Annotated in this window: 51 protein-coding genes and 1 pseudogene (1 of these 52 only partly in view); 34 read left to right on the top strand and 18 right to left on the bottom strand. The window is 61.0% G+C overall.

The features are described from left to right. The 7 genes from C8K66_RS25010 to C8K66_RS24980 form a co-directional block, all read left to right on the top strand. Positions 1–201, top strand: partial view of an NADP-dependent oxidoreductase gene (locus C8K66_RS25010; RefSeq protein ID WP_108526233.1) — the final stretch only. 798 nt of this gene lie to the left of the window's left edge; only the last 201 of its 999 coding nucleotides appear in the window; the start codon falls outside the window, past its left edge; the stop codon is at positions 199–201. A 331-nt stretch (positions 202–532) separates the two neighbouring features. Continuing rightward, positions 533–1,519, top strand: coding sequence for an AraC family transcriptional regulator (locus C8K66_RS25005; protein WP_108526231.1), 987 nt, complete (start codon positions 533–535; stop codon positions 1,517–1,519). Between the two features lie 161 nt (positions 1,520–1,680). After that, the gene (locus C8K66_RS25000) at positions 1,681–2,715 is read left to right on the top strand and encodes a DUF1254 domain-containing protein (RefSeq protein ID WP_057005782.1); all 1,035 of its coding nucleotides are present in this window, start codon (positions 1,681–1,683) and stop codon (positions 2,713–2,715) included. 72 nt (positions 2,716–2,787) lie between these two features. Then, the gene (locus C8K66_RS24995; RefSeq protein WP_057005781.1) at positions 2,788–3,630 is read left to right on the top strand and encodes a MipA/OmpV family protein; all 843 of its coding nucleotides are present in this window, start codon (positions 2,788–2,790) and stop codon (positions 3,628–3,630) included. Positions 3,631–3,667: 37 nt separating this feature from the next. Then, entirely contained in the window at positions 3,668–4,483 is an 816-nt protein-coding gene (locus C8K66_RS24990; RefSeq protein ID WP_108526229.1) for a phosphatase PAP2 family protein, read from the top strand. A gap of 13 nt (positions 4,484–4,496) precedes the next feature. Continuing rightward, positions 4,497–5,291 carry a hypothetical protein gene (locus C8K66_RS24985; protein ID WP_057005779.1) on the top strand — a complete coding sequence of 265 codons (795 nt, stop codon included), beginning with the start codon at positions 4,497–4,499 and terminating at the stop codon, positions 5,289–5,291. A gap of 216 nt (positions 5,292–5,507) precedes the next feature. Beyond that, a complete protein-coding gene (locus tag C8K66_RS24980; protein WP_108526227.1) occupies positions 5,508–7,637 on the top strand; it encodes a M48 family metallopeptidase in 2,130 nt (709 codons plus the stop codon). Positions 7,638–7,710: 73 nt separating this feature from the next. Here the strand turns inward: C8K66_RS24980 and C8K66_RS24975 are convergent, their stop codons facing one another. The 4 genes from C8K66_RS24975 to C8K66_RS24960 all read right to left on the bottom strand — a co-directional run bounded on the left by C8K66_RS24975 (position 7,711) and on the right by C8K66_RS24960 (position 14,171). Further along, complete coding sequence (locus tag C8K66_RS24975; protein WP_046385033.1) at positions 7,711–8,997, bottom strand: OprD family porin; 1,287 nt, start codon at positions 8,995–8,997, stop codon at positions 7,711–7,713. Between the two features lie 587 nt (positions 8,998–9,584). Continuing rightward, positions 9,585–9,800, bottom strand: a complete 216-nt coding sequence (locus C8K66_RS24970; RefSeq protein ID WP_017848546.1) for a hypothetical protein — start codon at positions 9,798–9,800, stop codon at positions 9,585–9,587. 234 nt (positions 9,801–10,034) lie between these two features. Continuing rightward, positions 10,035–11,141 carry an agmatine deiminase gene (gene aguA, locus C8K66_RS24965; RefSeq protein WP_079442641.1) on the bottom strand — a complete coding sequence of 369 codons (1,107 nt, stop codon included), beginning with the start codon at positions 11,139–11,141 and terminating at the stop codon, positions 10,035–10,037. A 120-nt stretch (positions 11,142–11,261) separates the two neighbouring features. Continuing rightward, positions 11,262–14,171 carry an aminotransferase gene (locus C8K66_RS24960; RefSeq protein WP_108526225.1) on the bottom strand — a complete coding sequence of 970 codons (2,910 nt, stop codon included), beginning with the start codon at positions 14,169–14,171 and terminating at the stop codon, positions 11,262–11,264. Between the two features lie 152 nt (positions 14,172–14,323). On the opposite strand from C8K66_RS24960, the gene rfbB reads away from it, so the two are divergent. The 7 genes from rfbB to C8K66_RS24925 are packed head-to-tail and all read left to right on the top strand — an operon-like array spanning position 14,324 to position 21,407. After that, entirely contained in the window at positions 14,324–15,406 is a 1,083-nt protein-coding gene (gene rfbB / locus C8K66_RS24955; RefSeq protein WP_046385036.1) for a dTDP-glucose 4,6-dehydratase, read from the top strand. Further along, positions 15,403–16,278 (top strand): glucose-1-phosphate thymidylyltransferase RfbA, encoded by an 876-nt coding sequence (gene rfbA, locus C8K66_RS24950; protein ID WP_017848550.1) that lies wholly within the window; start codon positions 15,403–15,405, stop codon positions 16,276–16,278. Before rfbB ends, rfbA begins: the two co-directional genes overlap by 4 nt. Next, entirely contained in the window at positions 16,275–16,820 is a 546-nt protein-coding gene (gene rfbC / locus C8K66_RS24945; protein ID WP_108526223.1) for a dTDP-4-dehydrorhamnose 3,5-epimerase, read from the top strand. Before rfbA ends, rfbC begins: the two co-directional genes overlap by 4 nt. Continuing rightward, positions 16,817–17,698 carry a dTDP-4-dehydrorhamnose reductase gene (rfbD, locus tag C8K66_RS24940; protein WP_108526221.1) on the top strand — a complete coding sequence of 294 codons (882 nt, stop codon included), beginning with the start codon at positions 16,817–16,819 and terminating at the stop codon, positions 17,696–17,698. Before rfbC ends, rfbD begins: the two co-directional genes overlap by 4 nt. 36 nt (positions 17,699–17,734) lie before the next feature. Next, positions 17,735–19,543 (top strand): ATP-binding protein, encoded by a 1,809-nt coding sequence (locus C8K66_RS24935; protein WP_046385040.1) that lies wholly within the window; start codon positions 17,735–17,737, stop codon positions 19,541–19,543. Beyond that, positions 19,540–20,925, top strand: a complete 1,386-nt coding sequence (locus C8K66_RS24930) for a sigma-54 dependent transcriptional regulator (RefSeq protein WP_046385041.1) — start codon at positions 19,540–19,542, stop codon at positions 20,923–20,925. Before C8K66_RS24935 ends, C8K66_RS24930 begins: the two co-directional genes overlap by 4 nt. 26 nt (positions 20,926–20,951) lie before the next feature. After that, on the top strand, positions 20,952–21,407 hold the full coding sequence (locus C8K66_RS24925) for a thioesterase domain-containing protein (RefSeq protein WP_046385042.1): 456 nt from the start codon (positions 20,952–20,954) through the stop codon (positions 21,405–21,407). A 60-nt stretch (positions 21,408–21,467) separates the two neighbouring features. Here C8K66_RS24925 and cysQ read toward each other — a convergent pair whose 3' ends face one another. Both cysQ and nudE read right to left on the bottom strand, forming a co-directional pair. After that, positions 21,468–22,304: a 3'(2'),5'-bisphosphate nucleotidase CysQ gene (cysQ, locus tag C8K66_RS24920; RefSeq protein ID WP_046385043.1), complete on the bottom strand. Its 837-nt coding sequence runs from the start codon at positions 22,302–22,304 to the stop codon at positions 21,468–21,470. Beyond that, positions 22,301–22,867: an ADP compounds hydrolase NudE gene (gene nudE / locus C8K66_RS24915; protein ID WP_017848557.1), complete on the bottom strand. Its 567-nt coding sequence runs from the start codon at positions 22,865–22,867 to the stop codon at positions 22,301–22,303. The genes cysQ and nudE overlap by 4 nt, the downstream gene beginning before the upstream one ends. An 87-nt stretch (positions 22,868–22,954) precedes the next feature. On the opposite strand from nudE, the gene yrfG reads away from it, so the two are divergent. Next, complete coding sequence (yrfG, locus tag C8K66_RS24910; protein ID WP_108526219.1) at positions 22,955–23,617, top strand: GMP/IMP nucleotidase; 663 nt, start codon at positions 22,955–22,957, stop codon at positions 23,615–23,617. A 42-nt stretch (positions 23,618–23,659) separates the two neighbouring features. Here yrfG and lysM read toward each other — a convergent pair whose 3' ends face one another. Continuing rightward, a complete protein-coding gene (lysM, locus tag C8K66_RS24905) occupies positions 23,660–24,103 on the bottom strand; it encodes a peptidoglycan-binding protein LysM (RefSeq protein ID WP_046385045.1) in 444 nt (147 codons plus the stop codon). 131 nt (positions 24,104–24,234) lie between these two features. Between lysM and C8K66_RS24900 the strand changes: the two genes are divergently transcribed. From C8K66_RS24900 to C8K66_RS24885, 4 genes are all read left to right on the top strand, one after another. Further along, positions 24,235–25,122: a LysR family transcriptional regulator gene (locus tag C8K66_RS24900; protein WP_017848560.1), complete on the top strand. Its 888-nt coding sequence runs from the start codon at positions 24,235–24,237 to the stop codon at positions 25,120–25,122. Between the two features lie 97 nt (positions 25,123–25,219). Next, the gene (fdhD, locus tag C8K66_RS24895; RefSeq protein WP_046385046.1) at positions 25,220–26,059 is read left to right on the top strand and encodes a formate dehydrogenase accessory sulfurtransferase FdhD; all 840 of its coding nucleotides are present in this window, start codon (positions 25,220–25,222) and stop codon (positions 26,057–26,059) included. After that, positions 26,056–28,404: an FdhF/YdeP family oxidoreductase gene (locus C8K66_RS24890; RefSeq protein ID WP_108526217.1), complete on the top strand. Its 2,349-nt coding sequence runs from the start codon at positions 26,056–26,058 to the stop codon at positions 28,402–28,404. The genes fdhD and C8K66_RS24890 overlap by 4 nt, the downstream gene beginning before the upstream one ends. 199 nt (positions 28,405–28,603) lie before the next feature. Continuing rightward, the gene (locus C8K66_RS24885; protein ID WP_057005769.1) at positions 28,604–29,080 is read left to right on the top strand and encodes a glycine zipper domain-containing protein; all 477 of its coding nucleotides are present in this window, start codon (positions 28,604–28,606) and stop codon (positions 29,078–29,080) included. A 118-nt stretch (positions 29,081–29,198) separates the two neighbouring features. Here C8K66_RS24885 and C8K66_RS24880 read toward each other — a convergent pair whose 3' ends face one another. The 3 genes from C8K66_RS24880 to C8K66_RS24870 all read right to left on the bottom strand — a co-directional run bounded on the left by C8K66_RS24880 (position 29,199) and on the right by C8K66_RS24870 (position 33,053). Continuing rightward, complete coding sequence (locus tag C8K66_RS24880; protein WP_102617764.1) at positions 29,199–29,630, bottom strand: thioesterase family protein; 432 nt, start codon at positions 29,628–29,630, stop codon at positions 29,199–29,201. Positions 29,631–29,653: 23 nt separating this feature from the next. After that, entirely contained in the window at positions 29,654–31,591 is a 1,938-nt protein-coding gene (locus C8K66_RS24875; protein ID WP_108526215.1) for an ATP-dependent DNA helicase RecQ, read from the bottom strand. Between the two features lie 286 nt (positions 31,592–31,877). Beyond that, complete coding sequence (locus C8K66_RS24870; RefSeq protein ID WP_057005767.1) at positions 31,878–33,053, bottom strand: tetratricopeptide repeat protein; 1,176 nt, start codon at positions 33,051–33,053, stop codon at positions 31,878–31,880. 160 nt (positions 33,054–33,213) lie between these two features. Between C8K66_RS24870 and C8K66_RS24865 the strand changes: the two are divergent. The 4 genes and pseudogenes from C8K66_RS24865 to C8K66_RS24850 form a co-directional block, all read left to right on the top strand. Continuing rightward, positions 33,214–33,372, top strand: a pseudogene (locus C8K66_RS24865) (Fic family protein); the annotation flags it as partial. Positions 33,373–33,737: 365 nt separating this feature from the next. Continuing rightward, complete coding sequence (locus C8K66_RS24860; RefSeq protein WP_108526213.1) at positions 33,738–34,220, top strand: hypothetical protein; 483 nt, start codon at positions 33,738–33,740, stop codon at positions 34,218–34,220. Positions 34,221–34,432: 212 nt separating this feature from the next. Next, entirely contained in the window at positions 34,433–34,861 is a 429-nt protein-coding gene (locus C8K66_RS24855) for a DUF1493 family protein (RefSeq protein WP_231590006.1), read from the top strand. A gap of 269 nt (positions 34,862–35,130) precedes the next feature. Then, on the top strand, positions 35,131–35,487 hold the full coding sequence (locus C8K66_RS24850) for a DUF1493 family protein (protein WP_017848567.1): 357 nt from the start codon (positions 35,131–35,133) through the stop codon (positions 35,485–35,487). 86 nt (positions 35,488–35,573) lie between these two features. On the opposite strand, the gene C8K66_RS24845 is transcribed toward C8K66_RS24850, so the two are convergent. Together C8K66_RS24845 and hslO are read right to left on the bottom strand one after the other, a co-directional pair. Next, positions 35,574–37,115, bottom strand: a complete 1,542-nt coding sequence (locus tag C8K66_RS24845; protein ID WP_017848568.1) for a phosphoenolpyruvate carboxykinase — start codon at positions 37,113–37,115, stop codon at positions 35,574–35,576. A 179-nt stretch (positions 37,116–37,294) separates the two neighbouring features. Further along, positions 37,295–38,197 carry an Hsp33 family molecular chaperone HslO gene (hslO, locus tag C8K66_RS24840; RefSeq protein ID WP_108526211.1) on the bottom strand — a complete coding sequence of 301 codons (903 nt, stop codon included), beginning with the start codon at positions 38,195–38,197 and terminating at the stop codon, positions 37,295–37,297. 126 nt (positions 38,198–38,323) lie between these two features. Here hslO and C8K66_RS24835 point away from each other — a divergent pair, with 126 nt between their 5' ends. Then, on the top strand, positions 38,324–39,127 hold the full coding sequence (locus tag C8K66_RS24835) for a phosphatase PAP2 family protein (RefSeq protein WP_057005853.1): 804 nt from the start codon (positions 38,324–38,326) through the stop codon (positions 39,125–39,127). Positions 39,128–39,172: 45 nt separating this feature from the next. Here the strand turns inward: C8K66_RS24835 and C8K66_RS24830 are convergent, their stop codons facing one another. Further along, on the bottom strand, positions 39,173–39,580 hold the full coding sequence (locus tag C8K66_RS24830; RefSeq protein ID WP_017848571.1) for an RNA-binding S4 domain-containing protein: 408 nt from the start codon (positions 39,578–39,580) through the stop codon (positions 39,173–39,175). Between the two features lie 116 nt (positions 39,581–39,696). Here C8K66_RS24830 and C8K66_RS24825 point away from each other — a divergent pair, with 116 nt between their 5' ends. From C8K66_RS24825 to rimK, 3 genes are read left to right on the top strand one after another with little or no spacing between them, the layout of a single operon-like run. Next, the gene (locus tag C8K66_RS24825) at positions 39,697–40,476 is read left to right on the top strand and encodes an EAL domain-containing protein (RefSeq protein WP_017848572.1); all 780 of its coding nucleotides are present in this window, start codon (positions 39,697–39,699) and stop codon (positions 40,474–40,476) included. A 31-nt stretch (positions 40,477–40,507) separates the two neighbouring features. Further along, positions 40,508–40,972 carry an ATP-dependent zinc protease gene (locus C8K66_RS24820; protein WP_017848573.1) on the top strand — a complete coding sequence of 155 codons (465 nt, stop codon included), beginning with the start codon at positions 40,508–40,510 and terminating at the stop codon, positions 40,970–40,972. Next, positions 40,969–41,874: a 30S ribosomal protein S6--L-glutamate ligase gene (rimK, locus tag C8K66_RS24815; RefSeq protein WP_003213178.1), complete on the top strand. Its 906-nt coding sequence runs from the start codon at positions 40,969–40,971 to the stop codon at positions 41,872–41,874. The genes C8K66_RS24820 and rimK overlap by 4 nt, the downstream gene beginning before the upstream one ends. A 97-nt stretch (positions 41,875–41,971) precedes the next feature. Here rimK and C8K66_RS24810 read toward each other — a convergent pair whose 3' ends face one another. Together C8K66_RS24810 and ompR are read right to left on the bottom strand one after the other, a co-directional pair. After that, complete coding sequence (locus C8K66_RS24810) at positions 41,972–43,285, bottom strand: ATP-binding protein (protein WP_017848574.1); 1,314 nt, start codon at positions 43,283–43,285, stop codon at positions 41,972–41,974. 117 nt (positions 43,286–43,402) lie between these two features. Then, complete coding sequence (gene ompR / locus C8K66_RS24805) at positions 43,403–44,143, bottom strand: two-component system response regulator OmpR (protein WP_003213175.1); 741 nt, start codon at positions 44,141–44,143, stop codon at positions 43,403–43,405. Between the two features lie 357 nt (positions 44,144–44,500). Here ompR and C8K66_RS24800 point away from each other — a divergent pair, with 357 nt between their 5' ends. The 7 genes from C8K66_RS24800 (at position 44,501) to tauD (ending at position 52,726) form a co-directional block, all read left to right on the top strand. Continuing rightward, the gene (locus tag C8K66_RS24800; RefSeq protein WP_046385051.1) at positions 44,501–46,825 is read left to right on the top strand and encodes a Tex family protein; all 2,325 of its coding nucleotides are present in this window, start codon (positions 44,501–44,503) and stop codon (positions 46,823–46,825) included. After that, on the top strand, positions 46,825–47,208 hold the full coding sequence (locus tag C8K66_RS24795) for a PaaI family thioesterase (RefSeq protein WP_017848576.1): 384 nt from the start codon (positions 46,825–46,827) through the stop codon (positions 47,206–47,208). The genes C8K66_RS24800 and C8K66_RS24795 overlap by 1 nt, the downstream gene beginning before the upstream one ends. Positions 47,209–47,422: 214 nt before the next feature. After that, on the top strand, positions 47,423–49,006 hold the full coding sequence (gshA, locus tag C8K66_RS24790; protein ID WP_079442632.1) for a glutamate--cysteine ligase: 1,584 nt from the start codon (positions 47,423–47,425) through the stop codon (positions 49,004–49,006). Between the two features lie 262 nt (positions 49,007–49,268). Beyond that, positions 49,269–50,246, top strand: a complete 978-nt coding sequence (tauA, locus tag C8K66_RS24785; protein ID WP_017848578.1) for a taurine ABC transporter substrate-binding protein — start codon at positions 49,269–49,271, stop codon at positions 50,244–50,246. Between the two features lie 16 nt (positions 50,247–50,262). Then, the gene (gene tauB / locus C8K66_RS24780; protein WP_017848579.1) at positions 50,263–51,042 is read left to right on the top strand and encodes a taurine ABC transporter ATP-binding subunit; all 780 of its coding nucleotides are present in this window, start codon (positions 50,263–50,265) and stop codon (positions 51,040–51,042) included. Further along, positions 51,039–51,875 (top strand): taurine ABC transporter permease TauC, encoded by an 837-nt coding sequence (tauC, locus tag C8K66_RS24775; protein ID WP_017848580.1) that lies wholly within the window; start codon positions 51,039–51,041, stop codon positions 51,873–51,875. The genes tauB and tauC overlap by 4 nt, the downstream gene beginning before the upstream one ends. A gap of 14 nt (positions 51,876–51,889) precedes the next feature. Continuing rightward, positions 51,890–52,726, top strand: a complete 837-nt coding sequence (gene tauD / locus C8K66_RS24770; protein ID WP_057005856.1) for a taurine dioxygenase — start codon at positions 51,890–51,892, stop codon at positions 52,724–52,726. Positions 52,727–52,797: 71 nt separating this feature from the next. On the opposite strand, the gene mgrA is transcribed toward tauD, so the two are convergent. The 3 genes from mgrA to betT form a co-directional block, all read right to left on the bottom strand. After that, on the bottom strand, positions 52,798–53,835 hold the full coding sequence (mgrA, locus tag C8K66_RS24765) for an L-glyceraldehyde 3-phosphate reductase (protein ID WP_017848582.1): 1,038 nt from the start codon (positions 53,833–53,835) through the stop codon (positions 52,798–52,800). Positions 53,836–53,943: 108 nt separating this feature from the next. Next, a complete protein-coding gene (locus C8K66_RS24760; RefSeq protein ID WP_082107807.1) occupies positions 53,944–55,272 on the bottom strand; it encodes an OprD family outer membrane porin in 1,329 nt (442 codons plus the stop codon). Positions 55,273–55,484: 212 nt separating this feature from the next. Beyond that, a complete protein-coding gene (gene betT, locus C8K66_RS24755) occupies positions 55,485–57,446 on the bottom strand; it encodes a choline transporter BetT (protein ID WP_017848584.1) in 1,962 nt (653 codons plus the stop codon). Between the last annotated feature and the right edge of the window lie 225 nt (positions 57,447–57,671).

Genomic DNA, 57,671 nt, shown 5'->3' with positions numbered 1-57,671 from the left:
GCCCGCAAGCACGGGGTGAACTATGCATTTCTGTTTATGCGGGCCAGCGGCGCACAACTGCAAAAAATCAGCTCGCTTATCGAAGCTGGTGTCATCAAACCGGTCATTGATCGTTCCTTCCCTTTTGAATCGACGGCAGAGGCGTTGCGCTACGTCGAGCAGGGCAGATCAAAAGGCAAAGTCATCATCACTCTCCAATAAGCGCACTCCAACAATATGTCAGTCGATAACGCGCACGCCGCCAAGTATCAGCCCCCAGCGCCTGAACCAGAGGAACCGCCACCGCACACACAGGCGCCGTTGCAACCGCAAGTTGCACCTGTAGAAGCGCCGATAATCATTTGGCGTAGCTTGATGCTTGAGCAGTAACGGGAAAGGGGGCGAATGTCGAAAAGCGATGATCTTGTCGCCGATTCGACCATCATGTTTACTGTGCTTTCAACAGCGCGACTTCAGCAGAAGTTCCACACGTATTTCCCCGCGCACCCAGACGGTTTCAAGTGGATTGCCTCTAAAAACAGGTGCGCCCCCCATGACGAATGCTGCGCCAGCCATCAAACTCAGCACTCTTCGACAAATAGCCCCCTATCTGAGCATGCGCAGCGTGTTGCCGCTGGAGTTCTTTCGGCGTTTTGGTATCTCTCCTCACGTGTTTCAAAACCCGGATGCCTGGGTACCACGAGCGGCCTGCTTTCATATCGCCAACGAAATGGCAGCTATCGCACAGGACCCCTTCGCCGGTGCGTCTGTGGGGCATTTGACCGACGTGCGCTCACTCGGTGCATGGGGCGAATTGATATTGGGTTCCACCAGCCTCGCTCAGGCGTGTGCAATGGCGGCAGTCCATACGCAATTACTGCATCAAGGAGGAGAAGTAAACATTGTCACCGAAGGGCGCACGACGAAACTCATCCACCACTTTAACGGGCAGCACGGGGCTGATCCGAAGCAAGTCATTACCGCCAGCCTGGTGGTGCTCAGAAAAGTGCCGCTCATGTCCGGCGAGCCCGGCGCCATACGCGTACATCTAAAGAACCCAAGAGAAAGAGGCGACGAGGCGCTTGAAGAATACCTGGGCCCGAATCTCCACATGAACGCTGAGTACAACATGATCGAGTTCGATCGTGAGTTGCTTGAAATTCCCCTGCACTACACTCGGGATATTGCCTGGAAAACCACTCAAGCCTTGAAGTCGACCACTGAAACAGCTGACGTGCTCGCCAAGCAGATAGCGGATCAGGAACTGTCCAAACTTGCGACTATTTCACGAACGATCGGGCTGTCGCCCCGAACGTTGCAGCGTCGCCTCGAACATTGCGGCATCGACTTTGACGCATTACGTGACGAGACACGTCGTAGCGAAGCATTTCAGTTACTGGCCAGCGGTAAATACAGCGCAACCGAGATTGCCTATATGGTCGGCTACAGCGATCCCGCGCACTTCACGCGTGCCTTCAAGCGCTGGACCGGGAGCCCGCCGTCGCGCTATCGCTCCATCTTGTTGAAACACGATCGTTAACCTCCCCTCCTGACGCCTGCTTGCCCAACTCTTTAGCCCCGTTCAGGGATGGCCTTCGCGTGCGCGCTCGCTTTGCTTTTGGCACCAAATGGCAAGTTTGTGCCAAGGCGTTCTTATACAGTCAAAAAATTAACGCCAACTTATAAAACCAAGAGGTTTACATGTCCCCTTCATCCACGGCCTGCATCTTCGCCATGGCGTTGGCAGCTTTTGGAAGCGCGAACGCCCAGTCATCCTCGGACGCGGCAATACCGGTGGGTGTAGATAACTTCGTGCGTGCCGAGTCCGATCTCTACTTGGGAAAAATGGTGGCGACTGGCAGTTTGGGCCGCTTTGTTCACAGCCGCGAAGCCGTGCCAATCGATGCCCAGAATGTGGTGCGGATGAATCGGGACACGCTCTATTCATCGGCGGTGTTCGATCTCGATGCAGGCCCCGTCACGATCACCTTGCCCGAGGCCGGGGGAAGGTTCATGTCGATGGCGGTGATCAATGAAGATCACTACGTACCCATCGTCACTTACGGCGCCGGTCGCCGGACGCTGACGAAAGAGGCTGTCGGCACACGTTATGTGTTTGTGGCGGTGCGGACGTTCTTCGACCCCTCCGATCGCAAAGACCTTGAAACAGTGCATGCACTGCAGGACGCAATCACGGTCAGCCAAGCCAAGGTTGGGGAGTTCGTCGTACCGAAGTGGGACCAGGCCAGCCAGGCCAAAGTACGTGATGCCTTGGCCGTCCTGGGCTCGACCATTCCCGACTACAACCAGTCCTTTGGGCCCAAGGGCGCGGTCAACCCGATCCATCACTTGATCGGCACTGCGACGGGGTGGGGCGGAAACCCAGCCAAGGACGCTATCTACCTGGGCGGGGTGATGCCAAAGAACAACGGCAACACTGTGTACCGGCTCAAAGTCGGGGATGTTCCGGTGAATAGTTTCTGGTCCGTGAGTGTTTATAACGCAGACGGTTACTTTGAGAAAAACCCTCAGGACGCTTACTCGTTGAACAACCTCACCGCCAAGAAAAGTGAGGATGGCTCGATTGTCATTCAGTTCGGTGGCTGCGACGCAAAGATCGCGAATTGCCTGCCGACTCCACCCGGCTGGAACTACACAGTCAGGCTTTATCAGCCAAGCGAACAAATACTGAATGGCCAATGGAGCTTCCCGAAGCCGCAGCCAGTCACGCGCTGATTAAAAATCTACAAACTTTATAACTAAATAAAAACGCCAATAAGTTTGGCTTTACCGCATAGGAGAGACGCAATGACAACCATCGGTGGTTCAAACTTTCTCAAGCATCCGGTAACGCTCATTACCGGTGCGACACTCGCACTTGCGATGGTATTGCCTGCACACGCGGAGGATTCAAACGAACCCTCCGTGACCGTCGGCGGCGGGCTGGCCGTCGGCCCGTTGTACGAAGGCGCTTCACACTATGCCGCATTCCCTTCACTGAAATTCAAAGCGGTCTTGCCTACCGAAAACTGGGGCAAATTCACCGCCGCTTTCCCGGACGGACTGCGCTGGGATTTGCCGGGGCTTTCTCCTTTTGGCGTGGCTCTGCTGATGGGTTACGACCCGGGGCGCAAGGAAAGAATCCACACCCTAGACGGTCGGGATAACTACCTGAGGGGAATGGGCAACCTGGACAGCACGGCCTTGGTCGGGGCGGAAGCGTATTGGGTGCTTCCGGCCGGTCGCCTGTTCGTTCGAGGCCTGCAATCAACCCAGAACCGTGATTACGGTGGGCAAAGCCTGGGGCGTACCGCGTATCTGGAGGCCGGGGTGGCCACTGCCTACGCACTGTCTTCGACATTGACCCTGGACTCGACCCTGTACGGCACCTGGAGCAACGAGAACGACATGATGGCGCGCTTCGGTGTCACCGCCCAACAGGCTGCACGCACCCGGTTCGACGAATACCACCCCGGTGGCGGGATGCGCGACGTGACCTTGAAACTGGGCCTCACCTGGCAATGGCAACCACAACTGGCACTGGAAGGCGGCGTCAAGACCTACGCCCTGGTCTCCGATGCCCGCAACAGCCCGCTGACGGGCGAAAAAGTGGGCGCAGGCGCCTATCTGAACGCCCTCTACCGGTTTTGATCAGCCGGCAATTCCGGGATAGATAAGGGAATCCTCGATGAAAACAATACAAAAGCAACTGGGGCTGGCCGGCCTGCTCTGCTCCAGGCTGGTGTTGGCCGACGATGCTGTCACCAAGGTCACGGACCCTCACTTCAAACTCGCCCCGGGCTATCTTGACTCGGCCGACTTGCCACTGCGCCTGGCATTGCTTGGCGCCCCGCCAAAGCCCGACTCTGCAGCGCTCGCGCGGGATGAGGAAGCACGCCGAGCGGCGCTGTCGCTGCGAGGTACGGCCCGGGAGAAACTCGCGGCAGCGGATGCCGAGCTGTCATTTCCGGGTCCGGCGAAAGCATTTTCCTGCGCGATGGGCACACCGATCACCGAAGAAAACACACCGCATCTTTATACCTTGATGCAGCGCACCCTGACGGATGCGGGCGGTTCCACCTATGCCGGGAAAAACGCCTACAACCGCACCCGCCCATTCGTGGCGCACAACGAAGGAACCTGTCGTAAAGACATGGAACCGTTGCTGCGCACGGATGGCTCCTGGCCGTCCGGCCACTCCGCTGCCGGTTGGGCCTGGGGGCTGTTGCTGGCCGAGATTCAACCCGCACGCGCCACTGAATTGATGACTCGCGGGCTGTCATTCGGCCAGAGCCGGGTCATCTGCGATGCTCATTGGCAGAGCGATGTGGACGCAGGCCGCATCATGGGGGCTGCGACCGTGGCGAGTTTGCATAGTAATCCGATGTTCCTGGCGGACCTGGCGGCCGCGAAGGAAGAGGTCAAGGCCGCTCAAAAAGCGGGGCTCAAGCCTACAGAGGACTGTGCGGCCGAGGGTGTGGCGCTCTCGCTGACTCAGCATTGACCGGAGAAACACCATGATGCACAGCGACAACCCACGCTCGGCGTTGCGGCGCAAACATGCACGCCTGGCATTGGTGGCTGGCGCCTTGGCGGTAGCCGCGTCCGGTTTGCCAACAAGGGCCATGGCGGCCGACGGCGATGGCTGGACCTTCAACGGTGGGCCTTACGTGTGGGGCGCCGGCATTCGCGGACATGTGGGCCATAGCAGCACCGGAACCCAGTTTATAAAGTCCGATTTCGCGGATATCGCACGCACTGTGGATATGTCGGCGATGCTGATGGGCGAGGCGCGACGCGGCCCATACAGCGTACTCGCCGACCTGATGTACATCGACACCGACACCCGCAACCGTCTGCCGGCGGACGCCCCCGCGTCCAAACTTGAGGTGGAAAGCAAGACCGCCTCCGGGTTCCTGGGAGGCGGGTACACGGTGTTGGGTGATGAAAGCCGTCGGTTGGATGTCGCGGGTGGCGTGCGCGTCTGGTACAGCGGCACCACCATCCGCCTGCATGGTGGGCCGGCTGGCGGTTCCTCTGGCTCTGACAATGCGACGTGGGCAGACGCCATGGCGGGCCTGCGAGGGCACTATGCAGTGAATGATCGATTCTGGCTGTCATCCTGGGGGATGGTGGGCACCGGGCAGTCCCGGGAAGACTGGGACCTGGCAGCGCTGGCAGGCTGGGAGTTTTCACCCGGGTTTTCAGCGGTGCTCGGCTACCGGGCCATGGGGGTTGATTATCGTCACGATGGCTTTGTCTACGACATTGTCCAGAAGGGGCCGCTGTTGGGTATCAGTGGGCGATTCTGAGGACAAATCATCGCCCATGGTTAACAGTCAGCAAGCTCCACGCCAAACGCCTCGACCGCTGACAGGTCAAAGTGTTTCAGGATTGACGATCTAGCCTACAGAGCCCTCCTCCTTCCCGCGGCGCTTTTTCCTAACGCCCGGGAAGACCGCTCCTCTCGCCCAGCCCACGTGTTCTTCGGTATAAACGTTCGCTTTCTGCGTTGCGAACGGACTCCCATGAACGCCATAAAACTGATTTTCCTGCTGATCATTTTTCCCCTGCTGCTGGCCGGCGTTGGAGCATGGCAATTGCAGCGCGCCACCGAGGGCGCACAGGTTCCCGACCAAGCCCAAGCCTATGTCAACGTGATGAAGCCCGTGCTGAAGAGGTGGGTGGAAGAAAATCCGACGGTGCCCATTACGGTGGGCAGTGACGCCCTCAGCCCGGAGCAGTTTCTCTCCCGACTGGCGCGAATCGAGGCCGAGCTGCCCACCGCGCGCCAACTCAATCGCGTCTTGCGCACGCTGGCACCCTGGGTGATGGGGCTCGGACTGCTCGCCGCGGCGATCGGCGTGGCCGCGCTGGCCGGTACGCAATGGGCGGGGCGGCGCGCGCAGCAGTCGCGAGAACAGTTGCTGCAGGTATTTTCCCTGGGCAGCCGGTTGTTGCCCTACGTACTGGTAAGCCAGGTGGTGGCGATGGCGGCGACGCTCGCCTTGGTGCTGAGTTATGAGGGCCTGGCGCTGTGGCATATCGGCCGGTTGGGCCGGGGCGAAGTCAAGCTGATGGGGTGGCTGGGGGTAATCGCGGTAATCTGCCTGTATTCGATCTGGCTGCTGCTCAAACAACTGCGGCATATGCTGGTGATGTTCGAGCCCACGCCGCTCGAGATGTTCGGCCGGGTGGTGACGGCTGAACAGGCGCCCGGGTTATGGCGCCAGGTGCGCGAGTTGGCCGACAGATTGGGCGCGTTGCCGCCGGATCATATTGTGGTCAGCCTCGCCCTGGGCTTTTACGTGACCTCCAGCCCCGCCACGGTGCGGCCCGCTGAAACGCCGCTGCACGGGCGCACCCTGCATGTGCCGCTGCTGTACCTGGGGTTGCTGAGCCGCGAGGAAGTCGACGCCGTGATCGGCCATGAGCTGGCACATTTTGTCGGCGAAGACACCGAGTACAGCCTGCGCTTTGTGCCGATCTACGATGGCGTCAGCCGCAGCCTGGAGACGCTGGCGCAGACCATGATGAACAGCGATCTGATCCAGGGTTGGTTGATGCGCCCGTCGTTCCTGTTCGGGGTGTTTTTCATGCAGCGCTTCGATCATGCGGTGAACCGCTGGAGCCGTGAGCGCGAGTTGCTGGCCGACGCCGCCGGTGGCCGCTTGGCAGGCAATGCGGCAGTAGCCTCGGCGCTGTTGCGCATATCGGTGTTGCAGACGCCTGTGGAAGACGTGCTACTGGCCCATTGCGACACCCCCGTTGAGGGCGATGTGCTGAACGCCGCCCTCGCCGCGTTGCAAGGCCAAGAATTGCAGGCACCCGACGAAGCGCTGGAAACGCATCAACCCCACCCGACCGATTCCCACCCCTCCAACGGCGAGCGCCTGCACGCATTGCGTGTGCCCTGGGCCGACGCCATGCACAGCGCCACCCGTGGCGTGGACGCAGAGGCTGCGAGCCGGCAAATCGATGCCCTTTTCAGCGCGGCGCACCCGCTGCGTGAGCAACTGTCCCACGACCTGATCGCCGCAGCGGCCTGCGAACACACCGCTCACACTCATCTGCTGGAAACCCTGGCCGCCTCGGCGCAAGGCGAACATGCCCTGCACGAAGGCGGTCGCCGACGTGCCGTGTTAATGGCGGTGTTGGCGCTGCCGTTTATGTTGTTAGGGCTGGCGATGATGAGCGAGCCCTGGCTTGCCCCGGAGCGCTTGAAAGGCACGGCGCTGTCCGCCGTGGGTGCCGGGGCGGGGATTGCCAGCATTGCGCTGATATTTCTGTGGCTGGGCATCCGCCGGTTCAAACGCGCGCCGCAGACCGCGTTGCGCCTGACGCCGGAACATTTCGTGTTTGCCAATCTGGCGCAACCGCTGCCCATCGAACACATCGCCACTGTCACGCTGCAGTTTGTCCAAGGCATCTGGGTGACCGTCGAACTCACGCCCGAGGCGCCGTTGCCCGAACTGCGCAAAACCGCATTCGGCGTACCCGGTGCGCGGGTCAACCGCAAGAAACGTCAGGTGCTGTTGCAGATGGCGCAGTTGTGCATCGACAACAAGAAGATCGAACCCTATGAAGGCCTGACGCTGATGACCGACTACGTCAACGCATCCCTCGCCCGCAAGATTCTGCAAAACCGGCAGGACTGAACCCGCGACATAAAAAAACCCCGAACCAGTCGGGGTTTTTTATCGCCTGCAATCAGGCGCGACGCCGGATCAATTAGAAAACGTTGATCGGGTAGTCGGCGAACAGGCGGAATTCGTTACCGCCTACGTTGTAGTTGCTGGCGTTGTTGGAAACGCGCAACCACGAGGCACGAGCACGCAGGCTCAGGTCTTTGACCGGGCCGCTCTGAACGACGTACTTGAACTGGTTCCAGATTTCACGCTCGGTGCCATCGCCACGACCGCTGCCGTCGTCGATATTGGTACCGCGCACGTAGGCCACGTTGTAGGTCAGGCCAGGCATGCCGAAGGTAGCGAAGTCGATGCCGTAGGCCGCTTGCCACGAACGCTCGTCCTTGCCGTTGAAGTCGGACCAGTAGGAGTTGGCCAGCAGGATGGTGTTGCCGCCGTCGCCGATGCCGCCATCGTTGCGGTAGCCGCCGTACAGGTAGCCGGTGTCGCCGGTGCTGCGCTGGTGAGCGACGGTGAAGCTGTGCGGACCAACAGCCCACGTGGCGCCCAGGCTCCAGATTTTGTTGTCGCGCGCGTCTGCATCACCTTGGTTTTCCAGGGCGAAGCTGCGATCCAGCTTGGTCTTGTAGCCGTTGAAGTCAAACGTCAGCGACTGCTTTTCCGGCAGGGCCAGTACGTAGTTGACGTTCACGTATTGCTTCTTCAGCACGTCCTGCATGTCGGAGGCGTACAGCGCTGCCGACAGGCTTTCGGTGAATTTGTAGCTACCACCGATGTAATCGATGCTTTTCAGACGGCCGCTGTCGGTACCTTCAGCGCTCTTACGCGCTTCCTTGGTGAAGTGGCCCCCATCCAGTTGCAGACCTTCGATCTCTTTGGAAACGATCGAGGTACCGGTGTAGGTTTCCGACAACAGACGAGAGTTGTCGTAAGCCAGCACGGGCACGTTCGGGAACTGGTCGCCGTACTTGAGCACAGTGTTGGACAGGCGGAACTTCACCGCCGCGCCGCCTTTGGCCAGGTCGTTGGCGGCCGAGCCGCTGTCGCCTTGCTTGAAGAAGTCGATACCGCCCGCGCCGCTGCGGCCTTTACCGCCGTCCAGGCGAATGGCGTACTGGCCAATCACGTCCACACCCACACCGACGGTGCCTTGGGTGAAACCGGACTCGAACTTACCGATGAAGCCTTGGCCCCATTCGGCTTTGTCTTGCTTGCCATTCTTGTAGTCACGGCTGATGTAAGCGTTACGTGCGGCGATGTTCAGGTGGCTGTCTTCAACGAAACCCTTGGATTGCTCCTGGTCGTTTGCCATGGCTGTCGATGCGCTCAAAATCCCCAGAGCGATCAGACTCATCCGTTGTTTCAACATTTCTTATATTCCTTATTACTGGTTGAGTACGCGCTATGACACCAGGCTCCGTATTGCTGTTTTGGTGTCGACTTTTTCCGAAAAAAACAAAGCCCGCGGACGACTGAACTGCCGCGGGCCTTTTCTTATTGGTTGAGTCATGGCTGTTAGCCACAGGCGTTGGACGCAATGCTAGTCTCGCGTTGAACTATGTGTCAATTTCGCTAATCGTCTGTATTTAGGCAAAAAAATTCTAAGCCACGGCCTACAGCGCTTCGGCCATCGCCTGGAAATCTTATCCATACAGAAAAAATACGGACTCACTAACATATTTTATAAGTCGAACGCGTGGGAACAGGCACGCGCACAAATGCAAATAATTGTCATTATTTTCAAGTAAGGTCTTATGCGCTTAAGCGAGCCATGTGACGCAGATTCAGCCCGAAGATCTGTCGTCACATCATGGTGAGGGGAACCTGCTGTTTCTAAGACTGAACCGACTTTAAACGGGGGCCTGCTCGCGACAGGTATAGCTCAATCACTTATTCAGTGAAGGGCACACCGCAATGGCGAACGTGCTCCCTCGCCGATGGTTGATCGGCGAGTTCTCAGTTATTCATCAATTCGCACAATGCGTGCATTTCTTCGTCGCTGAACAAGCCTGCCGGGTAGCGCTCACTCATCACACTGAATAAATCAGGCGGCTGCCTGACCTGCCGTGAGCCATGTGCCTTCAACCAGAGCGCCAGCGCATGGATTTCGTCACTGTTGACTCGCACGGGGTGGAACGTGCGCGTGTGCATCAAGTTGATATCGACATTCATTTCAGCGCTCTCTCCTACTGCGTGAGCCGCTAACTTACTCAAGGTTTATGACAGAACTGCGCAGTCATCACCGTGGGCCACTGTGACAATACCAATACAAAAGCTATGCCAATGTGCAGTATTTATAGGCAGTTGGACACAAAAAAGCCCACGGCCTTACGGGGCCGCGGGCTTGCTGTGAACGCTAGAACCGAGTGGCGCCCGGTCGTCGCTCCGACGTTGTTACAACCGCACTCAGTTTTTCTGCGGGGCAGGCTGTTGTTGGGTCAGGCAATGGATATTGCCCCCACCCAGTAACAGTTCGCGGCCCGGCACCATCACTACTTCGTGCTGCGGGAACAGGTTCTGCAGGATTTCGCGGGCCTGGTTGTCCAGCGGGTCGTCGAAGCTCGGCGCGATGATGCCGCCGTTGACGATCAGGAAGTTGACGTAGGAACCGGCCAGACGCACGGAAGGGTTGCGCTCCTGGCTGCCGTCCACCGGGTCCACACCCGCGCACTCAGCTTCGGTGGCATAAAGCGGCCCCGGAATCGGCATTTTATGCACTGTGAACGAGCGGCCCCGGGCATCGGTGCTGCTTTGCAGTACGTCCATGGCGGCGTGGCAGCGTGAGTAGTTCGGGTCTTGCGGGTCGTCGGTCCAGGCCAGCAGCACTTCGCCCGGGCGTACATAGCAGCAGAAGTTATCCACATGGCCGTCGGTTTCGTCGTTGAACAGGCCGTCTGGCAACCAGATGATCTTATCCACAGCCAGGTTGGCGCTCAGCACAGCCTCGATGGCTGCACGGTCGAGATGCGGGTTGCGATTGCGGTTGAGCAGGCATTCTTCGGTGGTGATCAGGGTGCCTTCGCCGTCGACATGAATCGAGCCGCCTTCCAGCACAAACCCTTCGGTGCGGTAGCGCGGCGCACGCTCGATCTCGAGGATCTTGCCGCCGACCTGCGCGTCACGGTTCCACGGCGCATACAGGCCGCCGTCAAAACCGCCCCAGGCGTTGAAATCCCAGTTCACGCCGCGCACTTCGCCACGGTTGTCGATCACGAAAGTCGGGCCGGTGTCGCGCACCCAGGCGTCGTCGCTGGACATTTCCACCACGCGGATATTGGGCACGTCGAGGCGGGCGCGGGCGTTTTCGTACTGGCCGGCGGAAACCGCCACGGTGACCGGCTCGAAACGCGCGATAGCCTTGGCCACCGCCACGTGCGCGGCCTGCGCCGGCTTGCCACCCAGGCGCCAGTTGTCCGGGCGCTCGGGCCAGATCATCCAGGCCTGGGTCTGTGGCGCCCATTCGGCAGGCATATGAAAGCCATCGGCGCGAGGTGTGCTGTGCAGGGTGGTCATGGCGATCAGGGCTCCGAAAGGGTGAAGGCCGACTTTATAACCGATAAAAATCGGCCTTAAAAGCATCAAAACAACATAGTCGATAAATATGACAGCATTTAATCGATAACAATCGATTATTTACAACTGTTCGTCCAGCACCTTCGACAGCATGTCGACAAAGAAATCCACACTGCGTCTGGAGGTGACCATCGGCGGCTTGATCTTGAGAATGTTCAGGTAATCACCGGTCGGCTGCATGAAAATCCCCAGCTCACGCAAGCGGTCGCACAGCAGTGTGGTCTCTTCGGTGGCGGGTTCCAGGGTATGCCGGTCGCGCACCAGCTCCAGGCCCAGATAGAAGCCGGAACCATGAACCGCGCCGACCAACGGGTGACGGTCGATCAGGGCTTCCAGCCGCGCCTTGAAATGCGCGCCGACCACTTGGGCGTTTTCCCAGAGCTTTTCTTCCTCCATCACATCCAGCACCGCCATGCCGATCCGGCAACTGACCGGGCTACCCCCCGATGACGAGAAGAAATACCCCTCGGCCTCCAGCGCCTCGGCAATCTCGCGACGGGTGATCACCGCCCCCAACGGCTGACCGTTGCCCATGCCCTTGGCCATGGTAATGATATCGGGCACCACGCCCTGCTCTTCAAAGCCCCAGAAGAAATGCCCCATGCGGCCATAACCCACCTGAACCTCATCGGCGATGCACACGCCACCTTGGGCGCGCACCAACGCATACACCTGCTGCAAATAGCCCGGCGGCAGGGAGATGCCCCCGGCATTGCCATACACCGGCTCACAGATGAAACCGGCCAGTTGGCGCTGGCTCGCGGCGATTTTCGCCAGGTTATGTTCCACACTTCGCACGTAATCCGGCGCGCTGTCCTGCCCGCGGAACTCACCGCGATAGCTATTGGGCGCGGTCACCGGGTGAACCCAGTCCGGACGACTGCTCAGGGCCTTGGGGTTGTCGGCAATCGACGTGGACACCGCATCCGCCGCCACCGACCAACCGTGGTAGGCCTCCAGCACACTGAGCATGTCGCGCCCGCCGCTGTAGGCCCAGGCCAGGCGGATGGCCAGGTCATTGGCCTCGGTGCCGCTGTTGACCAGGAAGACCCGGTCCATGCCGTCCGGCGCCAGCGCCAGCAAGCGCTCGGAGAATTCGGCAATCGCCGCATAGTGAAAGCGCGAGTTGGTGTTGAGCAGCGACCACTGCCGCGCCGCCACCGCCGCCATGCGGGGGTGACCATGGCCGAGCACGGCGACGTTGTTGAGCATGTCCAGATAGGAGCGCCCCTGCATGTCGATCAGATGGTTGCGCCAGCCTCGTTCGATGCGCGGCGGATCGACGTAATAGTGCTTCTGCGAGCGCGCGAAGCTGGCATCGCGTCGCGCCAGCAGGGCTTGGGGGTCGAGCTCGGGTTCGGCATCGCAGGCCAGCCCCAGCAGCACCGAGGGTGACGGGCATAGCGCTTGCCACGCCGACGCCCGGCTCGGCGTGCAGAACAGCGGTGGCTCAACGTCGGCGCGGCACCATTGCACGGTCAGGGGGGCATGGACCTCGCCCAGTATTTGCCCCTCCACCACCGCCGCTCCCGCGCTCAATGAGGTGCTTACACCCCACAAGCGCAGGCTCAACGGACCATCCTGCACGCACAGCAAGCCATCGGCACCGACACGCAGCACCCCAGCGAAGGGCGCCTCCACCGCTGTACCGTGGGGCAGGTGCAACTCGACATGCAGCGGGAACGTCTGCGGTTCCGTGGCGCTGTCCGGGCAGGTGCGCGACAAACGGTATTGGCCGTAGCGACTGGCGGCCAACCCGTGAACCGCCGCAGCCTCGTCCAGTAAGCGTCGGTCAATCCCCGGCTGTTCCCAATTACCCGCTTCGAAGTGTGGGCTGAGCACTCCCAGGTCGATCAGCGCGAACTCGCGTCCCACCAGCCCCGGCAAGAGCGGCGCGAACCCCTCGCTGGCGATCGGTGGCAGCGTCTGCCCGACACAGAGCAGGATCGCCGCCTCCATCAATTCAAACGGCACCGACGTTGCAACCTGGAAAATTTCCCACTCATGCTCGGCGTTTTTCAACAGGTAGTCGTTATCGGGGTCCAGGCGTTGCTGCTGTTCGCTGCTGAGCACCAGCACCGCCGCACGGGCGACGATCAGCGGCCATAGCGCCTGCAGTTCTTCGCGTTGCAACGGCGTAACGGCGTGACAGGCCTGGATTGCCGGTAAAATGGCAAAGGGATCGCCCTGGGCATGGTGCAGCAAGGCGGCGCAGGTCACCGACAGGTCGGCGATGCGCCAGGTGTGCACCAGATCGCCGAAATCGATCACCCCCTGGATCTGCCAATGACGCAGGGCATCGCGCTGCCAGACCACATTGTCATCGGTAATGTCCATGTGTACCGCTTGCCACGGCAAGTGATCCGCCAGGGGCCGAATGCGCTCACCGACCTGCTCGGCGACTTGCTCCAATGCCGCGCGGTGGGGCAGGTCTGGCAGGGTCGCCAGCAGGTGGCTGATCAGTTCCTGCGCGTGGCGCGGGTCCCATTGCAGGGTCCGCTCCAGGCCCGGATGCGCAAAATCGGCCAGCGCCTGGCTCATCCGCCCGCACAAGTCACCGAAGCCTGCGATGACCTCGCGGCCCACGTGAGGCAGGTGGGTCAAGGGCTGGCCGTCGATGTAATCCAACAGCCGCAGGTGCAGGGTTTGCCCGTCGACGGTCACGGTCAGCAGGTCCTCACCGGTCAGGGCCTTGATGACTCGGGGGACGCGCAACCCGTCCTGCGTCTGCAAGGCGTGGAGCGCGGCATGCTGGGCGTGCAATTCGACGGCGGCGTAGTCGCCCAGGCAGATTTTCAGAACAAAGCGGCCATGGTTGGTGTCGATGCTGTAGTTGAGGTCTTGTTGGCTGCCAAGTGATTGCAATGTGCCGCCAAGGCCATAATGCCGCTCAAGCAAGTGTGCAGCCTGATCGGGCCCCACTTGCGGGCAAAGCAGGCTGGTGCGATGGATCAACGTGGCAAGCAACATGATGAGGATCTCTATTTTTATCAGGCGCCTATATCGCCATTGTTGATGGGGGTTAAGCAACCCCCCAACGTGCCGCGCTTGCACAGATCCGCGTCACAACTCAAGCTATGCTCCATTCGCTAAATGTCCGTCTAAGGAAAAGGCCCCCCGACATGCGTATTCTTATCACCGGTGGTGCCGGTTTCATTGGCTCTGCCCTGATCCGCCACCTGATTCAACACACCGAGCACGAAGTGCTCAACCTGGACAAACTGACCTACGCCGGCAACCTGGAGTCGCTGACCAGCATCGCGTCCAACAGCCGCTATGAGTTCGTCCAGGCCGATATCGTCGACCAGGCCACCGTCAGCGCCGTGCTCGCGCGCTTCGAGCCCCAGGCGATCATGCACCTGGCGGCCGAGTCCCACGTGGACCGTTCCATCGACGGCCCGTCGGATTTTATCCAGACCAACATTGTCGGCACCTACAGCCTGCTGGAAGCCGCCCGCGCGTATTGGCAAACGCTCGCAGAACCGGCCAGGAGCGCGTTCCGCTTCCACCACATCTCCACCGACGAGGTGTATGGCGACCTGCACGGCGTAGACGATCTGTTCACTGAAACCACGCCCTACGCACCCAGCTCGCCCTACTCGGCCAGCAAGGCCGCGTCCGACCACCTGGTTCGCGCCTGGCAGCGCACGTATGGCCTGCCGGTATTGCTGACCAACTGCTCGAACAACTACGGGCCGTTTCATTTCCCCGAGAAGCTGATCCCCCTGGTGATCCTCAACGCCCTCGCTGGCAAGCCGTTGCCAGTCTACGGCGACGGCTTGCAGGTCCGCGACTGGCTGTTCGTCGAAGACCACGCCCGTGCGTTGCTCAAGGTGGTGACCGAAGGCGTGGTCGGCGAGACCTACAACATCGGCGGCCACAACGAGCAGAAGAATATCGACGTGGTACGCAGCATCTGCGCCCTGCTGGAAGAGCTGGCACCGCAACACCCGGCCGGTGTCGCGCATTTTGCCGACCTGATCACCTTCGTCAAGGACCGCCCCGGCCACGACCAGCGCTACGCCATCGATGCCAGCAAGATCGAACGCGAGTTGGGCTGGGTCCCGCAAGAAACCTTTGAAACCGGGCTGCGCAAAACCGTGCAGTGGTACCTCGATAACCTGGAATGGTGCCGCAGGGTCCAGGACGGCAGTTATCAGGGCGAACGATTGGGCAATACCGACATGAAGGATCTGATTGCATGACAAAGGGAATCGTATTGGCCGGCGGCTCCGGCACCCGTTTGCACCCCATCACCCTGGGCGTGTCCAAGCAACTGTTGCCGGTGTATGACAAGCCGATGATCTACTACCCGATCTCGGTGCTGATGCTCGCGGGAATCAAGGACATCCTGGTGATCTCCACGCCGGTGGACTTGCCGCAATACCGCAATCTGCTGGGGGATGGCAGCCAGTTCGGTGTGCGTTTCAGCTATGCGGAGCAGCCGTCGCCGGACGGTTTGGCTCAAGCCTTCATCATTGGCGAAGCATTCATCGGCGACGATCCGGTGTGCCTGATCCTGGGCGACAATATTTTCCATGGCCAACACTTCGGTGATCAACTGCGCACCGCGGCCGAACGCCCGTCCGGCGCCACCGTGTTCGGCTATTGGGTCAAAGATCCAGAGCGTTTCGGCGTAATCGACTTCGACAAAGAGGGCCGCGCCCTGTCGATCGAAGAGAAGCCGGCGAAGCCGAAATCCAGCTATGCCGTAACCGGTCTGTATTTCTACGATAACGACGTGATCAACATCGCCAAGGCGGTCAAGCCCTCGCCACGCGGAGAGCTGGAGATTACCGACATAAACAATGCTTATCTCCAACGCGGCGACCTGCATGTAGAGCGCTTCGGCCGTGGCTTTGCCTGGCTCGACACCGGCACCCACGACAGTCTGCTCGAAGCCTCGACCTATGTGCAGACCATCGAGCACCGCCAAGGGCTGAAAGTTGCCTGCCTTGAAGAGATCGCTTACGAGAATGGCTGGATCGATCGTGACCATCTGCTGGAACGCGCCAAGTACTTTGGCAAAACCGGCTACGGTCAATATTTGTACACGCTCGCAGGGGAAGCTGAATGAATGTAACCGCCACTGATTTGCCCGGTGTATTGATCTTCGAGCCGAAGATTTTTGGCGATGAGCGCGGCTTTTTCTACGAGAGCTTCAACGCCCGGGACTTTGCCCAGGCCACAGGTTTACAACCACAGTTTGTGCAGGACAACCACTCACGCTCGCAAAAAGGCGTGCTGCGGGGCTTGCACTATCAGATCGAACACGCCCAGGGCAAACTGGTACGCGTGACAGCGGGTGAAGTATTGGATGTGGCGGTGGATATCCGCCGCAGTTCGCCTAATTTCGGCAGGTGTGCCAGCGTGCGCCTGTCTGCCGACAATAGCCGCCAATTGTGGATTCCACCGGGGTTCGCCCACGGCTTTGTGGTCCTCAGCGACTACGCCGAGTTTCTCTACAAGACGACCGACTACTACACGCCTGCCGCAGAGCGTTGCATTCGCTGGAACGACGCTGAACTCGACATCGATTGGCAGTTGGACGGCACACCGACATTGTCCGCCAAGGATCAGAACGGCAAAGACCTGAGGGACGCGGAGCTATTCCCTTGAGCAGCCGCCTTAAAATTCTGATCACCGGCCAACACGGCCAACTCTCCCAAGAGCTGCAACAACGACTCCTGGGCCTGGGCGAACTCATCGTGCTGGGCCGCGACAGACTGGACCTGGCTCACGTCGACCAGATCCGCCAGCAAGTGCGCGCCCATCGCCCCGACCTGATCATCAACGCCGCGGCCCACACCGCGGTCGATCAGGCCGAAAGCGAGCCGGACGCGGCCTTCGCGATCAACGCCACCGCGCCCGGCGTTCTCGCCGAGGAAGCCAAGGCCTTGGGCGTGCCGCTGATCCATTACTCCACCGACTACGTGTTCGACGGCAGTAAACCTGCGCCCTACACCGAAGCCGACACACCCAACCCGCTGGGCGTCTACGGCCAGAGCAAGCTCGCCGGTGAGCAGGCGATCGTGGCAGTCGGGGGCGAATACCTGATCCTGCGCACCAGTTGGGTCTACTCCCTTCACGGCAAGAACTTCCTGTTGACCATGCAGCGTCTGCTGCAAGAAAAACCGCAGATGCGGATCGTCGCCGACCAGATCGGCGCGCCGACCTGGGCCGGCACCATCGCCAACAGCACCCGCGCGTTGATCGAGCGCTGGCAGGCCGGGCAAGCGGGCGACTGGGGTGTCTATCACCTGACCGCCCAAGGCGAAACGTCGTGGTTCGGCTTCGCCCAGGCGATTGGCGAGCACCTGCGCGCCACAGGCAAACCCTGCGCCGACCTGGAAGCGATCCCGTCCAGCGCCTACCCGACGCCGGCCAGGCGCCCACTGAACTCGCGCCTCGATTGCAGCCGCCTGCAACAGCAGTGGCAGGTCAGCCAGCCGCTGTGGCAAGACGCATTGCGCGAGTGTCTTGCACAGCAGCACTAGGCATAATGCGCCTGTACCCTCAGGCGCATGACTCCCATGACCCCACCCCTCCCGCGAAGACCCCGCTGGCGCAGCCTCGCCCTGTTGGCGCTGTGCCTGGCGCCGCTGCTGTGGCCGCTGGAGCACCTGGCCGAGCGCTACTACCGCAGCGAACTGGCCGGGCAGAACCGCCAGACCCTCGACCTGTACGTCGCCAACCTGCTGGGCACCCTGCACCGCTATGAAGTGCTGCCGCAGATCCTCGGCGACTTGCCAGCCCTGCGCACCGCGCTGGCGGCACCGCAGGTCAGTACCAACCTGGCCAACGCCAACCTGTTGCTCAAGGACGTCGCCGCCCAGGCCGGGGTCGAAGTGATGTACCTGATGGACACCACCGGCAAGACCCTCGCTGCGTCCAACTGGGACAAGCAAGACAGCTTCGTCGGGCGCAATTTCTCGTTCCGCCCGTATTTCAGCGAAGCCATGGCCGGGCGCCTGGGCCGGTTCTTCGGCTTGGGCACCACCTCGGCCAAACGCGGCTACTTCTTCGCCGCCGCGGTGCGCGATGGCGAGAAAGTCATCGGTGTGCTGGTGGTCAAGGTCGACCTGGACCACACCGAAAGCCTATGGGGCAACACCCCCGAGCAACTGCTGGTCACCGACCACAACGGCGTCGTGATCCTGACCTCGCGCCCGCAATGGCGGTTCCGCGCCACCCGGCCACTGACAGACGAAGAGCGCCAGGCGATCATCGCGATCCAGCCCTACCCGACCCGCGATCCGCAACCGCTGGCCTTGAGCCCGACGGCCTGGCTGCGCCAATCCACGGCCATCGCCGAAACCGGCTGGAACGTGGAGATCCTCGCGCCACAATCGTTGATCAACCGCCCGGTACGCACCGTAGTCGCGGTGGGCGGCGCCACGCTGTTGGTGCTGATGTTGCTGCTGGGCCTGATGATGCAGCGCCGTCGACACTACCTGGACCGCATCGCCTTCGAAGCCAAGGCCCGACGCGAACTGGAAATGCGCGTGGCCGAGCGTACCAGCGACCTGGAAGGGCTCAACCGACGCCTGAAACAGGAAGTGCTGGAGCGCGAACATGCGCAGCAGGAACTGGTGCGCGCCCAGGACGACCTGGTGCAGGCGGGCAAACTGTCGGCGCTGGGCACCATGTCGGCGAGCATCAGCCACGAGCTCAATCAGCCCCTGGCGGCGATTCGCAGCTACGCGGAAAACGCCGAAATCCTGCTCGACCATGAGCGAACCGACGACGCGCGCGGCAATCTCAAACTGATCAGCGAGCTGACCGGCCGCATGGCCTCGATCATCGCCCACTTGCGCGCGTTCGCCCGCCGCGATCGGCATGCGCCGGAAAGCGTCGCCCTGCAACCGGCGCTGGACGACGCGCTGGCGTTGCTGGCCAAGCGGCGGCGCGCGATGGAAGTCGAGCTGATCCGCGATTTGCCCGAGGCGACCTTGTGGGTCGAGGCCGGTGAAACCCGCCTACGCCAAGTGCTGGGCAACCTGCTGGCCAATGCCCTCGACGCCCTCACCGAAAAAGGCCCGCCGCGCAAACTCTGGCTGAGTGCCGAAACCACCGAGCAGGGCGTCAACCTGTACATTCGCGACAACGGCCCGGGGTTTTGCATGGAAGCCCTGGGACGCGCCAGCGAGCCGTTCTATACCACCAAGACCCGCACCCAGGGCCTCGGGCTGGGCCTGGCGATCTGTGACACCTTGATGCGTGCCTTTGGTGGCGAACTGCTGTTTGCCAACCACAAGCAAGGCGGCGCGCTGTTAACCTTGAAATTGCGTGCCGGCTCGCCGGGCGTCAGTCTGCAACCGTCCGAGGACCGCAGTGTATGAGTATCGATAACCAGATTCAGGTGGTGTTGATCGACGACGATCCACACTTGCGTCAGGCCCTGTGCCAGACCCTGGACCTGGCCGGGCTGAAAGTCCTGCCCCTGGGCGAAGCCACCGGCCTCACCGCGCAGCTGTCGCGGGATTGGCCGGGCGTGGTGGTCAGCGATATCCGCATGCCCGGCATGGACGGCCTGGAGTTGCTGGCCGAGCTGCACGGCCAGGACCCGGAGCTGCCGGTGCTGCTGATCACCGGCCACGGCGATGTACCGCTGGCGGTGCAGGCCATGCGTGCCGGTGCGTATGACTTCCTCGAAAAGCCGTTCGCCAGCGACGCCCTGCTCGACAGCGTGCGCCGCGCCCTGGCCCTGCGCCGGCTGGTGCTGGATAACCGCAGCCTGCGCCTGGCCCTCAGCGATCGCCAGCAATTGAGCACGCGCCTGGTCGGGCATTCCCCGCAAATGCTGCGCCTGCGCGAGCAGATCGGCGCGCTGGCGGCAACCAAGGCCGATGTACTGATCCTCGGCGAAACCGGCGCCGGCAAAGAGGTGGTCGCCCGCGCACTGCACGACTTGTCGAGCCGGCGCAGCGGGCCTTTCGTGGCGATCAACGCCGGGGCGCTCGCCGAGTCGGTGGTCGAAAGCGAGCTGTTCGGCCACGAGCCGGGCGCCTTTACCGGCGCGCAAAAACGCCGCATCGGCAAATTCGAATTCGCCAACGGCGGCACATTGTTCCTCGACGAAATCGAAAGCATGAGCCTGGATGTGCAGGTCAAGCTGCTGCGCCTGCTGCAGGAGCGCGTGGTCGAGCGCCTGGGCGGCAATCAACTGATCCCGCTGGATATCCGCATCATCGCCGCCACCAAGGAAGACCTGCGCCAGTCCGCCGACCAGGGCCGCTTCCGCGCCGACTTGTATTACCGCCTCAACGTCGCACCGTTGCGCATTCCGCCGCTGCGTGAGCGCGGTGAAGATGCGCTGATGCTGTTCCAGCACTTTGCCGACGAAGCCAGCAGCCGCCATGGCCTGCCGCTGCACGAATTGCAGCCGGGCCAACGCGCGCTGCTGCTGCGCCACAGTTGGCCGGGCAATGTGCGGGAATTGCAGAACGCCGCCGAGCGCTTCGCCCTGGGCCTGGAGTTGGCGCTGGACAACACCCCGGACAATCTCTCCGCCGGCCTGCTGACCTCCACCCCCGGCGGCCTGAGCGAACAAGTCGAACAGTTCGAAAAAAGCCTGATCGCCGCCGAACTGAGCCGCCCCCACAGTTCCCTGCGCAGCCTCGCCGAAGCCCTCGGCGTACCGCGCAAGACCCTGCATGACAAACTGCGCAAGCACGGCCTCAACTTTGCCGACAGCGCCAGCCACAGCAGCGACGACGAATAACCCACCCTATCCGCCAAGAGGCCGCCATGAGCCGCGACAGCCGTTACCTGGAATCTATCCTCCACCACGACATCCCCCTCACCCGGGAAATGGGCCTCAAGGTGCTCGACTGGCAAAACGGCCAATTGCAACTGCACTTGCCCCTGCAAGCCAATATCAACCACAAGAGCACCATGTTCGGCGGCAGCCTGTACTGCGGCGCGGTCTTGGCGGGTTGGGGTTGGCTGCACTTGCAGTTGCGTGAAGAAGGCATTGAAGACGGGCATATCGTGATCCAGGAGGGGCAGATCAGTTACCCGCTGCCGGTCACACGAGACGCGACCGTGATCTGCCAGGCGCCGGAGGAGAAAGTGTGGAAGCGCTTTGTGGCGACGTACAAGCGCCATGGCCGCGCACGGTTGACCCTGGAAACGTGGATTGTGAATGACGGCAGTGACGAGCGGGCGGTGGTTTTCAGCGGCCAGTACGTCCTGCACCGCTAGCCGCCGCGCCACAAAACAAAGTGGGAGCAAGCCCCCCCTACATTTTGATCTGCTGAGGCCTTAAGCGCGGGCCAGGGTGAGCAGACGTTCGCGCCACGCGGCTTTGGCCGGCAGCGCCAGGAAGAACGGGTTCAGCAACGATTCCCGCGCCGGATAGCTGAACGGCTCGCCGCTCAACTCCAGCACTTCGCCGCCCGCACCTTCGAGCACGCCCTGGGCTGCGGCGGTATCCCACTGGGAGGTCGGCGCCAGGCGCGGGTAGCAATCGGCACTGCCTTCGGCCAACAGGCAAAACTTCAACGAGCTGCCGATATTCGCCAGCTTCAACTCACCCAAGCCTTCGCTCAAGCCCTGGAGCAAACGCTCCTGCTCAGGGCTGCTGTGCCGGCGGCTGGCAACCACGGTAAACGCCTCGCCGGCGGCCGGGGCCAGGCGCACCTGGATCGGCCTGGGCGCTTCGTTCACATCGGAGCGCCACGCCCCCAGGCCCGCGCCGCCAAAGTAGCAACGGCCGCTGGTGGGCATCGACACCACGCCAAACACCACGCGGCCCTGTTCGATCAACGCGACGTTGACAGTGAATTCATCGCTGCCGGAAATGAATTCCTTGGTGCCATCCAACGGGTCCACCAACCACCAGCGCTGCCAGCCGGCACGCACGCTCTGGTCGATATCGGCGTCTTCTTCAGAAAGCACCGGGATGCTCGGGTCCAGCGCGGTAAGGCCGGCGAGAATCAGATGATGAGCGGCAAGGTCGGCCGCCGTCACGGGTGAATTATCGGACTTGGACGTCACGGCCACATTGGCGCGCCAGAACGGCATGATGACTTCACCGGCCTGGCGCGCCAGCTCGATCACCGGGGCAATGAATGGGTGGCCTAAAAACAATTCGCTCATGCGCTGAACACTCCACGCTGGGTCAACAGGTCTCGTACCAGGTACAGCGCGGCCAGGGCACGGCCTTCGCTGAACTGCTCGTTTTGCGCCAGTTGCGCCAGCTCGCGCAGGTTGACCCGGTCTACACGCATCGGCTCGGGTTCATCGCCTTCCAGGCGTTCTTCATACAGATCGGTGGCCAGTACCACCTGGATTTTCTGGCTCATGTAGCCAGGCGACAGCGAAAGCTCGGTGAGGTGCTCCAACTGGCGTGCGCCATAGCCGGCTTCTTCCTTGAGTTCACGATCCGCCGCCGCCAGCACATCCTCGCCCGGCTCGATCAAACCCTTGGGCAGCGAAAGCTCGTATTCGTCGGTCCCGCCGCAGTATTCCTCCACCAGCAACGCATGCTCGGCGTCGATCATCGCCACGATCATCACCGCGCCGTAGCCGGCACCGCGCCCCACCAGGCGCTCGTAGGTCCGTTCTACGCCGTTGGAAAAGCGCAATTGCACTGCTTCCACGCGGAACAAACGGCTACTGGCGACTATTTCGCGGGAAAGGACGGTGGGTTTCTGGCGCATAAGCGGCTCCTTGGGGTGATCGGGTTACTATACCGTGGCTTTTCCGATTGTCTGTGTCGGATATCTTTACTTACGTGAGAACGCCCCATGCCCTCTTTGCCCTGGCACGCCATCGACACCGTCCTGCTGGACATGGACGGCACCCTGCTCGACCTGCATTACGACAACCACTTCTGGATGGAGCACCTGCCCCAACGCTACGCCGAGCTGCATGGGGTGAGCCGTGCCATGGCCGAGATGGAGTTGCAGCCTCTGTTCGAGCGTAACGCCGGCCAGTTGCAATGGTATTGCCTGGATTTCTGGAGTGCCGAGCTGAAAGTCCCGGTGCGCGAACTCAAGCAGGAAACCGCCCACCTGATCGCCCTGCGTGCGGATGCCGATACGTTTCTGGCGGCGATCCGACAGGCCGGCAAGCGCGTGATCCTGATCACCAACGCGCACCGTGATTCACTGTCATTGAAGATGGAACGCATCGAGCTGGCGCCGTATTTCGAGCGGATGATCAGTTCCCACGACTACGGTTTCGCCAAGGAAAACCCACAGTTCTGGGACGCCCTGCAGGCCGATATCGACTTCGACCCGGCGCGCAGCCTGTTTATCGACGACACCTTGCCGATCCTGCGCAGCGCCAGGGACTTCGGCGTGGGGCATTTGCTGGCGGTGAAAGAGCCGGACAGCAAAAAAGGGCCAAAGGACACCGGGGAATTTGCGGCAGTCGAGGATTATCGGGATCTCATTGTCGGACTCTGAACCCATGTGGGAGCAAGCCCCCACACAGGTTTACCGCGTGTACTACTCGGGAATGCGCAGCGTCTGCCCCGGGTAGATCTTGTCCGGATGCGACAACATCGGCTTGTTGGCCTCAAAGATCTTGTTGTACAGATTGGCGTTGCCATACACCGCCAGGGAAATCGCGCTGAGGGTGTCGCCCTTTTTCACCACGACAAAACGCGCCGCCACAATCGGTGCGGGGTCGGTGACCTTGATCTGGTCATCCACACTCGCGACCCCGGCAATATTGCCCAGCGCCAGCAGGATCTTCTCTTTCTCTTCCTGGCTGGCAACTTCGCCGGTCACGGTCACCTTGTCGCCGTCAACCGTGGTCTGTACGTTCGGATTACCCAGACCGACCTTGGCCACATGCTCTTTCAACTGCTCGCTGGCGTTCGCATTACCCGGCGTCAACAGGTCGATCAACTTTTCGCCGGCTTCCTTAACAAAGCTAAAAATACTCATGCTGCTCTCTCCTTGGGTTTGAGTTCCAGATGCCAAAGACTAGACCAGCCCAACAGATCTGGGTTCCCAGCCGCCTAAAGACCCAAACACGCTAGAATCCCCCCGCCATTGGAATAAGCCCTGGAGCGAAGATGGACATCAAGCAACTGAAATTCCTCATCGCCCTCGACGAGACGCGCCACTTCGGCCAGGCGGCCGCGCGTTGCCATATCACCCAGCCGACCCTGTCGATGCGCCTGCGCAGCCTCGAAGAAGAACTCGATCTGCCACTGGTCAACCGTGGCCAGCGCTTCGAAGGCTTCACCGCCCCAGGTGAGCGCGTGCTGGCCTGGGCGCGCACGGTGCTGGCGGCGTATGACGGCCTGCTGGCCGAAGCCGCAGCCTGTCGCGGCAACCTGGTGGGGACGTTGCGCCTGGGCGTGGTGCCGCTGTCGAGTTTCGATCCGTTGGCGCTGATGCAGCAACTGCACACAGAACACCCAAGCCTGCGCTTTGAGCTGTCGGCCCTCAGCTCTGAACAGATCCTCGAACAATTGGCGAGCAATCGCCTGGACCTCGGCGTGTCCTACCTCGACCGCCTGGACAACGAGCGCTTCGACTCCCTGGCCCTCGGCGAAACCCGCATGGGCCTGCTGTACGACCAACGCTATTTCAGCTTCGGCGAAAAGCCCCTGAGCTGGGAAGCCCTGATCGAACTGCCGCTGGGCATGCTCACCAGCGGCATGCACTTCCGGCAGTCCATCGATCACAACTTCCATAGCCGGGGCCTGCACCCGCAACCGTTGTTGCAGACCGACGCGGTCCATCAGTTGTTACAAGCGGTCCACGGCGGGCTGTGCTGTGCGGTGATGCCCTTGGACGGTGGCCTGGATGCGCTGACCGAGCATCTGCGCCTGCAACCGATCGAAGACGCCCACACCCTGGCGCGCCTGGGGCTGATCATGCGCCGCAGCGCCCCGCGCTCTGCGTTGGCGGAAGCGTGTTTCGCGCTGTTTCAGAAATCGCAAACCGAGTCTTGATCGACGTCATCTATCGGTAGATCAGTACTGGCAATTAGACGCGACGCTTTGTCGCGCCTAGTCTAAACACTGACCCATCCGCCGTCGGTACTGCCTCATGAACGCCAAGCGCCCAGTCTGCGCGGCGCCCGCTGTTCAAACGCCCGCGCCCGCCGCCAGCCAGAGCTACCAGTTTTGCACGCTCGAACACACGGAAGTCGCCAGCACCGCGTTGGCGGAAGAAGTGGCGTTGGCGATTGCCTATAACGACATCAGTCAGGCCGTGATGCTGGTGACGCCGACGGACCTGGAAGACTTCATTGTAGGCTTCAGTATCGGCAGCGGCATTATCGCCGACGTTAGCGACATTTATGACCTGAAACTCAGCGGCACGGGCTCTGCCCAGTACGCTCAGGTGCAGATTTCCAGCCGCGCGTTCTGGAACCTCAAGCAGCAGCGCCGCCAACTGGCCGGTACCAGCGGTTGCGGGTTGTGCGGCGTGGAAGCGCTGGAACACGCCCTGCCGGACCTTGAGGTACTGCCCGGCGCGCCCCTGCCGCCGGCCGAGTGGCTCGACGGCCTGCGCCAGCGCATCAGCGCGTTCCAGCCTCTGGGCCAGCACAGCGGCGCGGTGCATGCGGCGGTGTTCATGAACAACCAGGGCGAACTGCTGCTGGGCCGCGAAGACATCGGCCGACACAACGCCCTCGATAAATTGATCGGCGCGCTGATCCGCCAACGGATTCCAAGCGAAGGCGGCCTGGCCATTGTTACCAGCCGTTGCAGCCTTGAGTTGATCCAGAAAGTCCTGCGCGCGGGCATCCAGACCCTGGTCAGCCTGTCGTCGCCCACCGGCCTGGCCCTGCAATGGGCACGCCGGCACAACCTCAATCTCATCCACCTGCCGCAGAAAAGTGCGCCGCGGGTCTACAGCCCTGCGATGGAGAAACAGCCATGAGCAATCACCACCAAGCCGACCAAACCCCAACCCCGCGCTACAAGCCTTACAAGGGTGCGGCGGGCGGCTGGGGCGCGCTGATCAGCGTGGCGCAGGCATGGCTGACCAGCGACAACGCGCTGAAAAACCTGCGCATGATGCTCAAGACCAACCAGAACGGCGGCTTCGACTGCCCGGGCTGCGCCTGGGGCGACTCGCCGGAAAGCGGCATGGTCAAGTTCTGCGAAAACGGTGCCAAGGCAGTCAACTGGGAAGCCACCAAACGCCGCGTCGATGCCGCGTTCTTCGCCAAGCACAGCGTCACCTCGTTGCTGGAGCAAAGTGACTATTGGCTGGAATACCAGGGCCGCCTGACCGAGCCGATGCGCTACGACGCACAGACCGACCGTTACCAGCCCATCAGTTGGGAGGCGGCGTTCGAGCTGATCGGCCAGCACCTCAACGCCCTGCCGAGCCCGGACATGGCCGAGTTCTACACCTCGGGCCGCGCCAGCAACGAAGCGGCGTACCTGTACCAGTTGTTCGTGCGCGCCTACGGCACCAACAACTTCCCGGATTGCTCGAACATGTGCCACGAAGCCAGTGGCGTGGCCCTGGCGCAAAGTGTCGGCGTCGGCAAAGGCACCGTGACCTTTGACGACTTCGAACACGCCGACGCGATTTTCGTCTGGGGCCAGAACCCCGGCACCAACCACCCGCGCATGCTCGAACCGCTGCGCGAAGCGGTGAAACGCGGCGCTCAGGTGGTGTGCATCAACCCGCTGAAAGAGCGCGGCCTGGAACGCTTCCAGCACCCACAACACCCGCTAGAAATGCTCACCAACGGCGACAAGCCGACCAACACCGCGTACTTCCGCCCGGCGCTGGGGGGCGACATGGCCATCCTGCGCGGCATGGCCAAGTTCCTGCTGTTGTGGGAGCGCCAGGCCCAGGCCGAAGGCAAGGCAGCGGTGTTCGACCACGACTTCCTCAACGAACACACCACCCACGTGCTCGATTACCTCGGCCAGATCGATGACACCTCCTGGGAAGAAATCGTCGCGCAGTCCGGCCTGCCTCTGGTAGAAATCGAGCAAGCGGCGCGCATGTACGCCAAAGGCAAGAACGTGATCATGTGTTGGGCGATGGGCATCACCCAGCATCGTCACTCGGTGCCGACCATCCAGGAAATCGCCAACCTGATGCTGCTGCGCGGCAATATCGGCCGCCCGGGCGCCGGCCTGTGCCCGGTGCGCGGCCACAGTAACGTGCAGGGCGACCGCACCATGGGCATCAACGAACGGCCGCCGGTGGCGTTCCTCGACGCCCTGGAGCGGCGCTTCCAGTTCCAGGTGCCGCGCACCAACGGGCACAACGTGGTCGAGGCGATCCACGCCATGCTGGAAGGCCGCGCCAAAGTATTTATCGGCCTGGGCGGCAACTTCGCCCAAGCCACCCCGGACAGCCCGCGCACCTTCGAAGCCCTGCGCAATTGCGACCTGACCGTGCAGATCAGCACCAAGCTCAACCGCAGCCACCTGATGCACGGCAAAGACGCGCTGATCCTACCGTGCCTGGGCCGCACCGACATCGACATCCAGGCCGAAGGCCCGCAGGCGGTGACGGTGGAAGACTCGTTCAGCATGGTCCACGGCTCCAACGGCCAGCTGCAACCGCTGTCGAGCCTGATGAAATCCGAGCCGGCCATTCTCGCCGGCATCGCCGCCGCCACCCTGGGCAGCCAACCGGTGGACTGGAACTGGCTGGTGGCCGACTACGGACGTATTCGCGAGCTGATCGCCGACACCATCCCAGGCTTCAAGGACTTCAACGAGCGGATCAAAAACCCGGGCGGTTTCTACCTGGGCAACGCCGCCGGGGCACGTCGCTGGAACACGCCTTCGGGCCGCGCCAACTTCCGCCCGAACGTCCTGCCCAAGGACCTGATCCACGAACGCACCCACGCCACCGGGAACGTGCCGGACCTGATCATGCAGTCGATGCGCTCCCACGATCAGTACAACACCACCATTTATGGCCTGGACGACCGCTATCGCGGGGTCAAAGGTCAACGCGACGTGTTGTTCGTCAACGAAGCCGACATCATCCGCCTGGGCTTCAAGCCGGGGCAAAAGGCCGACATCGTGTCGCTGTGGGAAGACGGCCGTGAGCGCCGCGTAAAAGGCTTCACCTTGCTCGCGTTCGATATTCCGGCGGGGCAGGCAGCGGCTTACTACCCGGAAGTGAACCCGCTGGTGCCCTTGGAAAGCACCGGGGATGGCAGCCATACGCCGACGTCGAAATTTGTGGCGATCCGCCTGGAAGCGGCGAGCGACAATGGCCTGATCATGGCGCGCTCGGCGTAAATCCCGGGCACAAAAAAGGCCGCTTTTGCATAAAAGCGGCCGTTCCGAAGTAATTACAGACCCGCCAAAATTACTTAAGTTCCCTAGCTAAAACAGTAAGTTAGAGAATTGTGTACAAGTCGTGTTACTGGTCGGATTTCTATTGTCACAATGTCGACACAGCCTCAGGATCGCGCCGTCATCCTCTTGAGGTCTCTCTATGAAGTTCTCCTCGATTCTCTTGTTGTCCCTTGGCCTGGTCAGTGGCGCAGCCATGGCCGGTGGCACCACCGAAGCCGGTGTAGGCGGCGCATTGGGCGGGGTACTCGGTTCGGTTGTCGGCCAGCAGGTCGGCGGTAATACCGGTTCAGCCATCGGTGCAGCCCTGGGCGGCGCGGGCGGCAGTGCGGTCGGCGCTGACAAGCGCAGCCGCGGCGAAGCAGCCATTGGCGGCGCCCTGGGCGCAGCGGGCGGCAACGTGGTAGGCCGCAGCATGGGCGGCACCACCGGCAGCCTGATCGGCGCAGCCGCCGGCGGCGGCGCGGGCGGCGCGCTGGGCAACTACATGGGCAACAAGAGCGATGACGACGACCGTCGTTACCGTGGCCGTGACGACCGTCGCTACTACCGGGATGATCACCCTGGCCGTGGCCATGCCTATGGCCATCGCAAGAACAAGCATCACTACCGTGATTGATCAGATCTAAAGAACACTGAAGAAACACTGTGGGAGGGAGCTTGCTCCCGATAGCCGAGTTTCAGTCACCCATGTGCTGGCTGATACACCGCTATCGGGGGCAAGCCCCCTCCCACAGTCAGGCCACCAACCGCTGCAACGCCTCGCGCAACATCCCCGGAATCGTCACCGGCTGGTTCGTCCCCCGATCCACGAACACATGCACGAAGCGCCCCGCCGCACAGGCGTCCTCCTCGCCTGCCTTGAACACCGCCAACTCATACTGCACCGAACTGTTGCCCAACTTGCCGACCCGCAGGCCTATTTCGATGCGTTCGGGAAAGGCGACGGAAGCAAAGTAATCACACGCCGAACTCACCACAAACCCCACCACCTCGCCGTCATGAATATCCAAGCCACCGTGTTCGATCAGGTAGGTATTCACCGCAGTGTCGAAGAAGCTGTAGTAGGTCACGTTGTTCACATGGCCATACACATCATTGTCGTGCCAGCGCGTAATGATCGGCTGGAAGTGCCGGTAATCGGCGCGTTGGGGCATGGAGTCAGGCATCGGCGCGTCTCGTCAAAGTGGGTTTACAGGTTATTCAAATGGGTTTCGGCCCACTCGCGTACCTCGGCGTAGGGGTAGTCCTCCAGCGCAGCAAAACCAGGGATGCCGCGTGCCTTCAATTTGGTGAACAGCGGCACGCTGATACCGCCCAGGAACCGCGTCAGCCGTTCGGCGCCGGGCAGTTGGCCGCAGTACTCATGATGCCTGTGGATAAAATCACCGCACAGCCCCATGAAGTTTTTATCCACAAGCGGCGCCAGGCTCGGCGGCGCCGGCAAATGCGCGACATGGCCGTGGCACACCGAACAATGCCCGCAGCGCTGCGGTGCATGTTCATCACCGAAATAGCGAGCCAGGCGCTGGCCCAGGCAGTGTTCGGTGGCGAACAGGTCGAGCATGGCGTGAATCCGCGCCACTTCCGTGACCTCGTGTTGCTTGAAGCCTGTGTATAACTCGGCGCTCAACACCTGCGGATCGAAATCGGTATTCAGCAGGCTGTAGACCTCCGTCATCTGCTTGCTTTCCAGCTCGATCAGGCCCTGCTCCTGGAAGTAATCCAGCGCTTTCACCACGCGATTGCGCTCGGCCTGGTGCTGTTGATAAAGCGTGTCGAAATCCACCGTCGCCCAGGTCTTGGCCCGCTTGCACACCTGGACGATCGCTGCGACAAACGCCTGCCGCTCCCCGGAAAACCGCGCCAACAAGGCCTCGGGCTCGATCAGGTACTTGAACCGGTATTCGGCGTAAAACGCGTAGCGCGGCGCAATCACGCCTTTGAGTTCCAACTGCACCAGCAGCGTCTTGAGGGGCAGCTCGCGGATGTTGCTGTGGTCCGACAGCGAGCGCAGCAGAAACTCCCACTGCCCGTCCCCTCGCGCGGCCTGCAACTCGTCCAGCACACGGCGAATGCCTTCCTGCTCGGGCGTGTCGCCGTACACGAAGTTTTCCAGCACATTGAGGCTGTCGCGGTTGGCGAGCACCAGGCAATCCGAGGGTTGCCCGTCACGCCCGGCGCGGCCGATTTCCTGGCTGTAGTTTTCGATGGATTTGGGCAGGTCGAAATGCACCACGTTGCGGATATCGCTCTTGTCGATGCCCATGCCAAACGCGATGGTGGCGACGATGCAATTGGAGCGCCCACCCATGAAACGCTGCTGGATGCCCTCGCGTTTATCGTGGGGCAAGCCGGCGTGATACGCCTCGGCCTGGATGCCATGGCGATTCAGGTGCTCGGCGATCTGCTCGGCGGTTTTCTGCAAGGTGACGTAGACGATGCTCGGCTGGCCGGGCCGCTCGCTCATCCATTGGACCAGCCGCCGACGCTTGTCCGCGCCGCTCACCGGCTCTACCAACAGGTTGAGGTTCGGCCGGTAGAAGCCCGTGGTGATCACGTCGTCAGGCGCAATGGCGAACTTGGCCTGCATGTCGGCAATCACCTTGGGCGTCGCTGTAGCCGTCAGCAGCAGCGCTTGTGGGATCTTGAACTGACGCTGGTAGTCCGGCAGCTTCAAATAATCCGGACGGAAGTTGTGGCCCCATTCGGAAATACAGTGCGCCTCATCCACCACCAGCAATGAAATGGGTACGCTCAGCAGGAAGTTGCGAAAGCGCTCGTTCTTCAAGCGCTCCACGGAAATCATCAGGATTTTCAACTCGCCCGAGCGCGCGCGCGCCATCACCTCATTGGCCTCATCGCGGCTTTGCGCCGAATCGATACTGCCGGCCGAGATGCCATGGCGTTGCAGGAAACCCAACTGGTCCTGCATCAGCGCCAGCAACGGCGACACCACCAGCGTCAGGTGCGGTAGCAACACCGCCGACAGCTGGTAACACAGGGACTTGCCCGACCCGGTCGGAAAAATCGCTGCCGCCGAACGACCGGCCAGCACGGCGCTGACCGCGGCTTCCTGGCCCAAACGAAATTGTGGATAACCAAAGACCTGCTGGAGGGTGTCGTGCATAAGCTGTCACTCCATTGACCGCTGAAGGTGGCTCAAAAACATAGCCTGGGACGCTCAGCGAATCGAGATAGGTCGCAAGGAAAAAAGAGACAGGATGATACACAGGCTGGGGCAATGGCCTTGGGCCAAATGTGACAAGTTCGACTGTGTAAGTAGGAACATCACAAACCAAATGTGGGAAGGGGATTGCTCCCGATGGCGGTGTATCAGTCAGAAATTAACCGACTGAATTACCGCCATCGGGAGCAACCCCCTTCCCACACCTTAGAACGGCCCTACAGCTAAATCAGCGGTTCTGCACACGCTCGATCGCCGTGTCATACACCGGATTGGCCTTCTGTTCCTTGGCCAACTGGTAGTGACGCAACGCATCCGCGAACTGCCCCGCCGCTTCGTAGATCCGCGCAATATTGTAGTAGGCGCCGGCACGCACGGTCGCGGCAGTGGCACCGTTCGCCAGGGCGATGGCCTTGCGGTTGGCCCAGATCGACTCGGCGGTGTTGCCGGCCTTCTGATACGCCAGACCCAGGTTGCCGTAGGCTTTGCCGAAGCTATTGTCCAGGTCGATGGCCTGACGGAACAGGTCGATGGCTTCATCCAGCTTGCCAGCCTGGTAGGCCGCTTCACCTTGCAGGTTCAGACGCTTCGCATCGGTTTGCGCGGAAGAGCTGACAGCCACGGCCGCGACTGCAACGCTGTCATCCAGCAACGGTTTGACTTCATTGAGCACGTCCTTGGCTTCCACCTTCACACCGCTGAAGGTGTTGATGTCCTGGAAGTCACCGCTACCGGTCATGCGGAACACTGTCCACAGGTTACCGCTGCGGTTTTTTGGCACGTAGTAGGTACGCACAAGGGACTGGCCCATGTACACGAACACCTTGGCCTCGCTGTTGGACAGCTGACGCGAACCTGGGTTCTCGATGTTGGTGAAGTCATGCACGGCATACACGTAGCTTTCGCCGAAGTGTTTTTTCTGCAGGGTAATGGTTTCCGGACCGTAGCTGTCGACGTCGTCCACATCCAGCTCGGCATCGGCACCCTGCTGATTCTCGAAGTAGATGTTGTTGCCGGGGAAAATCATGTGGGAGTCGAGGTCTTCCGGGGTCTTGCCCCAAGTCAGCACCACACGCAGGCCGTCGAGGTTTTCCATCACCGGGCTGATGGCGTAGGTCATGCCGGCACAGGGGCACTTCACTACCAGGTTGGAATAGCCGGGCTTCTTGATGATCAACAGGTTGCTGGCATCATCGGCCGCTTCGCTGGTGAGGGTCACCTGGCCTTGGGCGTTGGTGCGGCCCACTACGTTCTGTGCGCCGTTACGTTGCAGCAGGACTTCGGCGTCGGCGATTTTCTGGTCCTTGACCACCGCACTGAGCACCTCGATCGGCAACTGCTCGGCCTGGATCGAAAAAGCCACTGCACACAATGACATCGCCGAAGCGACACGAAGCAAACCCATGCTTAACTCCCTTTAAGTAGTGGACGGGATCGTCCTACAAGATTTTGCGGTGAAACATACGCTGAATTTAGAGCCCTTGCGGACTTTTTATACAAAATGTGAGGTGATTTTATTTCGCTACAATCAAGCCTTGCTACCCCGGTAGCGGCGTCCTGCGTAACCGCCCTACGACCTCGACCGCCTGCAACACATCCACCGCACGCTGTTAGACGACATCTACGACTGGGCTGGCGAGTTGCGCAGCGTCAACATCCAGAAAGGCAGCACACTGTTCTGCACCCCGGAACGCATCCCGCCGGAAGCGGCGAAAATCATCCAGGGTGTATCAGTAGGCCTGTCAGTGCCTGATCGAACCACGAACGGCTAAACCAGCTATTAAGCAAACACAACCAAGCCAGCCACACAGCTAAAACTGTGGGAGTGGGCCTGCCTGCGACGGCGAAACTTCAGGCTATATTTCTATACCTGACCCACCGCCATCGCGGGTAAGCCCGACCCCCACAATTGATTGGCTTTGCCCTGCAAATCTCGGTGAAATTGAAAATGCGGGAATCCTCCGTAAGAAACTATCTATTACTGCGTAGTCCCCTTCCCAAACTGCTTAAAACACCCGCCCAATCCTCTACATAACCCCCCTTCGCATGGCCGAAACTATTGATCTCTGAACTGCCTCGGCAAAAATCCATGGACATCGAAAGGACTCAACACATCGGCCACTACGGCGTCACCTTCACGGTCATTCGCCTTACCGTTCTCCCCACTCACAAGCATGCTCTGGCAAACCTTTGCTTGTTAGAAGCCGGTGCTTCAGCAAACGAGGTGCGCTATCGACTGGTGGATCTTTATGAAAAGATGTTTGCTCGTGATTTGCCCTGCAAGATGACTGTCGCGATTTCCAAGCCGCTGACCCGGCAACAAGCCGATCTGCTTAACGAACGCGGGACCATCGTCGCCTTATTATTGGCAGGGGCCTTCGGTGCGCCCATTCACCCGCTTTCAAAACCTGTAGCACGCGTCGTTGGCACCACGGTGGGCTTAATCATCAAAAGCATCATCCGTAGCGACCACGCTGGCGACGTGGTCATTGGAATTGAAGCCCAGGTCGAAGGCGGGATAGGCCCTCAACGCTCCATGTCTGCCATTGTCGTCCCGTTCCTAGGCGGTTAAGCCCAATGATTGAATATCTTCAATGGATCGTTTTTATCGTTTTGGACATTGTCCTTGTCAAAAAAATCAGATCCCATAACCTCAGGAAATACGCAGGCCTGTCCCTACTGGCTGCGGGGCTGATCTGTTCAATATGGCTCCCTTACTGGATAACTGAAATCCAACTTCCCAGCATCCCGATAGGCGCTATCCTAATAGGCTCAGGATTGTTCTTGGACCGCGACCGTTACAGTCGAATCAGGTCAACTCACCCGCTACTCGTCGCCCCAACGTTGAACCTGGCCCCCGGTTTTCCTGACGATCCTGTCATGCTCCATCTTCTGCAGCTAATTCATGAAGATGTAGGTCTGCCCAAACACCAAATCATAACCATCAATACCTCAATCAACCATGATCTCGGCTGTAACGGCGTCGAGGCAAAACAACTGATGGCAGCGCTGAAACAATATTTCGGCATAAACCTCGGCGACTATAAAAACAACCGCTACTTCAAGCACCGAGGTTTTGATGCGTACTTACGACTCGTGGAAAGAGGCTGCGAGGGAAAGATCCCGCTAACCATCCACATGCTCTATCAAGCCGTCAAAGCCAAACGCTGGGATACCCGAACACTCGAAGCGACGGGACCTCAGAAGCGATGAATTTCTACCTGCAATTAATGTGTTTCCTCGGGTTCTACCTTGTGCTGCACTACCAAATAACCGACTGCACGCTCAGAAAGCGCTTGGCAATCACATTTCTCGCAACCGGCCTGATTTTCACCTTCCTACTACCCTACGTAGCAGTAATCCTTAGAATGCCCTTCCTGCCTGTTTTTCTATTCTTGATAGGCTTGGCACTCTTCATCACCCGAAACAAATTTCGCCTCAAACGCGACCGTCCCCCTCATCCACTCCTGCGTGCTCCCACCATGAACCTCGCCCCCAACTTCCCCGAAGACCCGGTCATGCAGCAACTCCTGCAACTGCTGCACGAAGAAATCGGCCTGCCGAAACACAAGACCATTCGCCTGCAGACCTCACTCAACTTCGACCTGGGCTGCGACGGCAGTGAAGCCAAGCAACTCATGGAAGCGCTGGAACAGGAATTCGCCCTCGATCTGGGCGACTACGACACTTATCGTTACTTCAACCCACCGGTGTTTGATGTGTTCCTCAAGCGGCGGGCCAAGGGGCGTGGCGAAAAGGTGCCGCTGACTATCGGCATGCTTTATCTGGCGATCAAAACCCACAGCTGGGACACGCAGACGCTGGAAAACTTGAGCTAACCGGCAAAACAGCGGCAGGCGCCAACTGACCGTTCGCGCACAAAAAAGCCGCCCACAAGGGGCGGCTTTTTCACAACGACCGAATCTTACAACTTCGGACCCGCTGCCTTGATCGCATCGCTCACGTCAAACTTCTTGAAGTTCTCGATGAACAGACCCGCCAGGGCCTTCGCCGCTTCGTCGTAGGCAGCCTTGTCAGCCCAGGTGTTACGTGGGTTCAACAGGCCGGTCTCAACACCCGGTACAGCCAATGGCACGTCCAGGTTGATGGTGTCGAGGTGTTGCGTTTCAACGCCGATCAACGCGCCGCTCTGGATCGCTGCGATCACGCCGCGGGTGGTCGGGATGTTGAAGCGTTGGCCGACGCCGTAGCCGCCGCCGGTCCAGCCGGTGTTGACCAGGTAGACCTTGGAGCCGAAGCCGCGGATGCGCTTGATCAGCAGCTCGGCGTATTCGCCGGCCGGGCGTGGGAAGAATGGCGCACCGAAGCAAGTCGAGAACGTCGACTTGATGCCGCTGCCCGAACCCATTTCAGTCGAGCCCACCAGTGCGGTGTAGCCGGACAGGAAGTGGTAGGCCGCTTGTTCTTCGCTGAGGATCGACACAGGCGGCAGTACGCCGGTCAGGTCGCAGGTCAGGAAGATCACAGCGTTTGGCTCGCCGCCGAGGTTCTTCTCGGAACGCTTGGCCACGTGCTCGAGCGGGTAGGCGGCACGGCTGTTCTGGGTCAGGCTGACATCGCTGTAGTCGGCATGCTTGGCCTCGTCGATGACGACGTTTTCCAGCACCGCGCCGTGCTTGATGGCTTTCCAGATAACCGGCTCGTTCTTCTCCGACAGGTCGATGCACTTGGCATAGCAACCGCCTTCGATGTTGAACACCACGCCCTTGCCCCAGCCGTGTTCGTCGTCACCGATCAGGTAACGGCTTTCGTCGGCGGACAGGGTGGTCTTGCCGGTGCCGGACAGGCCGAAGAACAGGGTCACGTCGCCTGCTTCGCCAATGTTGGCGGCGCAGTGCATCGGCAGTACGTCGGCGGCCGGTAGCAGGAAGTTCTGCACCGAGAACATGGCTTTCTTCATTTCACCAGCGTAAAGCATGCCGGCGATCAGCACTTTTTTCTGGGCGAAGTTGAGAATCACGCAACCGTCGGAGTTGGTGCCGTCACGCTCAGGCACGCACTCGAAGTTGGCCACGTTGAGCACTTGCCACTCGTCACGGCCGGCCGGGTTGTACTGGGCCGGGTTGATGAACAAGCAACGACCGAACAGGTTATGCCAGGCAGTCTGGGTGGTCATCTTCACGGCCAGGTAGTGGTCTTCGGAGGCCCCTACATGCACGTGGGAAACAAAATGTTCTTGCGCGTTGTTGAACGCCTCGACGCGAGCCCACAGGGCATCGAACTTGTCGGCCGGGAACTTGCGGTTGATCGGGCCCCAGGCAATGGCGTCCTGGGTCGAAGGCTCTTCAACGATGAAACGGTCGACTGGCGAACGGCCGGTACGGTGACCGGTTTCTACGACCAGTGCGCCAGTATCGGCAAGCACGCCTTCACCGCGCTGCAGGGCTTCTTTGACCAGATCGTCAACACTCAGATCGGTGTATACGGCGTTATTGGCTTGCGTCATGAGGTTCCCCGTCGGCCTGTGGCCGAGTGCTCCAAACGTTTTGTAGTAGAAAGTTGCGCACTACTACCGCGAAAAAAGTGGGCCGGATTATGCCAGAAAAGCCCAAAAAAAGTAGGGCCCTCCCGTCAGAACAGCGCTAATCCGGCATTTGTCAGGTGATTTACCTGTGCTTAAACGTTTTAGTGGCGGGTATCGGAGGGGGTACCGATACCGGCGCCGGCGAACAATTGGGCGATATCGGCGGCGTCAAACAGGTAGCGCTGGTTGCAGAACTGGCAGTCGATTTCGATCTGACCACCGTGTTCCACCACCAGATTTTGCGCATCTTCCAGGCCGAGACTGACCAGCGCGTTCGCCGAACGCTCGCGAGAGCAACTGCAATGGAAGCGCAAGCCCTGCGCGTCGAACAGGCGCACAGTCTCTTCGTGGTACAGGCGATGCAGGATGGTTTCGTTGTCCAGGGCCAGCAATTCTTCAGCGGTCAGGGTGCCAGCCAGAGCGGTGAGGTTGCGCCAGCTTTCAGTGCGTTCGTCGTCGTCCTTGATGCGGTCGGCGGGCAGCTGTTGCAGCAACAGGCCACGGGCGCGCTTGCCGTCGGCGTTGAGCCAGAAGCGCGTGCCGATCTGCTGGGACATAACGAAATAGTTGGTGAAGCAGTCCGACAGGTTTTCGCCGTCGAGGTCGACGATGCCCTGGTAACGCTGGCCGTCGGTCGGGTCGACGGTGAGCGCCAGCACGCCGTTGGGCATCAGGTCGGCCAGGGTCGCGTCCGGGGCGATCAGGTCAGCCTCATACCGGGCCAGGCCACGGATCTCACGCTCGCTGGAGCACTCGATCATCAGCAACGGGACCGGACCTTCGGACCGCGCCTGCAGGATCAGCAACCCGTCGAATTTCATGGTGCCTACCAACAGCGCCGCCGCTGCCATCAATTCACCGAGCAGTTGCGCGACCGGCTCCGGATAGGGGTGCTTGGCGAGGACTTCGGCATAGCTGCGCTCCAACGAGACCAGTTCGCCGCGGGCGTCGTTCTCGTCGAAGATGAAGCGTTGGGTGAAGTCGGTATCCGGTAAATCAGTCATAGGTCTAGGTATCTGAATTGATGACAAAATTGTTACAACGTTTATAAAATTGAACGCTTTAGCACCATTTTGGTGCGGCTCTCTCCTGGAAACAGAGAGCTTATATAGAGCAAAGAGGGACAGTTTATGAACAATCCGGGTTTGTTCCAAGCCAAGTGGAACCTCCGGCGATGGGCTTTTTGCAATCTACTCGCATTCGGGCTGCTGTGTTTTTGGCTGTGGCCCACAGGCCAGATGCTATGCGTGTTTTTCGACGAGTGGCTGTTTCACCTGTTCAATGCCCCCCTGGCGAGCAATCCGACCTGGCTGCATGTGTGGGCCGTGGCCAGCCTGCGGCCGTTTGATGCGGTGGTCGGCGTGATTCTGCTGACGCTGTTGATTCGCGGCGATTGGGTGTTCAAGGCGGCGCAGGTGCGCCAGGCGTTTCTTGGCTTCTTCGGGATTCTGCTGCTGTTGCTGTTTATCCGCATGCTGTTTTCCAAACTCGCGGCGCAGATGGGTTGGCAACACAGCAGCCCTTCGATAGTGCTCAGCGGCGCGATTCGGATGAGCGACTATTTCCCGGGGCTGGAGAAAACCTGGGAGTTGAAAGACCGTTCGAGCCAGAGTTTCCCTGGGGATCATGCTTCGGTGCTGCTGATCTGGGGAATGTTCATGACGGTATTCGCCCAGCGGCGGGGCCAGGTGCTGGTGATCTGGGGCCTGGCGTTGTTGTTCATGATGCCGCGGCTGGTGGCGGGCGCACATTGGGCGCAGGACGATTATATCGGCGGAGTGTTGCTGGCACTGCTGGCATTGGGATGGGGCTATTACACACCGTTTGCGGCAAAGGTGTCGCAGGTGTTGCTACGGCTGACCGCGCCGGTGTTCGGGTTACTCGCCAAGCTGCCGGTGATCGGGCGATTGAGCGTCATGCGCGCATCCTGCTGACGCTCCCACATCTATCGATCTGCTTTGCGCTGACGATGTGCGCGGTCAATCGTCATTACCGCTGCCGCGAAACTTGAACAGGTCGCGGCGCTGCTTCTTGCTCGGCTTGCCATCGGTGGTCATGCCTGTGGCGCCGGCCTTACGCATCGCCGCTGCGTTTTCGCGCTTGGCGACGCTGGCTTCGGTCTCGGCATACAGCGCCTGCGCTTCGGGCGCGCCCCGCCGCACGCTGGAAAGCGCCTGGACCACGACAGTTTTTTCGTCAAATCCGATACGAATCTGCAACTCATCACCCACGCGCGGCTCTTTGCCCGGCTTGCAGCGTTCGCCGCGATGATGCACCTTGCCACTCTCGATAGCGGCCTTGGCCAAGGCACGGGTTTTATAGAAACGCGCCGCCCACAGCCACTTGTCCAAACGGATTTTTTCTTCCTCTGCCTGCTTCTGAGCCACTTGAATTCCTCGTTCTGAAAAATGTCGCAACTTTACTGTTGAAACCCTTCGACGCATAAACCTCAAGGCTCACCTAAGATACGCCAGGTAGCCCCCTGTTTTCGCGAGGATACCCTGTGACCGACTTCCCGACTTCACTCACCTCGCCCAACCAGCATTGCGTGGGCTGCCAGCAAAGCGAGCCCTTGGGTTTTGATTTTGCATTCGCCTACCAACCGATCGTAGACCTTCGCGACCATTCGGTTTTTGCCCACGAAGCCTTGGTGCGGGGTTCACAGGGCGAAGGGGCGTTGTCGGTGCTGGCCCAGGTCAACGATAGCAACCGCTACCGTTTCGACCAGCGTTGCCGTACCCAGGCAATCGCCGGCGCCGCGGCCCTGGGGATGCAAACCTGTCTTTCCATCAATTTCATGCCCAACGCGGTGTATCGACCCGAACTGTGCATTCGCAGCACCCTGGAGGCCGCCCGCACGCACAATTTTCCGCTTGACCAACTGATTTTCGAGACGCTGGAAAGCGAACACATAGATAACCATCGCCATTTGACGAATATTCTGCGTGAATACCGCGAATTCGGCTTCAAAACTGCCATCGACGATTTCGGCGCGGGCTATTCGGGGCTGAACCTGCTGGCCGATTTCCAACCTGACTTGATCAAACTCGACATGGCGCTGATTCGCGATGTCGACCAGGATCGTGTCCGCCAGGTCATCGTCCAGGGGATTGTCACAATCTGTGAGCAGTTGGGCGTTACTGTCATCGCTGAAGGCATTGAAAGTGCCGGTGAGCGCGACTTCCTGTCCGACTGTGGAATATTTCTGATGCAGGGCTACTGGTTCGCCAAGCCCGCATTCAACGCGCTGGCCGAGGTTTCCCCTCAAGCCTGGGCGAATTGACCGGTTACCCATATTGAAGACATTTGACCATTTGACCGTTGTCGGTCTGCGTGAGTGGGTGGCACTTCCCGACTTGGGAGTGGCAGGCCTGCGCGCGAAGATCGACACCGGTGCCAGCACTTCGAGCCTGCACGCCACCGATATCGAACCCTTTGAGCGCGACGGTGAGAAATGGGTGCGCTTTACCGCACACCTGGGCAGCGTTGTGCAGTTGCGTCACCGCCGCTGCGAAGCGCCGCTGGTGGCGATGAAAACCATCAAGAGCTCCAATGGTCATGCGCAGGTGCGCTATGTGATCAGCACCACCCTGGCGCTGGGCGACCGGGTATGGCGGGTGGAATTCACCCTCGCCTGCCGCAAGGCCATGCGCTACCGCCTGCTCCTCGGTTCCAAGGCGCTGATTGACGGCCAGTTGGTGGTCAATCCCGGCGTCAAGTACGTTCAAGACAAGCCGGTGTTCCCGGTCTCCACTATTTCTGCCCCAGGTGCTGCATGAAGATTGCTGTGCTGTCGCGAAACCCGCGTCTGTATTCCACCCGCCGCCTGGTCGAGGCCGGCACCGAACGTGGCCACGAAATGGTGGTGATCGACACGTTGCGTGCCTATATGAACATTGCCAGCCATAAGCCGCAGATCCATTACCGCGGCAAACCACTGGAAGGCTTTGATGCGGTGATCCCGCGTATCGGCGCCTCGGTGACCTTTTATGGCTGCGCGGTGTTGCGCCAGTTTGAAATGATGGGCGTCTCCCCGCTGAATGAGTCCGTCGCGATCGCGCGCTCACGGGACAAACTGCGCTCGCTGCAATTGCTGTCGCGCCGGGGTATCGGCCTGCCGGTCACCGGCTTTGCCCACTCCCCCGACGACATTCCCGACCTGATCGAAATGGTCAACGGCGCGCCGCTGGTGATCAAGGTGCTGGAAGGCACCCAGGGCATCGGCGTGGTGCTGTGCGAAACCGCCACGGCGGCGGAGTCGGTGATCGAGGCATTCATGGGTCTCAAGCAGAACATCATGGTGCAGGAATACATCAAGGAAGCCGGCGGTGCGGATATCCGCTGCTTCGTGGTCGGCGACAAGGTGATTGCCGCGATGAAACGCCAGGCCAAGCCTGGGGAATTCCGCTCCAACCTGCACCGTGGCGGCAGTGCCAGCCTGATCAAGATCACCCCCGAAGAGCGCATGACCGCGCTACGGGCGGCCAAGGTCATGGGGTTGAGCGTGGCGGGTGTGGACATCCTGCGTTCCAACCATGGCCCGCTGGTGATGGAAGTCAATTCATCACCTGGCCTGGAAGGCATCGAGACCACCACCGGCAAGGATGTGGCGGGGATCATCATTCAACATCTGGAAAAGAGTGGCGGGCCGAACATGACCCGGACCAAGGGCAAGGGCTAGAGGAGCAGTCTTCAGCTTGAAGCTTCAGGCTGCAAGAGACGGGCAGAAGCCGTTTGCTTTTCTCTTGCAGCTCTAAACGTGCAGCTTGCCGCTGCAGCTACACCGCGTCTCGGGGCAACATCAAACCCAACGGCAAGCGCACCCGCGCTTCCAGCCCACCGCCCTCGCGGTTGCGCAACTCAACATTGCCGCCATGCATCGAGGCAATCCGCCGCACAATCGCCAGCCCCAAACCGGTGCCCTTGCCACCCCGAGCACGGTCGCCACGGGTGAAGGGGTTGAAGATGCCTTCCAGCTCGGCCGGGTCGATACCGGCCCCGCGATCCATCACGCTCAGCACCACATAGGGCGCAGCACTGTCACCGGAAACATACGCCGCCACTTCCACATCCGAACCGGCGTGGTGCAAGGCGTTGCCGATCAGGTTGTTCAGCAGGCGCTTCATCGAGACCCGACGCAACGCAAACGGCTGGATCGGCTCCAGGCGCATCCGCACCTGCTCGCCATTCTGGTTGTAGGGCGCTACCACCTCGCGCACCAGGTCCGTCAGGTCGACGACTTCCACCACCTCATCGCGACCATCGCGGATAAAGGCCAGGAACTGGTCGAGAATCGCGTCCATGTCCTCGATATCACGCACCATGTCGTCCGTGAGATCGGTATGGTTGCCCATCAGCTCCAGGGACAGCCGCAAACGCGTCAATGGCGTGCGCAAGTCATGGGACACGCCCGCAAGCATCAGCTCGCGCTCGCGCCCGGCCTGTTCGACGTCCTCGGCCATCTGGTTGAACGCGCTGTAGACCTCGGTCATCTCGCTGGGCGTGTCGCTGACCGGCAGGCGCACACTGCGCCCCTGTCCCAGCTGGCGGGCGGCGAACACCAGGCGTTTAAGCGGTTGATTGAGCTGGCGCACGAAAATCCACGCGGACGCCGTCGAAAGCAAGCCGATAGCCAGGAACCAGCCCAGTACATTCCAGATCTTCTGCCCTCGCAAAGGGTGCGGATACAGCGGCACCTTCAGCCAATCTTCCCCCAGGCTCGGCGCGCGCACCCACAGCGCGGGTGACACATGCATACGCAGCCGAACTTCGGTGTCGTCGCCCAGTTCCGCCTGCATCTGGCGCTGGTAAATCTCACTGTAGGGCCAATGCTGCTCGCCTTCCGGCACACCTGCACCCGCCACGCGCACCAGTGTCGCCGCCTTGGCGATTTTCTCGCGGTTCTCGGGGTCGGCCGCCCAATAGGCGCGCAAGGTCAGGGCGACACCGTGGCTGTACTGTCGATCCACCAGCACGTCTTCGTTCATCAACAGATAAACCAGCGTGAGTGCCTTGGAAAACAGAACGACGATGAGCACCAGCCAAAGGGTGCGGGAGAAGAAACTTTGCGGGAACCACAGCGGGGTTTTCATAGGAGACAGCTAGACACCTTGCAGGAACGAGCGGCGCTCGCAGAATTGCAGACGCCGGACATCCCGTCGCCCCTCATGGAGCCAAACGCCAGGATGCCCGCCCCTGCAAATCATCGGTCACTTGGTTGCAGTGCCATCCGGCACAAACACATACCCCACGCCCCACACCGTCTGGATATAACGCGGCTTGGACGGGTCCGGCTCGATCATTCGGCGCAGACGGGAAATCTGCACGTCGATGGAGCGCTCCAGAGCGTCCCATTCCCGACCACGGGCCAGGTTCATCAGTTTGTCGCGGGTCAGCGGCTGGCGCGCGTTCATCACCAGCGCCTTGAGCACGGCGAACTCGCCGGTGGTGAGCATGTGGACTTCATCGCCACGCTTGAGCTCACGGGTGGCCAATGACAGTTCGTAATCGCCGAAGGTGACGCTTTCGTCTTCACTGCCCGGTGCGCCCGGCACCGGCGCCGCCTGGCGACGCAATACGGCCTTGACCCGCGCCATCAGCTCGTCCGGGTTGAACGGCTTGGCCAGGTAATCATCAGCGCCCAGTTCGAGGCCCTTGATGCGGCTCAGCTCATCGCCCTTGGCGGTGAGCATGATGATCGGAATCTGGTTGTTCGCGCCGCGCAGGCGTTTGCAGGCGGTGAGGCCGTCTTCGCCGGGTAGCATCAGGTCGAGCACGACCAGGTTGAACACTTCGCGCCCCAACAGGCGGTCCATCTGCTCGGTGTTCGGCACCGCGCGGGCACGATAACCCTTGGAGTTGAAAAAACGCTCCAGCAGGCTGCTCAGCCCCGGATCGTCATCAACGATGAGAATTTTTTCGCCTTCAGCAGTTTGTGCAGTGCTGCTCATTGGATGCTCCTCTTATCTCGGCGCGCATTATGGCCTAGCTGCCGTTATACGCACCGTGTGCATTGTTAGCAGATTTTTCCTCTACTGCCAGCGAACCCACGCCCTACAACCTGCGGCGCAGTCCCCCCCAAGGACAGAACGCTGGTTATAATGCGGCGCCTTCGTGCAGGGCAACGTCAGATCGTTACCGTTTACTGCCGGGCTTTTTTTCACCCGCTTGTCGTGTTTTTTACGATTTCGAGGGTCAATAGGCAGCCTCTTGACCCAGGCAGCGGCGCCAGTCGGGCCGCTCAACCAGCCTCGTCGGGCCTTGTTTTCCGGGCTTGCGAGCTGCTTTTAAGAATTTCAGGTGGTTTTATGGACAGCATCAACAGCCGCATCGCCGAGGAACTCGGCGTACGCCCCCAACAGGTCGAAGCGGCCGTCGCTCTACTGGATGAGGGCTCCACGGTGCCCTTCATCGCCCGTTACCGAAAAGAAGTGACCGGCAGCCTCGACGACATTCAACTGCGGCACCTGGAAGAGCGCCTGCGCTACCTGCGAGAACTCGACGAACGGCGCATCAGCATCCTCGCCAGCATCGCGGAACAGGGCAAGCTGACCCCGCAATTGGAACGCGACATCAAACTCGCCGATACCAAGACCCGTCTCGAAGACCTCTACCTGCCGTACAAACAGAAGCGCCGCACCAAGGGCCAGATCGCCCTGGAAGCCGGCCTCGGCGACCTGGCCGACGGCCTGTTCAACGACCCATCGCTGAACCCGGATACCGAAGCCGCGCGCTTCATCAACGCTGAAAAAGGCGTCGCCGACGTCAAGGCCGCCCTCGAAGGCGCCAAATACATCCTGATGGAACGCTTCGCCGAAGACGCCAGCCTGCTGGAAAAGCTGCGCACCTACCTGAAGCAGGAAGCCATCCTCAGCGCCCGCGTGATCGCCGGCAAAGAGGAAGAAGGCGCCAAGTTCCGCGACTACTTCGAACACGACGAACCGCTCAAGAGCATGCCGTCCCACCGCGCCCTGGCGATTTTCCGCGGCCGCAACGAAGGTATTCTCAGCTCCGCGCTGAAAGTCGGCGACGAACTGCCGGGCACCATGCACCCGTGCGAAGGCATGATCGGTCAACAATTCGGCATCCAGAATCAGAACCGTCCTGCGGACAAGTGGCTCGGTGAAGTCGTGCGCTGGACCTGGAAGGTCAAGCTCTACACCCACCTGGAAACCGACCTGCTCGGCGAGTTGCGCGACGGTGCCGAAACCGAAGCGATCAACGTCTTCGCCCACAACCTGCACGACCTGCTGCTGGCCGCACCGGCCGGCCCGCGTGCCACCCTGGGCCTCGACCCAGGCCTGCGCACCGGCTGCAAGGTCGCCGTGGTCGACTCGACCGGCAAGCTGCTGGACCACGCCACCGTGTATCCGCACGTGCCCCACAACAAGTGGGACCAGACCCTCGCGATCCTCGCGGCCCTGTGCGCCAAGCACGCGGTGGACCTGATCGCCATCGGCAACGGCACCGCCAGCCGTGAAACCGACAAACTGGCCGCCGAACTGATCAAAAAATACCCAGCCATGAAGATGACCAAGGTCATGGTCTCCGAGGCGGGCGCTTCGGTGTACTCAGCGTCGGAACTGGCTTCCAAGGAATTCCCGGACCTCGACGTGTCGATCCGTGGCGCGGTGTCCATCGCCCGTCGCCTGCAAGACCCACTGGCCGAACTGGTGAAAATCGACCCGAAATCCATCGGCGTCGGCCAATACCAGCACGATGTGTCGCAGCTGAAACTGGCACGCGGCCTGGATGCGGTGGTGGAAGACTGCGTGAACGCCGTGGGCGTGGACGTGAACACCGCCTCCGTCGCGCTGCTGGCGCGGATCTCCGGCCTCAACGCGACCCTGGCGCAGAACATCGTGACCCACCGCGACGAAAACGGTGCGTTCAAGACCCGCGCCGCGCTGAAAAAAGTCGCACGCCTGGGTGAAAAAACCTTCGAACAGGCCGCCGGCTTCCTGCGTGTGATGAACGGCGACAACCCGCTGGACGCCTCGGCGGTCCACCCGGAAGCCTACCCGCTGGTGCAACGCATCGCCGCCGAGACCGACCGCGACATCCGCTCGCTGATCGGCGACGCCGCGTTCCTCAAGCGCCTGGACCCGAAGAAGTACACCGACGAGACCTTCGGCGTGCCGACCATCACCGACATCCTGCAAGAGCTGGAAAAACCCGGGCGCGACCCGCGTCCCGAGTTCAAGACCGCCGAGTTCCAGGACGGCGTCGAAGACCTCAAGGACCTGCAACTGGGCATGATCCTCGAAGGCGTGGTGACCAACGTGACCAACTTCGGCGCCTTTGTGGACATCGGCGTGCATCAGGACGGTTTGGTGCATATCTCCGCGCTTTCGGAGAAGTTCATCAAAGACCCGCGCGAAGCGGTGAAGGCCGGTGATGTGGTCAAGGTCAAGGTCATGGAAGTCGACATCCCGCGCAAGCGCGTCGGCCTGTCGATGCGTATGAGCGACACCCCCGGCGAGAAAATCGACGGTGCCCGTGGCGCCCGCCCAGGCTCGGCGCCGCGCCAGTCGCAAAACAACGCGCCACGCAAGGAAACCGCGACCGCAGCGCCGAGCAACAACGCCATGGCCTCGCTGTTCGCCAACGCCAAACAGTTGAAGAAGCGCTGATGGAGATTCCGGCCGGCTTGACCCAAAGCGCGTTCAGCGAACTGATCGGCTGCCGCCTGCAACGCCTGGAGCAGGGCGTTGCCGAGGTGGCCCTGAGCCTGGAGCCGCAACTGCGCAACCGCGCAGGCAAGCTGCATGGCGGGGCGATTTTCAGCCTGGTCGACATCACCATGGGGCTGGCCTGTTCCAGCGCCCACGGGTTCGACCAGCAGAGCGCGACCATCGAATGCAAAATCAACTACATCCGCGCGGTGGAAAACGGCGAGGTGCTGTGTACCGCGCGAGTGATTCACCCCGGGCGGCGCACGTTGGTGGTCGAAGCCGACGTGTACCAGGGTGAAAGACTTGTCGCAAAAGCGCAGGGCACCTTCGCTGTCCTATAGCTCCCCGCCCTCGATTTGAGTTAATTTCGGCGCTGCGATAACAGCGTCGGAATTTTCTTGCTGCGCTACAGCCCAACTCATGGAGTGATGTAGGCTTTTTCAAAGCGGGTCAAATCGACTCAAAACCAGGCGATCACGCCAGTTTTAACTTCACCCTTGTAGACCGTCCTGCCCACCCCCATATTGGGGCGACTGACGCGTGAAGGAATCCAACTTGAGCGAACTTCTCAACCGCCGCCTGGCCCTGCTCGGCAAGCGCGAACACCTCTCCCTGCTGGAGCATTGCTTGCACGGCATCGAGCGCGAATGCCTGCGTGTCACCCATGAAGGTCGCCTGGCGCAGACGCCGCATCCCGAAGCCCTGGGCGCCGCGCTGACCCACGAACAGATCACCACCGACTACTCGGAATCGTTGCTGGAGTTCATCACCCCAGCCCTGCCCAACCCGGCCGATACCCTGAGCAGCCTGGACAAGATCCATCGCTTTGCCTACAGCAAGCTCGGCAGCGAATACCTGTGGAGCCCCTCGATGCCGTGCCCGTTGCCGGCCGAGGAAGACATTCCGATTGCCTACTACGGCACCTCCAATATCGGACAGCTCAAGTACGTATATCGCAAGGGCCTGGCCCTGCGTTACGGCAAGACCATGCAGTGCATTGCCGGCATCCACTACAACTTCTCCCTGCCGGAAAAATTGTGGCCGCTGCTCAAGGAAAGCGAAGGCTTCGTCGGCACCGACCGCGACTATCAGTCCGACGCCTATATCGCCCTGATCCGTAACTTCCGCCGCAACAGCTGGCTGCTGATGTACCTGTTCGGTGCCTCGCCAGCGCTGGACGCAGGCTTCCTGCGCGGCCGTTCGCACCAGTTGGACGTGCTGGATGCCGACACCTTGTACCTGCCGTATGCCACCAGCCTGCGCATGAGCGACCTGGGTTACCAGAGCAACGCCCAGGCCGGCCTGACGCCGTGCTACAACGATTTGGCCAGCTACACCGACAGCCTGCGCGAAGCGGTGGCAACGCCCTACGCGCCTTATGTCGAAGTCGGCACCCACAAGGATGGAGAGTGGGTGCAGCTCAACACCAACATCCTGCAGATCGAAAACGAGTACTACTCCAACATCCGCCCCAAGCGCGTGACCTACACCGGCGAGCGGCCGATCCAGGCGCTGATGGCCCGTGGCATCCAGTACATCGAAGTGCGCTGCCTGGACATCAACCCGTTCCTGCCGATGGGTATCGACCTGCAGGAGTCGCGCTTCCTCGATGCGTTCCTGCTGTATTGCGCGATGAACGACAGCCCGCTGTTCGCCGACAACGAGTGCGGCAACGCCACCTCGAACTTCCTCAGCGTGGTCAAGGAAGGCCGGCGTCCGGGCCTGCAACTGCAGCGCAAGGGCCAGGCGGTGGACATGAAGGAATGGGCCACCGAGCTGCTGGAGCAGATCGCGCCGCTGGCGGCCCTGCTCGATCAGAGCCACGGCATCGAGGAACACCGCCAGGCACTGGACGCCCAGTTGGCCAAGGTCAACGACCCGTCCCTGACGCCATCGGCCCAGGTGTTGGCCGCGATGGCCGAGCGCAAGGAAAGTTTCGCCCAGTTCTCCCTGCACCAGAGCGAGGTGCATGCCGAGTATTTCCGCAGCGAACCGTTGCCCGCCGAAGAGCAGGCGCACTTTGAAGAACTGGCACGCAAGTCGCTGGCGCAACAGGTGGAGCTGGAGCAGAACGAAGTGGGCGATTTCGATGTGTTCGTCGGCTCGTACCAGGCTAGCATCCTGGCCATCAGCAACTAAAAACCGAACTCACTCCCCCAGGGAAATGAGCTTCATGTGGGAGGGGGCTTGCCCCCAATAGCGGTCCTCAGTTAACTGATCAGTGACTGAACCACCGCTATCGGGAGCAAGCTCCCTCCCACATTTGCCTTCACTGGGATGAAGAATCCCGCCCACCCTTCTCCTCATAAGCTAATTCGAAAAAGTTATTTATTTTCGTATTCTTAGATCATTTAGTCTCCTCACACGCCGACACTCGGCCGCCTGATTGAGGAGCTTCCCCTTGAAACTGCATTCCCCTCTCCGCCTCTTGGCGGCATTGTCCCTGGCCGGTGCCAGCCTGTTCGCCCAGGCGGCGGATGTGACCATCGCCTACCAGACCACCGTGGACCCGGCGAAAGTCGCCCAGGCCGACGGCGCGTATGAAAAAGCCACGAACGCCAAGATCGACTGGCGCAAATTCGACAACGGTTCCGACATCATCGCCGCCATCGCGTCCGGCGATGTGCAGATCGGCTACCTCGGTTCCAGCCCGCTGACCGCCGCCATCACCCGTAAAGTGCCGGTGCAGACCTTCCTCGTCGCCACCCAGATCGGCGGTGCCGAAGCCCTGGTGGCGCGCAACGGTTCGGGGATCAATGGCCCGCAGGACCTGATCGGTAAAAAAGTCGCCGTGCCCTTCGTATCCACCGGCCACTACAGCCTGCTGGCCGCGCTGAAGCACTGGAACATCGACCCGGCGAAAGTGACCATCCTCAACCTCGCGCCGCCGGCCATCATCGCCGCCTGGAAGCGCGGCGATATCGACGCCACCTACGTATGGGACCCGGCCCTGGGCGTGGCCAAGGAAAACGGCAAGGTGCTGATCACTTCCGGCGAGCTGGCCACGTTCGGCGCGCCGACCTTCGACGCGTGGATCGTGCGTAAGGACTTCGCCGAGAAGCATCCGCAAATCGTCAGCGCTTTCGCCAAAGTCACCCTGGATGCCTACGCCGCGTACCGCAAAGACCCACAAGCCTGGCTCGCCGACAAAAGCAACGTCGACAAGCTGGTGAAACTCTCCGGGGCCAAGGCCAGCGACATCCCCGCGCTGCTGCAAGGCAACGTCTACCCGCTGGCCGCTGAGCAGGTGACCCTGCTGGGCGCGCCGACCATCAAGGCGGTGACCGATACCGCGGCATTCCTCAAGGAACAAGGCAAGGTCGAGGCGGTGCTGCCGGATTACGCCCCTTACATCAGCGCCAAGTTCATCACCCACTGATCAGGAGTTCATCGCGATGGCCTTGCTACAACTGGAGCGCATCAGCGCACGGTACCCAGGCGCCACAGAACCGGTACTGTCTGATATTTCACTCGAACTTGGGCCCCGGCAATTGCTGGTGGCCCTCGGCCCGTCCGGCAGTGGCAAGACTTCGCTGTTGAACCTGATTGCCGGTTTTGTCGAGCCCTCTGCCGGGCGCATCAGCCTCGATGGCGTGCCAGTCAAAGGCCCGAGCGCCGAACGCGGCGTGGTGTTCCAGGACGATGCCCTGCTGCCCTGGCAGGACGTGCTGGCCAATGTCGGCTTCGGCCTGGAGCTGGCCGGCGTGAGCAAGGCGCAACGCGAAGTGCGCGCCCGGGAAATGCTCGCGCTGGTGGACCTGGCCGGTTTCGACAGCCGGCGCATCTGGCAACTGTCCGGCGGCCAGAAGCAACGCGTCGGCCTGGCCCGCGCCCTGGCGGCGGACCCGCGTGTACTGCTGATGGACGAACCCTTCGGCGCCCTCGATGCATTCACCCGCGAACAGATGCAGGAGCTGCTGCTGCAAGTCTGGCGGCGCACGGCCAAGCCGGTGTTCCTGATTACCCATGACATCGAAGAAGCGGTGTTCCTTGCCACCGATCTGATCCTGCTGGCGCCCAACCCCGGTCAGATCGTCGAGCGCCTGCACCTGGATTTCGGTCAACGTTATGCGGCCGGCGAGTCGGCGCGAGCGATCAAATCTGACCCGCGCTTTATCGAAACCCGCGAACACGTGCTGGGCAAAGTGTTCTCCCAACGGCAGGTGTCCGCATGAGCAGCTACGAACTTCCCGCCACGGTCGCCAAGCCGGTGGCGCGCACCGTTATCCCGCTGCGGCGCAGCCTGAGTACGCGTTGGATCAGCCTGTTGACGCTGGTTGCCTTGCTGGTGATCTGGTGGGCGGTGACCGCCAGCGGACTGATCGAACCATTGTTCCTGCCGCCACCGTCCGCCGTGCTGCAAAAAGGCTGGTTGCTGGCGACCACGGGCTATATGGATTCCACCTTGTGGCAGCACCTCGGCGCGAGCCTCGAACGCATCGGCCTGGGCCTGGGCTTTGCGGTGCTGACCGCGGTCCCGGTGGGGATTGCCATCGGCTCGAACCGTATCGCACGGGGCATTCTCGACCCGTTGATCGAGTTCTACCGGCCGATTCCACCCCTGGCCTACCTGCCGCTGATCGTGATCTGGTGCGGCATCGGTGAGCTGTCCAAAGTGCTGCTGATCTACCTGGCGATCTTTGCCCCGATTGCCATCGCGACCGCGACCGGCGTGCGTACCGTCGACCCGGCCAAGCTGCGTGCCGCGCAGTCGCTGGGGGCCACGCGCGCCCAGCTGATTCGCCACGTGATCCTGCCGAGCGCGCTGCCCGACATCCTCACCGGTGTGCGTATCGGGCTGGGAGTTGGCTGGTCGACCTTGGTCGCCGCCGAGCTGATCGCCGCCACCAGCGGCCTGGGCTTCATGGTGCAGTCGGCGGCGCAGTTCCTGGTCACCGATGTCGTGGTGCTGGGGATTCTGGTGATCGCACTGATCGCCTTCGCCATGGAAATGGGCCTGCGGGCCCTGCAGCGTAAATGGGTGCCGTGGCATGGCCAGGCACACTGAGTGATGAGAACCCAATGAGCAGCCTGACCGTTACCCCATTAAGCACCGCCCTCGGCGCGCAGATCAGTGGCGTCGATATCACTCAACCGCTGAACCCCGAACAGCGCGACGCCATCGAACAGGCGTTGCTCACTCATTCGGTGGTGTTTTTCCGCGACCAGCCGCTCACCCCGCAGCAACAAGCACGCTTCGCGGCGAACTTCGGCGATCTGCACATTCATCCGATCTACCCCAACGTGCCGGAACAGCCTGAAGTGCTGATCCTCGACACCGCCGTCACCGACGTGCGCGACAACGCCGTGTGGCACACCGACGTGACCTTCCTGCCCACCCCGGCCCTCGGCGCGGTGCTGAGTGCCAAGCAACTGCCGGCGTTTGGCGGCGACACGCTGTGGGCCAGCGGGATTGCTGCGTATGCGGCCCTGTCCGAGCCGCTGAAGAGGCTGCTCGACGGGCTCACCGCCACGCACGACTTCACCAAGTCCTTCCCGCTGGAGCGCTTTGGCAGCACTGCCGAAGACCTGGCGCGCTGGGAAGAAACCCGCAAGAAGAACCCGCCGCTGTCGCACCCGGTGGTACGCACCCACCCGGTGAGTGGGCGCAAGTCGCTGTTTGTCAGCGAGGGCTTCACCACCAGAATCAACGAGCTGGAAGCGGCGGAAAGCGAGGCGATCTTGAAGCTGCTGTTCGCCCACGCGACACGCCCGGAGTTCACGATTCGCTGGCGCTGGCAGGAAAATGACGTGGCCTTCTGGGATAACCGCGTCACCCAGCATTACGCGGTGGACGACTACCGGCCACAGCGGCGGGTGATGCACCGGGCGACGATTCTCGGCGATGTGCCGTTCTGAGCCGAACACGACAGTCGCCACACTGAAGACAAAATGTGGGAGGGGGCTTGCCCCCTCCCACATTGACCGGATTATTCAGCCGTCGATGGCTTTTCCCACAAGTTGATCCCGCCTTCCAGCGCAAACCGATCGATCTCCGCCAGTTCTTCGGCGGTAAAGCTCAAGTTCTTCAGCGCCCCGACGTTTTCAATGATCTGCTCCGGCCGGCTCGCGCCGATCAGCGCACTGGTTACCCGTGGGTCACGCAGGGTCCAGGCCAGAGCCAGTTGGGCCAGGCTTTGGCCACGGCGCTTGGCGATTTCATTCAGCGCGCGCACGTGAGCGAGGTTGGCTTCGGACAAGTGCTTGGCCTGCAACGAACCGCCGCCGGGGCGATTGACCCGTGCATCGGCCGGCACGCCATTGAGGTACTTGTCGGTCAGCAGCCCCTGGGCCAACGGCGTGAACGCGATCACCCCGGCGCCGAGGGCTTCGGTGGTGTCGAGCAGGTCTTTTTCCACCCAGCGGTTGAGCAGGTTGTAGGCCGGCTGATGGATCAGCAGCGGGACTTTCCACTCGTTGAGCAAGGCGGCGATTTCGCGGGTTTTCACCCCGGAGTAGGAAGAAATACCGATGTACAACGCCTTGCCTTGCTGCACGGCGGTGGCGAGGGCGCTGGCGGTTTCTTCCAGGGGGGTGTCGGCGTCGAAGCGGTGCGAGTAGAAAATATCCACATAGTCGACGCCCAGGCGCTGCAGGCTCTGGTCCAGGCTCGCCAGGATGTATTTGCGCGAACCGCCGCCCTGGCCATAAGGGCCGGGCCACATGTCCCAACCGGCCTTGCTGGAGATGATCAATTCGTCGCGGTAATGCTTGAAGTCTTCGCGCAGCAAACGCCCGAAGTTGATCTCGGCGCTGCCATAGGGTGGGCCGTAGTTGTTGGCCAGGTCGAAGTGGTTGATCCCCAGGTCGAACGCTGTGCGCAGCAGGGCGCGCTGGGTGTCGATCGGGGTGCTGTCGCCAAAGTTGTGCCACAGCCCCAGGGACAGTGCCGGCAGCACCAAGCCACTGCGGCCGACGCGGCGATACGGAATAGATTCGTAGCGGTTTTCGGCAGCGATATAAGTCATCGAATCCTCTCTTGGACGGGGGCAAATAAGGCCTGGGAATAAGCCTATTCCCAGGCCTTTTAAGCAGCTGAATCGCTTAACGTTGCCTTTCCGTTTTACAGCAAACTCCTACCAGAGTGGAACGACATAGCTGACATAAAAGCGGTTTTCATCCTGCACGGTGGCACCGGTAATGTCTGGGCTGGCGTGGGCGTTTTTCCAGGTCACGCCCAGGCCCTTGAGGGTGCCGGTCGGCACTTGGTAGGCCACGGCAACGTTGCGTTCCCATTCGCTGGTAGTGCCCTGTGCGGTGCGGATGTCATCGCCGTGGGCATAGGCGGCGGAGAACGTCAGGCCGTTGAGGCCCAGTTTGCCGAAGTCATATTTGTATTGCGCCAGCCAGGTGCGTTCGCCGGCGTGCTGGAATTTGTTCAACTGCATGTTGGTCAGCGCCGGGGTGTCGGCACCCGAGCCGGGGCCCTGGCGGCTGTCGCCGCTGTTCAGGCCGGAATCCAGGTAGGGGAAGTCGCTGCTGCCGCTGTTTTTCTGGATGCCGAGGCCGACGGTATGACCTTCCAGGCTGTAGCTTTCCAACAGGCTGACGGTGGACTGGTTGATGCGGCCCTTGTTCACGCCATCGCCATAGACCCCCGCCGCGGCATAATCCTTGTCGCCATCGGCGTTACCGCCCACCCCCAGGCTGCGGAACATACGCACATCGGTGTCGATCGCACCGACCGACAACGCGTCATGGCGCTTGGCACCGAGGAAGAACTGTTGGTAGTAATCCTCAAGGTTGGAATACCACAGGCTGACGGTGGTGCCCGGCAAGCCGGTGTAGTCGGCACCGCCGAAGAGGAAGCGGTCGCTTTCCTTGGTGCCGCCCGCGGTGATCATGCCCTGGTCGCCGGTTTCATTGCGGATCTTGGTCTTGAAGATATCGCCACCGGTGAAGGTGAAGTCGCTGAGGTCCTTGGAGACCAGTTGCACACCGGTGTTGGTCTGCTGGTACAGGCGGCCGTCGGTGTTGGCCAGCACCGGGTTGTTGCCATACAGCGTACCGACCCGCAGTTCATCCTTGGCGAAGCGCATTTTGAACGTCGGGCTCAGCACGCCGAACTGGTCAGCGGATTTACCGTCGTCCAGCGGGAACATGCTGCCGGGGTAGCGGCCCTGGTGATTCTTGTCATTGAGGTCGCCGCCGGAGTCCAGTTTCAAACCGTAAAACGCCTGCAAGTCGAGGCCGAAACCCACGGGGCCTTCGGTGTAGCCGGACTTGAAGTTGAACTCGAAACCCTGGCCCCAATCGCGAATGCTGTGGGCCTTGGCATTGCTGCCGACCACGTCACGCCCCTGCTGGTTGAGATAGCGGTTGAGCAGGGTCACATCGGCGTGGCTGTCATCGATAAAATCGGCATGGGCGGACAGCATAAAGCTCGCCATGGCGACACCGACCATGGGGCTTAATAACGTCTTCATTGTTACCGGTCTCCGTCACTGTTCTGAAATGAAAGCGTCAAACGCTTCACACAATTACGCAGTGGCTAGATGACAGTTGCGCGTCAAAACGCGGCGGGGGCACATGAAATTAAGTTTAAGAAAGCCCCGTAATAGAGGCCTTGCGTGGGGGTAAAGCGCGCCCTGCCCACGCGGGAGCAGGGCCTGGAACATCAACGCACCAAGTGCAGGAACTGCAGGTGGCGCTCGTACTGGTCGAGAATATCGTTGATGACCTGCTCCTTGGTATAGCCCACCAGATCGTAGTCCTGGCTGCCCTCGCTCAAGTGGACTTCGGCCCGGTAGTAGCGACGGTTGTTGAGCTCCTTGGAACCCATGCCGCCACGGGCAAACGACGGTGTGAAGTACCCGCGCATTTGTACCTGATAAACGAACGGATGCTCTTCGCCATGGCCGATTTCCAGGCTGACGCTGTCGTTGGACGGGTCAGGCTGGGTCACCACATTCAGGCCCTTCTCGACGAACACGGCGGTCACTTCTTCGATCGCCGGGCGTACCGTCGACTCAAGGAAGCGGTACACCTCGTCGCGCGACGGGAAATGCACCGCCTGGCTCAAACGCTGGCGCCAGCCGCCACGGCCCTTGCGTGCCGCGGACACCGGGGCCAACGAATGCAGTTGGGCGATCTGCTTCTGCGATTCGAGGTAGAAGGCTTTGTGCAGCCCCCACATCATCAGCAGCAGGATCAACGAGAACGGCAACGAGGTCAGCACCACCGCCGATTTCAGCGAATCGATACTGCCGGCAAACAGCAAGGCACTGGTCACCAGCGCGGTCATCGCGCCCCAGAACACCCGCAGCCACTTCGGCCCGTCTTCATCGGCGTTGCCGCCTTTGGATGACAGCGTGGACAGCACCACGGTGCCGGAGTCGGCGGAGGTGACGAAGAACACGAAGCTGATAAACACCGTAACCGCGATCACCGTCTTGCTCCACGGGTAGGTTTCCAGCAGCAGGTAGAGGCTCATCGACGGGTCATCGATGGCCGACTGGCCGAGCGCCGTCATCCCGTGATTGAGCACCTGGTCGATGGCGCTGTTGCCGAAGATCGACATCCACGCCAGGGTGAAACCCAGCGGGATCAGCAGCACGCCAAACACGAATTCGCGGATGGTGCGGCCACGGGAAATACGCGCGATAAACAGGCCCACGAACGGCGACCAGGCAATCCACCAGGCCCAGTAGAACACGGTCCAGCCACCCAGCCAGTCGCTTGGCTTGTCGTAGGCGTAGACGTCGAAACTCTTGGTCGGCAGTGCGCCGAGGTAGTCGCCGATGTTCTGGATCAGGGTGTTGAGCAAGTGCTGGGTGGGCCCGGCGAACAACACGAACAGCAGCAGCGCACAGGCCAGCAGCATGTTGATGTCGGACATCACGCGCACGCCCTTGTCCACGCCAGCCACCGCCACCAGGATCGCCGCACCCATCATCAGGGTGATCAGGCCGACCTGGATCCACTGGGTGTGGGCAATGCCAAACAGGTAATCCAACCCGGCGTTGAGGTGCAGCACACCGAAGCCCATGTCGGCACCGAGGCCGAACACCGTGGCGATGATGCCGAAGCCGTCCACCGCGTAGCCGATCGGGCCGTTGATGCGCTTGCCGATCAGCGGGTACAGCGCCGAACGCAACGCCAGCGGCAGGTTATGCCGGTAGGCGAAGTACGCGAGGGCCATGCCGACAAAGGCGAACACGCCCCAGCCATGCAGGCCCCAGTGCAGAAACAGGATCTGCATGGCCTGGCGCGCGGCATCGGCGTTCATCGCCGCGCCCTGGGGCGGCTGCACCAGGTGCGTCAGCGGCTCGGAGACGCAAAAGAAAAACAGCGTGATGCTGATCCCGGCGGCGAACAGCATGCCGGCCCAGGACAGGTAACTGAACTCGGGCTCGTCGTGGTCGGCACCGAGTTTTATCTTGCCGTAGCCCGATAGCGCGGTGACCACCACGAAGACCAGATACAGAGTCATCGCGAGCATGTAGTACCAGCCGACCGTATTGGCCGCCCAGTTTTGCGCCGCCAGCAGCCAGGCACCGGCCTGTTGCGGGATGGCGATGACGGTGATGCCGAACAGCAGGATGAAGCTTGCGGCGAAATAGAACACGGGCGCATTCATACGCACCAGACCGCTGGGTGGGGTGGTCGATGCACTCATGAACGATGCACCCCTGAGGTGTGAGATGTGGCTGTGAATAACGGACTCAGCAAAGGTAAGCCTCCTGTTGTGAGCGGGCAGCGAACCACCGATTTAACTTGAACGAACGTTCAAGTTAAACATGGATAGGCGGTTTTGGACTAATCGCAGGGCTGAGTGGTAGGTGATTCCTACACTAGCTCAAGG

The sequence above is a fragment of the Pseudomonas sp. GV105 genome, from assembly GCF_003058185.1.
Classification (GTDB): Bacteria; Pseudomonadota; Gammaproteobacteria; order Pseudomonadales; family Pseudomonadaceae; genus Aquipseudomonas; species Aquipseudomonas veronii.
The sequence above is the reverse complement of the archived record's forward strand: the minus strand, read 5'-3'. Positions and strand labels throughout refer to the sequence as shown.

Coding starts and splice junctions, on each gene's coding strand:
- C8K66_RS25005 (WP_108526231.1), top strand. CDS start 533: ATGACGAATGCTGCGCCAGCCATCAAACTCAGCACTCTTCGACAAATA.
- C8K66_RS25000 (WP_057005782.1), top strand. CDS start 1,681: ATGTCCCCTTCATCCACGGCCTGCATCTTCGCCATGGCGTTGGCAGCT.
- C8K66_RS24995 (WP_057005781.1), top strand. CDS start 2,788: ATGACAACCATCGGTGGTTCAAACTTTCTCAAGCATCCGGTAACGCTC.
- C8K66_RS24990 (WP_108526229.1), top strand. CDS start 3,668: ATGAAAACAATACAAAAGCAACTGGGGCTGGCCGGCCTGCTCTGCTCC.
- C8K66_RS24985 (WP_057005779.1), top strand. CDS start 4,497: ATGATGCACAGCGACAACCCACGCTCGGCGTTGCGGCGCAAACATGCA.
- C8K66_RS24980 (WP_108526227.1), top strand. CDS start 5,508: ATGAACGCCATAAAACTGATTTTCCTGCTGATCATTTTTCCCCTGCTG.
- C8K66_RS24975 (WP_046385033.1), bottom strand. CDS start 8,997: ATGTTGAAACAACGGATGAGTCTGATCGCTCTGGGGATTTTGAGCGCA.
- C8K66_RS24970 (WP_017848546.1), bottom strand. CDS start 9,800: ATGAATGTCGATATCAACTTGATGCACACGCGCACGTTCCACCCCGTG.
- aguA (WP_079442641.1), bottom strand. CDS start 11,141: ATGACCACCCTGCACAGCACACCTCGCGCCGATGGCTTTCATATGCCT.
- C8K66_RS24960 (WP_108526225.1), bottom strand. CDS start 14,171: ATGTTGCTTGCCACGTTGATCCATCGCACCAGCCTGCTTTGCCCGCAA.
- rfbB (WP_046385036.1), top strand. CDS start 14,324: ATGCGTATTCTTATCACCGGTGGTGCCGGTTTCATTGGCTCTGCCCTG.
- rfbA (WP_017848550.1), top strand. CDS start 15,403: ATGACAAAGGGAATCGTATTGGCCGGCGGCTCCGGCACCCGTTTGCAC.
- rfbC (WP_108526223.1), top strand. CDS start 16,275: ATGAATGTAACCGCCACTGATTTGCCCGGTGTATTGATCTTCGAGCCG.
- C8K66_RS24935 (WP_046385040.1), top strand. CDS start 17,735: ATGACCCCACCCCTCCCGCGAAGACCCCGCTGGCGCAGCCTCGCCCTG.
- C8K66_RS24930 (WP_046385041.1), top strand. CDS start 19,540: ATGAGTATCGATAACCAGATTCAGGTGGTGTTGATCGACGACGATCCA.
- C8K66_RS24925 (WP_046385042.1), top strand. CDS start 20,952: ATGAGCCGCGACAGCCGTTACCTGGAATCTATCCTCCACCACGACATC.
- cysQ (WP_046385043.1), bottom strand. CDS start 22,304: ATGAGCGAATTGTTTTTAGGCCACCCATTCATTGCCCCGGTGATCGAG.
- nudE (WP_017848557.1), bottom strand. CDS start 22,867: ATGCGCCAGAAACCCACCGTCCTTTCCCGCGAAATAGTCGCCAGTAGC.
- yrfG (WP_108526219.1), top strand. CDS start 22,955: ATGCCCTCTTTGCCCTGGCACGCCATCGACACCGTCCTGCTGGACATG.
- lysM (WP_046385045.1), bottom strand. CDS start 24,103: ATGAGTATTTTTAGCTTTGTTAAGGAAGCCGGCGAAAAGTTGATCGAC.
- C8K66_RS24900 (WP_017848560.1), top strand. CDS start 24,235: ATGGACATCAAGCAACTGAAATTCCTCATCGCCCTCGACGAGACGCGC.
- fdhD (WP_046385046.1), top strand. CDS start 25,220: ATGAACGCCAAGCGCCCAGTCTGCGCGGCGCCCGCTGTTCAAACGCCC.
- C8K66_RS24890 (WP_108526217.1), top strand. CDS start 26,056: ATGAGCAATCACCACCAAGCCGACCAAACCCCAACCCCGCGCTACAAG.
- C8K66_RS24885 (WP_057005769.1), top strand. CDS start 28,604: ATGAAGTTCTCCTCGATTCTCTTGTTGTCCCTTGGCCTGGTCAGTGGC.
- C8K66_RS24880 (WP_102617764.1), bottom strand. CDS start 29,630: ATGCCTGACTCCATGCCCCAACGCGCCGATTACCGGCACTTCCAGCCG.
- C8K66_RS24875 (WP_108526215.1), bottom strand. CDS start 31,591: ATGCACGACACCCTCCAGCAGGTCTTTGGTTATCCACAATTTCGTTTG.
- C8K66_RS24870 (WP_057005767.1), bottom strand. CDS start 33,053: ATGGGTTTGCTTCGTGTCGCTTCGGCGATGTCATTGTGTGCAGTGGCT.
- C8K66_RS24860 (WP_108526213.1), top strand. CDS start 33,738: ATGGACATCGAAAGGACTCAACACATCGGCCACTACGGCGTCACCTTC.
- C8K66_RS24850 (WP_017848567.1), top strand. CDS start 35,131: ATGAACCTCGCCCCCAACTTCCCCGAAGACCCGGTCATGCAGCAACTC.
- C8K66_RS24845 (WP_017848568.1), bottom strand. CDS start 37,115: ATGACGCAAGCCAATAACGCCGTATACACCGATCTGAGTGTTGACGAT.
- hslO (WP_108526211.1), bottom strand. CDS start 38,197: ATGACTGATTTACCGGATACCGACTTCACCCAACGCTTCATCTTCGAC.
- C8K66_RS24835 (WP_057005853.1), top strand. CDS start 38,324: ATGAACAATCCGGGTTTGTTCCAAGCCAAGTGGAACCTCCGGCGATGG.
- rimK (WP_003213178.1), top strand. CDS start 40,969: ATGAAGATTGCTGTGCTGTCGCGAAACCCGCGTCTGTATTCCACCCGC.
- C8K66_RS24810 (WP_017848574.1), bottom strand. CDS start 43,285: ATGAAAACCCCGCTGTGGTTCCCGCAAAGTTTCTTCTCCCGCACCCTT.
- ompR (WP_003213175.1), bottom strand. CDS start 44,143: ATGAGCAGCACTGCACAAACTGCTGAAGGCGAAAAAATTCTCATCGTT.
- C8K66_RS24800 (WP_046385051.1), top strand. CDS start 44,501: ATGGACAGCATCAACAGCCGCATCGCCGAGGAACTCGGCGTACGCCCC.
- C8K66_RS24795 (WP_017848576.1), top strand. CDS start 46,825: ATGGAGATTCCGGCCGGCTTGACCCAAAGCGCGTTCAGCGAACTGATC.
- tauB (WP_017848579.1), top strand. CDS start 50,263: ATGGCCTTGCTACAACTGGAGCGCATCAGCGCACGGTACCCAGGCGCC.
- tauC (WP_017848580.1), top strand. CDS start 51,039: ATGAGCAGCTACGAACTTCCCGCCACGGTCGCCAAGCCGGTGGCGCGC.
- tauD (WP_057005856.1), top strand. CDS start 51,890: ATGAGCAGCCTGACCGTTACCCCATTAAGCACCGCCCTCGGCGCGCAG.
- mgrA (WP_017848582.1), bottom strand. CDS start 53,835: ATGACTTATATCGCTGCCGAAAACCGCTACGAATCTATTCCGTATCGC.
- C8K66_RS24760 (WP_082107807.1), bottom strand. CDS start 55,272: ATGGTCGGTGTCGCCATGGCGAGCTTTATGCTGTCCGCCCATGCCGAT.
- betT (WP_017848584.1), bottom strand. CDS start 57,446: ATGAATGCGCCCGTGTTCTATTTCGCCGCAAGCTTCATCCTGCTGTTC.